This window comes from Devosia sp., from assembly GCF_035944845.1.
Lineage (GTDB): Bacteria > Pseudomonadota > Alphaproteobacteria > Rhizobiales > Devosiaceae > Devosia_A.
In genome coordinates this window covers 1-54289 of record NZ_DASZAW010000109.1, presented here as the reverse complement: position 1 = coordinate 54289, position 54289 = coordinate 1, and the positions used below count along the sequence as shown (strand labels likewise).

60 protein-coding genes, 1 tRNA gene and 1 pseudogene (1 of these 62 cut by a window edge) are annotated in these 54289 nt (G+C 62.9%); 43 read left to right on the top strand and 19 right to left on the bottom strand.

The window, feature by feature from the left end; all coding sequences use genetic code 11:
• Positions 1–777, bottom strand: partial view of an AraC family transcriptional regulator gene (locus VGV07_RS21455; protein ID WP_326870777.1) — the 5' portion only. It extends 156 nt beyond the left edge of the window; 777 of the gene's 933 nt are visible here — the first part of the coding sequence; its start codon is at positions 775–777; its stop codon lies beyond the left edge, outside the window.
• Between the two features lie 133 nt (positions 778–910).
• On the opposite strand from VGV07_RS21455, the gene VGV07_RS21450 reads away from it, so the two are divergent.
• From VGV07_RS21450 to VGV07_RS21440, 3 genes are all read left to right on the top strand, one after another.
• Complete coding sequence (locus VGV07_RS21450; RefSeq protein ID WP_326870776.1) at positions 911–1213, top strand: putative quinol monooxygenase; 303 nt, start codon at positions 911–913, stop codon at positions 1211–1213.
• A gap of 131 nt (positions 1214–1344) precedes the next feature.
• Positions 1345–2292 (top strand): alpha/beta hydrolase, encoded by a 948-nt coding sequence (locus VGV07_RS21445; RefSeq protein WP_326870775.1) that lies wholly within the window; start codon positions 1345–1347, stop codon positions 2290–2292.
• A 9-nt stretch (positions 2293–2301) separates the two neighbouring features.
• Positions 2302–3045: an SDR family oxidoreductase gene (locus VGV07_RS21440; RefSeq protein ID WP_326870774.1), complete on the top strand. Its 744-nt coding sequence runs from the start codon at positions 2302–2304 to the stop codon at positions 3043–3045.
• A 533-nt stretch (positions 3046–3578) separates the two neighbouring features.
• On the opposite strand, the gene VGV07_RS21435 is transcribed toward VGV07_RS21440, so the two are convergent.
• Positions 3579–4001, bottom strand: coding sequence for a hypothetical protein (locus VGV07_RS21435; RefSeq protein WP_326870773.1), 423 nt, complete (start codon positions 3999–4001; stop codon positions 3579–3581).
• Complete coding sequence (locus tag VGV07_RS21430) at positions 3992–4882, bottom strand: ParA family protein (protein WP_326870772.1); 891 nt, start codon at positions 4880–4882, stop codon at positions 3992–3994. Before VGV07_RS21430 ends, VGV07_RS21435 begins: the two co-directional genes overlap by 10 nt.
• 347 nt (positions 4883–5229) lie before the next feature.
• On the opposite strand from VGV07_RS21430, the gene VGV07_RS21425 reads away from it, so the two are divergent.
• Positions 5230–7197, top strand: a complete 1968-nt coding sequence (locus VGV07_RS21425; protein WP_326870771.1) for a hypothetical protein — start codon at positions 5230–5232, stop codon at positions 7195–7197.
• A 624-nt stretch (positions 7198–7821) separates the two neighbouring features.
• On the opposite strand, the gene VGV07_RS21420 is transcribed toward VGV07_RS21425, so the two are convergent.
• The 3 genes from VGV07_RS21420 to VGV07_RS21410 form a co-directional block, all read right to left on the bottom strand.
• On the bottom strand, positions 7822–8805 hold the full coding sequence (locus VGV07_RS21420) for a hypothetical protein (RefSeq protein WP_326870770.1): 984 nt from the start codon (positions 8803–8805) through the stop codon (positions 7822–7824).
• A gap of 101 nt (positions 8806–8906) precedes the next feature.
• A complete protein-coding gene (locus tag VGV07_RS21415) occupies positions 8907–9929 on the bottom strand; it encodes an O-methyltransferase (protein ID WP_326870769.1) in 1023 nt (340 codons plus the stop codon).
• Between the two features lie 2 nt (positions 9930–9931).
• Positions 9932–11341: an ATP-binding protein gene (locus tag VGV07_RS21410; protein ID WP_326870768.1), complete on the bottom strand. Its 1410-nt coding sequence runs from the start codon at positions 11339–11341 to the stop codon at positions 9932–9934.
• 80 nt (positions 11342–11421) lie between these two features.
• Between VGV07_RS21410 and VGV07_RS21405 the strand changes: the two genes are divergently transcribed.
• The 3 genes from VGV07_RS21405 to VGV07_RS21395 all read left to right on the top strand — a co-directional run bounded on the left by VGV07_RS21405 (position 11422) and on the right by VGV07_RS21395 (position 14147).
• Positions 11422–12504, top strand: a complete 1083-nt coding sequence (locus VGV07_RS21405) for a DNA cytosine methyltransferase (RefSeq protein ID WP_326870767.1) — start codon at positions 11422–11424, stop codon at positions 12502–12504.
• On the top strand, positions 12504–12965 hold the full coding sequence (locus tag VGV07_RS21400) for a very short patch repair endonuclease (protein ID WP_326870766.1): 462 nt from the start codon (positions 12504–12506) through the stop codon (positions 12963–12965). The genes VGV07_RS21405 and VGV07_RS21400 overlap by 1 nt, the downstream gene beginning before the upstream one ends.
• A 543-nt stretch (positions 12966–13508) precedes the next feature.
• Positions 13509–14147 carry a recombinase family protein gene (locus VGV07_RS21395; RefSeq protein ID WP_326870765.1) on the top strand — a complete coding sequence of 213 codons (639 nt, stop codon included), beginning with the start codon at positions 13509–13511 and terminating at the stop codon, positions 14145–14147.
• 218 nt (positions 14148–14365) lie between these two features.
• Here VGV07_RS21395 and VGV07_RS21390 read toward each other — a convergent pair whose 3' ends face one another.
• The 3 genes from VGV07_RS21390 to VGV07_RS21380 form a co-directional block, all read right to left on the bottom strand.
• Positions 14366–15154: a hypothetical protein gene (locus VGV07_RS21390; RefSeq protein ID WP_326870764.1), complete on the bottom strand. Its 789-nt coding sequence runs from the start codon at positions 15152–15154 to the stop codon at positions 14366–14368.
• Positions 15155–15220: 66 nt separating this feature from the next.
• A tRNA-Ala gene (locus VGV07_RS21385) sits at positions 15221–15296 on the bottom strand.
• Positions 15297–15349: 53 nt separating this feature from the next.
• Complete coding sequence (locus VGV07_RS21380; RefSeq protein WP_326870763.1) at positions 15350–16381, bottom strand: NAD-dependent epimerase/dehydratase family protein; 1032 nt, start codon at positions 16379–16381, stop codon at positions 15350–15352.
• 79 nt (positions 16382–16460) lie between these two features.
• On the opposite strand from VGV07_RS21380, the gene VGV07_RS21375 reads away from it, so the two are divergent.
• Complete coding sequence (locus tag VGV07_RS21375) at positions 16461–17009, top strand: helix-turn-helix domain-containing protein (protein ID WP_326870762.1); 549 nt, start codon at positions 16461–16463, stop codon at positions 17007–17009.
• Positions 17010–17201: 192 nt separating this feature from the next.
• Here VGV07_RS21375 and VGV07_RS21370 read toward each other — a convergent pair whose 3' ends face one another.
• Positions 17202–18215: a Gfo/Idh/MocA family oxidoreductase gene (locus VGV07_RS21370; RefSeq protein ID WP_326870761.1), complete on the bottom strand. Its 1014-nt coding sequence runs from the start codon at positions 18213–18215 to the stop codon at positions 17202–17204.
• Positions 18216–18310: 95 nt separating this feature from the next.
• On the opposite strand from VGV07_RS21370, the gene VGV07_RS21365 reads away from it, so the two are divergent.
• The 3 genes from VGV07_RS21365 to VGV07_RS21355 all read left to right on the top strand — a co-directional run bounded on the left by VGV07_RS21365 (position 18311) and on the right by VGV07_RS21355 (position 19683).
• A complete protein-coding gene (locus VGV07_RS21365) occupies positions 18311–18685 on the top strand; it encodes a glyoxalase superfamily protein (RefSeq protein ID WP_326870760.1) in 375 nt (124 codons plus the stop codon).
• Between the two features lie 67 nt (positions 18686–18752).
• Complete coding sequence (locus VGV07_RS21360) at positions 18753–19133, top strand: DUF6152 family protein (protein ID WP_326870759.1); 381 nt, start codon at positions 18753–18755, stop codon at positions 19131–19133.
• 103 nt (positions 19134–19236) lie between these two features.
• Positions 19237–19683 (top strand): hypothetical protein, encoded by a 447-nt coding sequence (locus VGV07_RS21355; RefSeq protein ID WP_326870758.1) that lies wholly within the window; start codon positions 19237–19239, stop codon positions 19681–19683.
• Positions 19684–19686: 3 nt separating this feature from the next.
• Here the strand turns inward: VGV07_RS21355 and VGV07_RS21350 are convergent, their stop codons facing one another.
• Positions 19687–20295 (bottom strand): LysE/ArgO family amino acid transporter, encoded by a 609-nt coding sequence (locus VGV07_RS21350; RefSeq protein WP_326870756.1) that lies wholly within the window; start codon positions 20293–20295, stop codon positions 19687–19689.
• A gap of 73 nt (positions 20296–20368) precedes the next feature.
• On the opposite strand from VGV07_RS21350, the gene VGV07_RS21345 reads away from it, so the two are divergent.
• Positions 20369–21262: a LysR family transcriptional regulator ArgP gene (locus VGV07_RS21345; RefSeq protein ID WP_326870755.1), complete on the top strand. Its 894-nt coding sequence runs from the start codon at positions 20369–20371 to the stop codon at positions 21260–21262.
• 21 nt (positions 21263–21283) lie between these two features.
• Here VGV07_RS21345 and VGV07_RS21340 read toward each other — a convergent pair whose 3' ends face one another.
• Positions 21284–22477 carry an NAD(P)/FAD-dependent oxidoreductase gene (locus tag VGV07_RS21340; protein WP_326870754.1) on the bottom strand — a complete coding sequence of 398 codons (1194 nt, stop codon included), beginning with the start codon at positions 22475–22477 and terminating at the stop codon, positions 21284–21286.
• 463 nt (positions 22478–22940) lie between these two features.
• Here VGV07_RS21340 and VGV07_RS21335 point away from each other — a divergent pair, with 463 nt between their 5' ends.
• From VGV07_RS21335 to VGV07_RS21325, 3 genes are all read left to right on the top strand, one after another.
• Entirely contained in the window at positions 22941–23981 is a 1041-nt protein-coding gene (locus VGV07_RS21335; protein ID WP_326870753.1) for an aspartate-semialdehyde dehydrogenase, read from the top strand.
• A 289-nt stretch (positions 23982–24270) separates the two neighbouring features.
• Positions 24271–25146 (top strand): EamA family transporter, encoded by an 876-nt coding sequence (locus tag VGV07_RS21330; RefSeq protein ID WP_326870752.1) that lies wholly within the window; start codon positions 24271–24273, stop codon positions 25144–25146.
• Positions 25143–25586, top strand: coding sequence for a GNAT family N-acetyltransferase (locus VGV07_RS21325; RefSeq protein ID WP_326870751.1), 444 nt, complete (start codon positions 25143–25145; stop codon positions 25584–25586). The genes VGV07_RS21330 and VGV07_RS21325 overlap by 4 nt, the downstream gene beginning before the upstream one ends.
• A gap of 23 nt (positions 25587–25609) precedes the next feature.
• Here VGV07_RS21325 and VGV07_RS21320 read toward each other — a convergent pair whose 3' ends face one another.
• On the bottom strand, positions 25610–26248 hold the full coding sequence (locus VGV07_RS21320) for a carbonic anhydrase (RefSeq protein WP_326870750.1): 639 nt from the start codon (positions 26246–26248) through the stop codon (positions 25610–25612).
• 75 nt (positions 26249–26323) lie between these two features.
• Between VGV07_RS21320 and VGV07_RS21315 the strand changes: the two genes are divergently transcribed.
• The gene (locus VGV07_RS21315; RefSeq protein ID WP_326870749.1) at positions 26324–26533 is read left to right on the top strand and encodes a DUF1737 domain-containing protein; all 210 of its coding nucleotides are present in this window, start codon (positions 26324–26326) and stop codon (positions 26531–26533) included.
• Positions 26534–26587: 54 nt separating this feature from the next.
• On the opposite strand, the pseudogene VGV07_RS21310 reads toward VGV07_RS21315, so the two are convergent.
• Positions 26588–27016 (bottom strand): annotated as a pseudogene (locus VGV07_RS21310) (winged helix-turn-helix transcriptional regulator); the annotation flags it as partial.
• A gap of 68 nt (positions 27017–27084) precedes the next feature.
• On the opposite strand from VGV07_RS21310, the gene VGV07_RS21305 reads away from it, so the two are divergent.
• The 3 genes from VGV07_RS21305 (at position 27085) to VGV07_RS21295 (ending at position 28537) form a co-directional block, all read left to right on the top strand.
• Positions 27085–27759 (top strand): alpha/beta hydrolase, encoded by a 675-nt coding sequence (locus VGV07_RS21305; RefSeq protein WP_326870748.1) that lies wholly within the window; start codon positions 27085–27087, stop codon positions 27757–27759.
• Positions 27756–28196, top strand: a complete 441-nt coding sequence (locus tag VGV07_RS21300) for an SET domain-containing protein (RefSeq protein WP_326870747.1) — start codon at positions 27756–27758, stop codon at positions 28194–28196. Before VGV07_RS21305 ends, VGV07_RS21300 begins: the two co-directional genes overlap by 4 nt.
• 98 nt (positions 28197–28294) lie before the next feature.
• A complete protein-coding gene (locus VGV07_RS21295) occupies positions 28295–28537 on the top strand; it encodes a hypothetical protein (RefSeq protein ID WP_326870746.1) in 243 nt (80 codons plus the stop codon).
• A 147-nt stretch (positions 28538–28684) separates the two neighbouring features.
• On the opposite strand, the gene VGV07_RS21290 is transcribed toward VGV07_RS21295, so the two are convergent.
• Both VGV07_RS21290 and VGV07_RS21285 read right to left on the bottom strand, forming a co-directional pair.
• Positions 28685–28984, bottom strand: a complete 300-nt coding sequence (locus tag VGV07_RS21290) for a GIY-YIG nuclease family protein (RefSeq protein ID WP_326870745.1) — start codon at positions 28982–28984, stop codon at positions 28685–28687.
• 128 nt (positions 28985–29112) lie between these two features.
• Positions 29113–29724 carry an NUDIX domain-containing protein gene (locus tag VGV07_RS21285; RefSeq protein ID WP_326870744.1) on the bottom strand — a complete coding sequence of 204 codons (612 nt, stop codon included), beginning with the start codon at positions 29722–29724 and terminating at the stop codon, positions 29113–29115.
• Between the two features lie 155 nt (positions 29725–29879).
• Between VGV07_RS21285 and VGV07_RS21280 the strand changes: the two genes are divergently transcribed.
• The 20 genes from VGV07_RS21280 (at position 29880) to VGV07_RS21185 (ending at position 46773) form a co-directional block, all read left to right on the top strand.
• A complete protein-coding gene (locus tag VGV07_RS21280; protein ID WP_326870743.1) occupies positions 29880–30104 on the top strand; it encodes a hypothetical protein in 225 nt (74 codons plus the stop codon).
• Positions 30105–30248: 144 nt separating this feature from the next.
• Complete coding sequence (gene sdhC, locus VGV07_RS21275) at positions 30249–30635, top strand: succinate dehydrogenase, cytochrome b556 subunit (RefSeq protein WP_326870742.1); 387 nt, start codon at positions 30249–30251, stop codon at positions 30633–30635.
• Positions 30632–31027: a succinate dehydrogenase, hydrophobic membrane anchor protein gene (sdhD, locus tag VGV07_RS21270; RefSeq protein ID WP_326870741.1), complete on the top strand. Its 396-nt coding sequence runs from the start codon at positions 30632–30634 to the stop codon at positions 31025–31027. The genes sdhC and sdhD overlap by 4 nt, the downstream gene beginning before the upstream one ends.
• 5 nt (positions 31028–31032) lie before the next feature.
• Positions 31033–32841 (top strand): succinate dehydrogenase flavoprotein subunit, encoded by a 1809-nt coding sequence (gene sdhA, locus VGV07_RS21265; protein WP_326870740.1) that lies wholly within the window; start codon positions 31033–31035, stop codon positions 32839–32841.
• A 46-nt stretch (positions 32842–32887) separates the two neighbouring features.
• Positions 32888–33133, top strand: coding sequence for a FitA-like ribbon-helix-helix domain-containing protein (locus tag VGV07_RS21260; RefSeq protein ID WP_326870739.1), 246 nt, complete (start codon positions 32888–32890; stop codon positions 33131–33133).
• Positions 33130–33555, top strand: a complete 426-nt coding sequence (locus VGV07_RS21255; protein ID WP_326870738.1) for a type II toxin-antitoxin system VapC family toxin — start codon at positions 33130–33132, stop codon at positions 33553–33555. The genes VGV07_RS21260 and VGV07_RS21255 overlap by 4 nt, the downstream gene beginning before the upstream one ends.
• A complete protein-coding gene (locus VGV07_RS21250) occupies positions 33552–33980 on the top strand; it encodes a DUF3052 domain-containing protein (protein ID WP_326870737.1) in 429 nt (142 codons plus the stop codon). Before VGV07_RS21255 ends, VGV07_RS21250 begins: the two co-directional genes overlap by 4 nt.
• 17 nt (positions 33981–33997) lie before the next feature.
• Positions 33998–34288, top strand: a complete 291-nt coding sequence (locus VGV07_RS21245; protein WP_326870736.1) for a hypothetical protein — start codon at positions 33998–34000, stop codon at positions 34286–34288.
• A 10-nt stretch (positions 34289–34298) separates the two neighbouring features.
• Positions 34299–34631 carry a hypothetical protein gene (locus VGV07_RS21240; protein ID WP_326870735.1) on the top strand — a complete coding sequence of 111 codons (333 nt, stop codon included), beginning with the start codon at positions 34299–34301 and terminating at the stop codon, positions 34629–34631.
• Between the two features lie 4 nt (positions 34632–34635).
• Positions 34636–35418 (top strand): succinate dehydrogenase iron-sulfur subunit, encoded by a 783-nt coding sequence (locus tag VGV07_RS21235; RefSeq protein ID WP_326870734.1) that lies wholly within the window; start codon positions 34636–34638, stop codon positions 35416–35418.
• Between the two features lie 23 nt (positions 35419–35441).
• Positions 35442–35675: a hypothetical protein gene (locus tag VGV07_RS21230; protein WP_326870733.1), complete on the top strand. Its 234-nt coding sequence runs from the start codon at positions 35442–35444 to the stop codon at positions 35673–35675.
• Between the two features lie 329 nt (positions 35676–36004).
• The gene (locus tag VGV07_RS21225) at positions 36005–36541 is read left to right on the top strand and encodes an AprI/Inh family metalloprotease inhibitor (RefSeq protein WP_326870732.1); all 537 of its coding nucleotides are present in this window, start codon (positions 36005–36007) and stop codon (positions 36539–36541) included.
• A gap of 70 nt (positions 36542–36611) precedes the next feature.
• A complete protein-coding gene (gene zapE / locus VGV07_RS21220) occupies positions 36612–37751 on the top strand; it encodes a cell division protein ZapE (protein WP_326870731.1) in 1140 nt (379 codons plus the stop codon).
• Positions 37752–37877: 126 nt separating this feature from the next.
• Positions 37878–38840 carry a malate dehydrogenase gene (mdh, locus tag VGV07_RS21215; protein ID WP_326870730.1) on the top strand — a complete coding sequence of 321 codons (963 nt, stop codon included), beginning with the start codon at positions 37878–37880 and terminating at the stop codon, positions 38838–38840.
• Between the two features lie 17 nt (positions 38841–38857).
• Positions 38858–39415 carry a hypothetical protein gene (locus VGV07_RS21210; protein ID WP_326870729.1) on the top strand — a complete coding sequence of 186 codons (558 nt, stop codon included), beginning with the start codon at positions 38858–38860 and terminating at the stop codon, positions 39413–39415.
• Between the two features lie 37 nt (positions 39416–39452).
• On the top strand, positions 39453–40649 hold the full coding sequence (gene sucC, locus VGV07_RS21205; RefSeq protein ID WP_326870728.1) for an ADP-forming succinate--CoA ligase subunit beta: 1197 nt from the start codon (positions 39453–39455) through the stop codon (positions 40647–40649).
• 14 nt (positions 40650–40663) lie between these two features.
• A complete protein-coding gene (gene sucD / locus VGV07_RS21200) occupies positions 40664–41572 on the top strand; it encodes a succinate--CoA ligase subunit alpha (protein ID WP_326870727.1) in 909 nt (302 codons plus the stop codon).
• 217 nt (positions 41573–41789) lie between these two features.
• Positions 41790–44786, top strand: coding sequence for a 2-oxoglutarate dehydrogenase E1 component (locus VGV07_RS21195; protein WP_326870726.1), 2997 nt, complete (start codon positions 41790–41792; stop codon positions 44784–44786).
• Positions 44787–44831: 45 nt separating this feature from the next.
• On the top strand, positions 44832–46229 hold the full coding sequence (odhB, locus tag VGV07_RS21190) for a 2-oxoglutarate dehydrogenase complex dihydrolipoyllysine-residue succinyltransferase (protein WP_326870725.1): 1398 nt from the start codon (positions 44832–44834) through the stop codon (positions 46227–46229).
• 109 nt (positions 46230–46338) lie between these two features.
• The gene (locus VGV07_RS21185; protein WP_326870724.1) at positions 46339–46773 is read left to right on the top strand and encodes a hypothetical protein; all 435 of its coding nucleotides are present in this window, start codon (positions 46339–46341) and stop codon (positions 46771–46773) included.
• A gap of 90 nt (positions 46774–46863) precedes the next feature.
• Here the strand turns inward: VGV07_RS21185 and VGV07_RS21180 are convergent, their stop codons facing one another.
• Together VGV07_RS21180 and VGV07_RS21175 are read right to left on the bottom strand one after the other, a co-directional pair.
• Positions 46864–47847: a DMT family transporter gene (locus tag VGV07_RS21180; RefSeq protein WP_326870723.1), complete on the bottom strand. Its 984-nt coding sequence runs from the start codon at positions 47845–47847 to the stop codon at positions 46864–46866.
• Positions 47848–48300: 453 nt separating this feature from the next.
• On the bottom strand, positions 48301–49227 hold the full coding sequence (locus tag VGV07_RS21175; RefSeq protein ID WP_326870722.1) for a tyrosine recombinase XerC: 927 nt from the start codon (positions 49225–49227) through the stop codon (positions 48301–48303).
• Between the two features lie 147 nt (positions 49228–49374).
• On the opposite strand from VGV07_RS21175, the gene VGV07_RS21170 reads away from it, so the two are divergent.
• Positions 49375–49695, top strand: coding sequence for a hypothetical protein (locus VGV07_RS21170; RefSeq protein WP_326870721.1), 321 nt, complete (start codon positions 49375–49377; stop codon positions 49693–49695).
• 71 nt (positions 49696–49766) lie between these two features.
• Complete coding sequence (locus VGV07_RS21165) at positions 49767–50432, top strand: L,D-transpeptidase (RefSeq protein ID WP_326870720.1); 666 nt, start codon at positions 49767–49769, stop codon at positions 50430–50432.
• Between the two features lie 193 nt (positions 50433–50625).
• On the opposite strand, the gene VGV07_RS21160 is transcribed toward VGV07_RS21165, so the two are convergent.
• Positions 50626–51108, bottom strand: coding sequence for a VOC family protein (locus VGV07_RS21160; RefSeq protein ID WP_326870719.1), 483 nt, complete (start codon positions 51106–51108; stop codon positions 50626–50628).
• A 127-nt stretch (positions 51109–51235) separates the two neighbouring features.
• Between VGV07_RS21160 and VGV07_RS21155 the strand changes: the two genes are divergently transcribed.
• Both VGV07_RS21155 and VGV07_RS21150 read left to right on the top strand, forming a co-directional pair.
• Complete coding sequence (locus VGV07_RS21155) at positions 51236–53404, top strand: primosomal protein N' (RefSeq protein ID WP_326870718.1); 2169 nt, start codon at positions 51236–51238, stop codon at positions 53402–53404.
• 270 nt (positions 53405–53674) lie between these two features.
• Positions 53675–54235: a F0F1 ATP synthase subunit delta gene (locus VGV07_RS21150; protein WP_326870717.1), complete on the top strand. Its 561-nt coding sequence runs from the start codon at positions 53675–53677 to the stop codon at positions 54233–54235.
• Positions 54236–54289: the final 54 nt, after the last annotated feature.

Sequence of the window (54289 nt, the reverse complement as noted above, 5' to 3'; positions counted from 1 at the left end):
CGCCACCAGCTGCAGCCGGGCCTCCTGCAGGCGGATCTGCTTCTGGAACTGGATGGGACTCATCGCCGTCACCGCCTGGAAATTGCGGTAGAAAGCCGAGGCGCTCATGCCGCAGACTTCGGCAACCTCCTCGACGCGGAACGAGCGGGAATAGTGCTCCCGTATCCAGCGGACGGCGCGGGCGACATGGCTCAGACTGCTGTCGGCGAGACCGAGCTGGCGTACCGCCGCGCCCTGGTCTCCGACGATCAGCCACCACAGGATTTCACGTTTGATCAGCGGCGCCAGCACATCGAGGTCGCGGGGCCGGTCGAGCAGCCGCACCAGCCGCAACACCGCGTCGAGCAGTTCTGCCGGGGCGTCGCTGACCATCATGCTGGAGGGCGGCGCGCCGGCGGCTCGGCGGGCGCTGCCTGACCCTGCCTGCAACAGCAACTCGGCAATGCTGGGCGGATGCAGCAGCATGCCGAAGCCGAGTGCGGGGTGCTCGGGGGTGGCGCCGACGAACTGCCCGGTGATCGGCAGATCGATCGAGGCCACCAGGTACTGGCCGACGCCATAGCGATAAACTCGCTCGCCGAGCGCGATGCGCTTTTCTCCCTGCGCAATAAGCGCCATCACCGTGCCGCTGGTCGCGAACTCGTGCTCCGAGGCATCGTGCCGCGCGATCATCACGCCCTCGACCGGTGTGGAACCGTCGGGCCGGGCGTGCCGCAAGATAAGGCTTCTGAGTTCGTCGATCTGCATGATGCCTGCATAGCGCGGAGGGGATGTCATTCAAACAATTCTCTCAGGTGTGGTAGGATTAGGCAAGTCAACGATAGCCCGGTTCTACCCCCTTCGCTGCGAGGGGTGGTTTGGTGTCGATGCCGGCGAGCAATGGGCCGACCGGCTCGGAGGACACTCAAAAATGATCATCAAGCACGGCTTTCATGCCGCAATGACCGCCCATCCGGGCAAAGGCGACCACCTCGTCGCGCTGCTGAAGCGCGCGCCCTCGCTCGCCAATGACGATTGCGCCGTCTTCCTGATCGGGCGTTCAGCCAGCAATCCGGACCTCGTCTTCGTCACCGAGGGCTGGTCCACCGCGGAGGCGCATGGGCGCTTTTTCGCCAGCGACGTGGCGAAAGCCTACACCGCCGAGTTCGGCCCGCTGGTCGCCGACACGAGCTATGCCGATGAGGTGCCGCTCGGCGGCAAAGCCACCCTCTAGATCATCCAGTTGGCGGCGCTTTCCAGCCGGAGAGTCTCTCCGGCGCTGGCTGAGGCGCTCCAGCACCCCCGATCCCCGCGACAGCTTTCGCGCCCATTCGGCGTGAGCATCGCTTTCCCAAGGACGATATCATGACTCTGTCTCGCCCCGCTCTCGACGCCGAACTGGCCCGGCTCCTGGCGGAACTGCCGGCGGCGCCGGCGCTCGATGCCGGCACGCTGCCCCTGCTGCGCCAGTACAGGATGCCGGCCGAAGCGTTTCTCGAAGGCCGTTCGATCGAACGGCGTGAACTGACAATAGCGGCCGCGGACGGCGCGGAACTGCCGCTGTCGATGTTCCGCCCGGCGGGGCTCGATGCCGCCGCGCCCTGCATCTACTGGCTGCATGGCGGCGGCATGGTGATGGGCGACCGCTTCGCCAATCTCGACATCCCGCTGGACTGGCTCGAGCGCTTCGAGGCGGTGGTAATGACGCTGGATTACCGGCTGGCGCCGGAAGCAAGCGGCACTACCCTGGTCGAGGACTGCTATGCCGGTCTCGTGTGGGTCGCGGCGCACGCCGCAGAACTCGGCATCGATCCCGGACGCATCATCGTGGCAGGCGCCAGTGCCGGGGGCGGACTGACTGCCGGTATGACGCTGCTTGCCCGCGACCGTGGCGGTCCGGCGATCGCGGCGCAGGTGCTGATCTGCCCCATGCTCGACCATCGCAATGACACTGTATCGAGCGCCCAGTACGTCGCGGGTCCCGCCACCTGGACGCGCGATGCCAATGCCTTCGGTTGGCGCTCGGTGCTCGCCGACGACCCGGCGGTTCCAGCCTACGTGTCGCCGGCGCTGGCGAGCGATCTCGCCAACCTGCCGCCGACCTTCATCGACACCGGTTCGGCCGAAGTGTTCCGTGACGAAGACACCGCCTATGCGAGCCGGATCTGGGCGGCAGGCGGTGAAGCCGAGCTGCATGTCTGGCCCGGCGGCTTCCACGGCTTCGACGCGCTGTTTCCGCAAGCCCGGCTATCCGCGGTGGCGCGCCGGACGCGCAGCGACTGGCTTGGCCGCCTCCTCAGCAAGACCAACTGAAAGACCATCATGAGCACGATCCTCATCACCGGCGCATCCTCGGGCTATGGCCGCGAGACGGCGCAGCATTTTCACCAGCGGGGCTGGACCGTCATCGCCACGATGCGCCGGCCCGAACCCGGCATCCTGCCGCAGTCCGATCGCATGCGGTTGCTCCCGCTCGACGTCACCGACCCCCAGAGCATCGCCGCGTGCATCATGGCGGCTGGTCCGATCGACGTGCTGGTCAACAATGCCGGGGTCGGGATGGGCGGCGCTTTCGAGGCCGCGTCGCTGACCGACATCCGCCGCATCTTCGAGACGAACACCTTCGGCGTGATGGCGATGATCCATGCGGTGCTGCCGGCAATGCGCGAGCGGGGCAGTGGCATCCTCGTGAACGTCACCTCGTCGGCAACTCTGGCCGCTTTCCCATTCTCTGCGCCCTATACGGCGAGCAAGACGGCTATCGAGGGATTCTCGGAAGCACTGGTGCCCGAACTCGCGCCATTCGGCCTCAAGGTGAAGCTGGTCGAACCCGGTCTCGGCCTCAGCACCCGCTTCGCAGAGAACTCGGCGTTCGACTTTGCCGCCCACGTTCCGGCAGCCTATGCCGCGCACGCAACCGAGGTGTTCGGCGCCCGCCCGGCTGCGTCCACCCGGGAGAGCGATGTGGCCGAGGCAGTATGGCGGGCCGCGCACGACGCGACGGGGCAACTGCGCTTTCCTGCCGGCGCCGATGCGCTGGAGCTATGGGACAAGCGATCCTGGTAGCCGACGGGAGCGATCGCGCCCAGGCTCAAGGCTCCGACGGGATGGCGGGCGGACCATCCGCCCCCATCTTCATTTCCAGAGGCAATCGGCGGTTCTGGGCGGTGCGGGATCGACCCGCTCCGCCCCAAATCGCACGGGCCGCCGCGATGAGCGTCCGGGTGGATCCTGGTAATCGGCTGCTGCCGTCCACAGGATCGGCGGCAGAGTCGCGAGGTACAGCGGGGCAGCGGCCTGCGAAGCTATCCGCCAGACCGTTGTGTCTACTTGGCTATTTGTGATGAGATCGAAGTGGTGGAGCTGAGCGGAGCGTCCACCAAGGCCTGAAACGTCGGGATTGGCTGGGCTGCCGATGGGCAGTGAGACAAGGATTGTCTCACCTCGTGGCACCACCTTTGCTCTGACCTGAGAGATTTGCAAGGCTAGAGACCCCGTGGTTGCCGTCCACGCCTCTATCAATCTTTCAGTGTCGGAAATGGTGGCTCGCCGGGAGGAACGCCCACCACAGTCTGCACGCCCGGATTGCCTGGCTGCAGTTATCGCTTCCTGTCGTCGCTATGCCCTTTGGCAACGCGCTGAAACATTCCAAGCTCACTTACCTCGCGAGCTGCGTAGTCTACGAGCTTGACGCGGAGTTTTCCTGCTGGAGATATCCCCATACCGCTCAGTAGCGTCGAAAGCTCAGAATTCGAAACAAGTCTCTCGGTGAAATACCTCTTCAGCTCGTCCTGAGAAAGACCAAGAAGAAACTCCGTCGGTTTGTCGATCCTCTGGATCGGCGTCATCACTAGTTCAATTGCCAGTTGCCGCCGCGTCATCTTTGGATCAACCGATAGGCCATTCTCACGCGCGAGCACCATCAACTCCGAATTCGTCAGCGTGCTCTTTTCAAGACCCGCTAATGCGCCCTGCGGCCCTAGCCATTCCGCTAGTTGCCTTACGTTGATGGTCATGGGCATTTGGATAGGAACTCTTTCGTAAGGTCGAGGAACTGCCCCGATTGCTTGTCAGCGTTTGCGCCGGTGATGTCGTATACGGGCACGCGACCGGCAGCTGCCTGTCTTAGGCCGTCACCCTCCGTGACATAGTTGTCAAATACGCCGCCAGTACGACGAAGCCTGTTGTACTCCGTCTGTTCAGTCTGCTTTAGCCCTCCACCCCACTCTCTGGCCATCATTCCGATGGAGCCGGAGAACTGCGTGTCTTGGTAGTCTACCTTTGAAAGGCTCTTGCTAATCATCTCAACGTCCGCGTTGACGTTGTTGATCTCACCTATGATGGTCGCGACGCCTATGGACGATTGTCGGTCCAACTTTACCGGCGAAACGCAGTGTGTCGCCGCATAAGTCACCGAGCGCAGGACGTCAGATACCTCCGGGTGACTATCAATTACAACGTAATCGTACCCGCCCTTGAGTGGAGTCAGCACATAATCGATCATCTGCATGTGCTCAAGCAGAGATAGATTGTTCTGTCTTATGTTGTTTGTGCTTGGCAATCTGTCAGTAGAAACGGTGGATAGGCGTGGGTCGGCCGTTATCACGTCAATTGTCGTAGAGTGATCCCGCCACTGCCTGATGTCGACGTCAGGCGTGCGCGCTCCGGCGCTGTACAGTTGTTGATATTTATGAAAGAGGGTTGTCCCAGGAGACTCACCTGATGCGAACTTCTCTATTAGGTCAGGAAAGAAGCGTCCCGAAATCCCGCCGCGCTGATAGTCTGCATCAACGACGAGTACCTTTTTCTGGTGAAATCGATTAAGTGCGATTGCGATGTGATAGCTCGCGGTTGTCTTGCCCACGCCGCCCTTTTCGCTGATAAATGCGACAACCGTTGCCATTGCTTTTCCAACCTCGTTTGAGCGGGAGCCTAAAGAGGCGCTGGTGTGGTTGGCAAGGTTGCTCGCGAGTTTCTCACTGAAGGACCAAGGCGCGATCCACGTTTGCGCAGTTCATGGCGGAGAGGGCTCCCAGGAAGCGGCCAGGGCGGGCGGCCAAAGTTGGACGAAGCGCGGCACCGAGGGCGAGCTACACTACAGGGGAATTTATGGCCGTTAGATCAGGCGCTGGCGCGTCGGTGGCGTCCGGTGCGGGATTCCAGGCAAGAGTTGCAGCGTATTTCGTAGCGTGTCGTATGACACAGATGGCTATGCCAGCAGTGCCGCATGGCATCCCTTTGAAGGTTTCGATGGAGACCAACGAAGCGGTCGATGACCTGCAGGTTGCGTTTGACAGCGGGAAACGAGCAGCCTTCCAAGCCAAGCGAACCATCTCGTTTTCCACGCTTGCGAATGCCGAGTTTGTTTCTGTCGTGAAGCAGTTCGTCGCTCACGAGATGCGCTCGGACGGGGGAGTTGACGAGAGCTACTATCTTGTTACGTCGAGTACAGCATCGAAGCGTATTACGGGCGATTTGTTGGCAGCTCTCAACGCCGCAAGGGACTGTTCGCCCCAGGTGTTTGAACGTGATCAGCCGAAGGCGATCGTTGATACCTACTCAGAGGTTCTGACGGCCATTCTGAGCATACTAGACCAACTCTATGGAGGAGCCGACGAGCCTTGGGCGCGTATGCTGCTCTCGAAGTCCTACGTGATCGTACTGGACATCGACCCGAACTCGTCGCTGGAGCAGGCCCTCGTACTCGCTCTACATGCCAAGGGATACGCTGCTCCATCCGAGATGTGGGGGAAGCTCGTTGCCGACTGCTTGGAATGGGCGCGGCGCCGGCTAACTGTCGATCTGTCGGACATAGAGAAAACGTACAGTCACCTAAAGGTCGTGGCGCCTCAGGCGATCAACGCGACAGAGCACCAATATCTCAGGGTACAGCTGAACGTTGACGGGTTTGAGGTGGGTCGGGAGCTTGTGGTCGCCCGCGCCCTCAACGACCTACCTATCATGAAGACGGGTATGTTGGGCCTCTTCGAGTTCTATCGGTTTGATGACGACTGTCGTCCGCGACTCCGCTTTGAAGGTGATCGCATCATACTCGGCAGTGGTGACGAGCTTGAGCTTTGGGGCAGGTTCGCAACGTGGACCGGGCTAAATCGGTACATCGATGAAAACATCGAACGCCTAGGGCGGGAAGAAGTCATCGTCTTCCCAATGAATGATGACCGAGACCGTGAGACTGACCTATGTGCAAAGACACACCGAAAGGCCCTAGAGGCCGTGGCGCAGAGCCGTGATGGGACCAAATGTGTTCATTGCGAGTTGCCGGTTACGGCGAGCATGTCTCCTGTCGTAGAGTATGGAGACGGTCCTGATCTTTCCTTTGGCATATCGCACAGGGAATGTGTGCTGCCGACCGATCGCGTCATGGGTCGCGCGGACAGCGAGATGTTTGGGGAGAACCCGGAGCTAGTGAACTTTGACGTGAACTCGTGGTTCAATGCAGCCCACGGAGGACACGGAGTGTTTGTCGGCATCAACGCCAGCAAACAGGCGATCGCTCCAGTCATTTGGGGCGGCATTCCCCCGCTCGAAGACAAAGTTGGAAAGTACGTTGTTGCACTGGTGATGAAGGATGGGAGTGAGCAGCTCACTTCAAACCGAGGCCTCATCCAGCGGTTCACAAAGCAGCATGCAGAAGCGCTAGCTTTGAAGCTGAATACCACTGTTGAGCAGTCAACGAAGGATGGCGATCCGCTTAGTTGCTCTGACCAAACTCGTGCCTTCGGTCCTCGGTCTCTACTTGTCAGCAAGTTGGGCGGAAGCGAGAAAATTCAAGCTATTGTTGATGTTCGGATACGTCCGTACGAAGCAAGGGAAGCGGCCCGATACCCAGGTCCAAGGAGCTGGTATGCGCCGCTGCTGATTCTCAGGGAATCCGAAACGTTGGTGCCCGTGATCCTGACCAACGCCATCCCGGCGATCAGTGATCCTCTGGCGCTTGGACGCCACATGGAAAACTGGCGTAACGCTGGATACCATCTCCCGGCCTGTCACCTGGAGAGCCTCCTTACAGATGCTCAGGTGGATCAACTGCTAGACAAATTCGAGGGAACTGAGGTTGGGGTTATCATTGATCCATTGTTCTCCGAGGACGGGAGTGGCGAGCTAGTGCACGGCCATCCGATATATCCGCTATCGGAGATGGAGAGGGGGCAGCACCATGAATCGGTTGCCGCCGAGGGAGCGTCCACCATGGTCTGAAACGCGGGAATAGCCTGGTTGCAGATGGGCTGCGAGACGATCATTGTCTCACCTGCGTGACACTCTTCGTGGTGCATCGCTAGATTTGCAAGGCTGAAGCCGCTACCGCAACCGGCAGCCTGGCGTTCCCATCACGTGTACCGTTCCAAGTTACCAGGAAGGGACCGCAAACCAGAGCAGTCCACACAGGCTGTCCAGCTGCTATGCGGGAAAGAAACGCAGGCTCCCTCTAGGATGGTGAGGGATGAGGCGGCCAACGTGAGTACTGAGGCGAACGGGAGGCTAACGCGCCATTGCCTTGATCACTGGAAATGCCTGGGCTCTTCCAAACGAAGCTCAAACTGGTTGCTGCATCCGTTGTTCAAGACCGACTTCAAACTGCGACAGAAGTAACGACCTACTCTCCTTTGGAAGCAGGAGGGCGTGACCCCGCGACCCGTCTTCTACCAAGTGAACGTGCCAGTATGTCCCGCGATCAATTGTGGTTGTGTTGAGCAGCGGCAGGAGCGGCTTCAGCACACGCCATGGCACGGCGAACGCGAATGACAAGTCCACACATCCGAGAACAAGGTAGCCGTCACTAGCTTCTGCTAGGAACTCATCCCATTGCGGGTGATATGCGTACTAATACGGGTATGCTCCGCGCTTAGTATATCGTTTGGAGATCGAACACGCCACTCGCACCTCGTGTGACGCGTTCCAGTAGAGCGCTCGACTGCGCGCCGAGAGTGGGGTTCCCAGGCGTGAGCTCATCGCGTTGATGATGTCGCTTCGCTTCCGCTGAAGTGTAATACCATCCGTGAATTCCCACGTCCCCTTCTCCGAGAGCGTGCTTGTCGCAACAGGTTCAGAAGCCTCGTCTGAACCACGAAGTTGTTCCTGTGAGGGTGGACCGCTAGAGATTTGCCCGAGCTGCTCGGTCACGTTCAGGTCGGTGGCAGCGCTGAACATGACGTCTACCAGCTGATCCAGTCGGGTGTACTCGAGCGGTGTCAAAAGGCTCCGAATCTTTAGACCGGTCTCGGGATCATCCGTGCTGTCCCGTAGCTGAACCAGCTTCAACAACGCTTCAGCGCTTATCAAGCGAACGTCCCACGCGTGGCGCGAGCCTCTGACCTGCGCCTCCAGCTCGCCGGTATCGTCTCGTCCCACGACAATTAAGACAGAACAGCTGCCTGCTATCCGACCCGACAGGCGAAGCCGCTCCCGGTAGCCTACAATGGTCTCTAGCGAGATCCGGTAAGCATCCGTTGTCTTGACCTCCAGTATGACGGAGTTTTCCTCAGGAGCAGTCCAAATACCGTCGAACCCCACCGCATTAGTGGTACCTTGATAGCGCCCGTTCTCAACGCCATACTCCAGTCGTCGTCCGAGTTCATTGATGAGGTCCTGAAGCACCATGCCGCTGCGCGGGAAGCTACTGGACAGACAGTGCTCGATATATTGTGCGAGACGGCCATGCGGGACTTGGGAAAGGTATGAACGTAGCTCTTGGGAGCATAGAGACCCATCCTTCAGATCGCCATTCCCCGCGGCCGCAACGACCTGTTCGATCGTGAATTCCCCGACTGAGATCGGGTCCGATTTCCAGAGTGCGAGTAGTGGCATTTGCCCTGCATCCCGATAGTGAATTGACCGCGAGACCTAGCCGTCAAACCGAGTTCGATTTCTGTTGCGCAAAACCGCGCAACGTCACGCAGCATAAGCGGCTATACGACTATGTGGTGGAAATGAGGGTAAAACCGGTAGTACCTTTTGTACTGGCGGATGTACTCCTCCGCGTCCCCTTTGTCGTTATTGAAGAGAAATCCCAGCTCGGTACAAATGTCCCCCTCACTTGCGCCAGAGACTTTTGAACCTATCAACATACGCTCTCGCATGGTGAACTCTGGAACTGATATAAGATGAATGTCAGTCCAAGTTGCTGAGTAAAAGGGCCAGGCCTTTGCTTTTGTCTTCTCCAAAAACGCGTCGACCTCCCCGCGGTCCAAAATTACAGTAGTTGCAGACAGCATCTGCTGTCCGTCCGCATAGCGCACGAGGGACAAGGGGACCGCGATCAGCTTTGATGACGCGGGAAACGCCTCTTTCGCAGCCTTCTCCAACGACTGCGCGAGGACCTTTCCCAGGTTGCTGTCTACCATATCGTCGGGGGCTGCATCCGTTGGCAGGTAATCTCCAAGCCGTTCTTGCAGCTTCTTCAAGCGCTTCGGCTTGAACTCGTCCTCTCGTTCGGCCCTTCCATCCACTTTTTCCGGCCGGTATATCGCGCTGGCGCTAGCATTTACTGTTATGCGCAGGATGTCATGTGGCTGCAGCAGATCGAGTAACTGGTTGAATTCCCGCACCTGTTGACCGATCTCACCTGGTGAGGTGAAATCGAGCCACATCGCGACATTGGGCGCAGCCCCAAATCCATTCTCTTCCAAAGTATGGGAGAAGTTGGATATCAGGTCGGTACTGGTAGATTGAATGACCTTGATATAGTCGTAGGGCTTGTTAAAGCGTTGTCTGGCTACCACCCACGTCTCAGAATCGAACGATAGTAGGCGGTTCATCCCCAACTCTGCGTGAGCGAGTCGGTGGTCTTCTAGAGTGGCTCCCCCCATGCTTATGTAAACGTGATCGTCCACGGTAAAATATCGCTCAACTCGGCTGAGCAGGTCGATATAAATTCTGCGGTCGACAAATTTGTTCTGCCTGAGGGCATACGGTACAGTTGAGCCGCCCATAGTCAGCCGATGCTCGCCTGAGAGAGTAGCTTGTCAAATGAGGCCTCTCCGACTTCGCGGGGCTGAGCGGAGGCGTCGTCGAACAGATACAAGGCGACCTTTTGGAACTGCGATCTATCACGAGTATAGGAGATGCGGACAATCGATTGATCCGAAGGCGGAACCGGAAGATTCGGAACGAACTTTGTGGAGTTCTCCGTCTTGCGAGTGGCCGTCATTGGGTAACTGGCAGTTACAGTGCGCAACTGTGATAGGCTCAGAGGAGTGGCAGTTTTATAAAGAGCGGTTCGCTCCTGAGGATTGCGCTTCCATTTGTTCGTGAACGAGGTGAAAGACTTCGTGGCCTCTCGCATGTAATCTTTGACGACGGAGAACAGGTTGCTCGAAGCGTCAAGACCGCGTTTAGTCGTCGTCAGTGGAAGCTTCCAAAGATCGCTCGACCTCAGAACAACTACGCCTCCGAACGACATAAATTGCCCGTGGAAAGCAGGAACCCCTGCCTCACCCCAACCGGTCAGGCGTGTCTTGTCATTATGAACGACCACTCTGTCGTTGCAGACTATGGTCCAGCCCGCGTTGTCTCTAGTGGCTCGCACCTCCTCTTCCTGCTCGATCTCCTGCTCGGTGGGAAGCTGACGATACAAACCTGCGTATATCTCCACGGACACACCATCAATTACGCCATTAAAGACGTAAGGTTTTAGCTGAGGTGTCTTGGCTTTCAAATCGTGGGCGACATCTGCCTCGGCCAACAACGTGAACTGGCTTGGATCGACACTCGTTCCGTTGATCTTAACTTCGAAACCCTTGCCCAAAATAATAGCGAAATGAGCGCTTAGGCTGCTTCGAAAGTGCTCGATGAAGTTGTCATTCTTCTCATCGAAGCGCGCAGCGACGTCATCCCTAAGACTGTTCACAGTGATACGTGTGCCAGTTGCCAAGGGGTCGTCTACGGGAAGGTCATCAACCGGTAGTCGCCAGTCGTCTGGGTCATCCATCCACTTGGAGCTGATCGTAACTCGGAAGCCGAAGTCTGTCGTTCTGGAGGCAACGACGCTGGAAGTGCCCAACTTGAAGATCGCACGCTTCATGCCGATGCCGTACATCCCCACAGTCGCAGCGCCGGTGGTAGCGGGATCGATGCGTCCCATTCGAAAAGCTTTGACCAGGGTATCTCTGTTGATGCCACCGCAATTGTCTTGGATCGTGAACCCTTCGGGGGTCATCGTGACGTGTGCGTGATATCCAGCATACGGTTTTTCATCGTTCTCTTTGGGAGCGATGGTTCGTACCACCCCATCTATGCAGTTATCCAGCAGATCGAGTATCGCATCCTCCAGTGCGATGTCCCGTGTAAGCATGGACACAAAGAACCGCTTGGTTGGCTGCGCAGATACGGTACCATCGGTCACCTCAGTCGACACTCTTTCCCCCACGTCTTCTCTCTCGCGCCCGATCGACACCGACTCTGAGCGATGCTATTCCATAGACCATGATGACTCCCCCACAACCTGCAATTTTAGACCTCTTCTGTGGCTGCTCCGGATTCGGGCTGGGCGCTAGGCAGGCTGGCTTCGCGGTTCCGCTTTCAGTGGACATCGATCCCATTCTGACGAGCTCGCATAACCGCAATTTCGCTGGCGGCGAACTTCTCTTGGCCGACATAGGCAAAGTCAGTGCCGATGCGATAGCTGATCGCGTTGGCGTTAGTATTGACGGGATAATAGGTGGGCCGCCCTGTCAAGGGTTTAGCTCAATCGGCAGGTCCGATCCTTCTGACCCGCGCAGGGAGTTGGTTGGCCATTTCTTCCGCCTGGTAAAAGACGTCGGGCCACGATTTTTCGTGATGGAGAATGTAAAGGGATTAGTATTCAGTAAAAACAGACACATTCTAGATGATGCTTTGGACGGAATACGGAACCGCTACAAGATACTCGATCCAATCATCGTCGATGCTGCACAAATGGGAGCAGCAACGAGACGTGAGAGGGTGTTTGTCATCGGATACGATCGTGAGTACGTTGACAATATTGATGTTACCGACCTCGATCAACTTCGAACACCAGCGACAACAGTGGGCGACGCCATCGGTGACCTAGCTAATGCTGAGCAAGTGTCGACAGGTGACGACCTCTGGGCATATGCGGATCAGGATAGACCGAGCGACTACGCTTTGCGCATGCGGAGCGCTACCGGGCAGTTTACTCTGCACCGACGTACCCCCCATAGGAACGCCATTATTGAACGCTTTGCTGCCGTAGAGCCGGGCTCGGTGGACAGGATTGGTCGCCATCCTCGCCTGTCATGGGACGGGCAATGCCCGACGCTTAGAGCGGGTACCGGAGCAGACAAAGGGTCATACCAGGCTGTGCGGCCAATACATCCGAGCGAGCCTCGAGTCATCACCGTGCGAGAGGCTGCTCGATTGCAGGGCTTCCCTGACAGTTTCCAGTTCCATCCAACCATCTGGCACAGCTTCCGTATGATCGGGAACAGCGTTTCACCCGTTGTGGCTCGTTCACTTTTGTCCCTCCTAGCCAGTCGTATGGCTGAGCCATCCTCTGCTGCGGCCTAATGGTAGACCGCCTGACACCTGCGGCCCGATCGGCGCTAATGGGGAAAGTTCGAGGCAAAAATAGCGGCCCTGAGCTTTCTGTGCGGCGTTTGTTGCACCGCTTGGGCTTTCGTTATCGATTGCATCGACGTGACTTGCCCGGCACACCCGACATAGTCTTTCCCTCGCGTCGTAGAGCGATATTTGTTCACGGCTGCTTTTGGCATCGGCATGAACAATGCAAGAAAGCTAGCTTGCCGAAGTCGAACGTTCCGTTTTGGACGGAGAAGTTTGAGGTAAATGTTCAGCGTGATCGGCGCAATGTAGCAGAGCTCCGTGCTCTGGGATGGGCCGTGCTCATTGTCTGGCAGTGCGAAACGGAGCGCGAGGTAGAACTAGAGGCTGCCCTGCGCGAATTTCTGATTGGAGGAGACGTGTCCGCCGAGCGACTGCCAACCTTGCGTCCTGCACGTGCCGGTTGATCAGAACCGAGGCTGTCGAACTGCGACCCGATTGAGCTCCGGAACCTCGGAGCATCCATTCGCTGTCCCAACGGGTGGGCTCCTTGCTAGAGCCGAGACCTAAAATCTCATAATTTTTCGCAGGGGTATCTAACCAGCGGTGGTATCCAAACTCCCCCGTGCCCCGGCCTCTGCTAATTCCCTGCATATGTGGAACAAAGACAGCTCTACAATGCCGCTCGATGCGTGCCTCAGGTAATGCCCTAAGCCCTCACCCTGCACCTTCTGATACTACTGAAAGCTCCCCCGAGCCGACCCGGTATCAGTTTCACCGGTATTTACCCATCCTTCCGATGGAAGAGGAACAAAGACAGATACATACCAACTCATGGAACCTAGGTAATACAATAGGTTATGCCATGGCGATGACGACCGATGTCCATATAGGTATACCCTAGAGTACATACCAGACGCCTGCACTAGGTATGTCCATAAGGGTTGACATTACCTAACGGACAGACATACTAACGTACATAACCCATATGTACACCTAAGGTATGTACCATGCAGACGATCCTATATGCCCGTGTCTCCACAGCCGACCAGACGATAGAGCACCAGGAGACACAAGCTCGGCAGGCTGGCTTCAAGATTGATCAGGTTGTAGCCGATCATGGCGTGTCCGGCCTTAGTACAAGGCTTAGGGACAGGACCGAAGGCAAGCGCTTGTTCGATATGCTCAGACGAGGCGACACGCTGGTTGTGCGCTGGGTTGATCGGCTGGGACGAAACTACCGGGATGTGTGCGATACCATTCAGGAGTTTCTAGCCAAGGGTGTCACGGTTAGGACTGTCATCAACAACATGACGTTCGACGGTGCGACGACCGATCCGATCCAGCAGGCAGTGCGGGATGCCTTGATTGCCTTCATGGCTGCTACGGCACAGGCGCAGGCTGAAGCCACCAAAGAGGCGCAGAAGGCAGGGATCGAACATGCAAGGGCGGATACCACAGTCGATAACTACCGAGGCAGGAAGCCGAGCTACGACCGTGAGGATGTTCGGTTGGTGCAGGACATGGTCAGCCAGGGCAAAGGACCGTCGGACATAGCGAAGGAGACGAACCTCACACGACAGACGATCATTCGAATTCGGGATCGTCCGGCGCAGGCAGAGGCCGCTCTAGTCGCATGGGGACTATAGGGCTGGGTGCAGGTGGGCCGCCAAATCGCCTCAGGCGGTCAGCAACAGGCTTCGCGAACGCGTTGGCTATCCAGAGCCGTTGAGGGTGCGCGTCTAGCCAGCGAGCAGCGCATGAGCAACCGGGCGACCGATTCCTGTCTGATCCGCCGACAGGCAAGATCTGTTTATTTTCGGAACACGGGACAGTCGATGGTGAAGGTACGTGTAGAGCTGCTGGTCTAGCTGCATCCTGTTGCCTGCAGCCAGTTCTCAATGTTCGGCCCGTAGCAACCAGCGGGGTCGTCCATGTGACCTAGCTGTACCTCTAGCCGATTGAGTTCCCAGCGCATTGCCTCGTAGAGATCAGGGAACCTAGTCAGACGCCGTTCAAAGGTCTGAACGTCATGGCTCTCGGCTCTTATGCGGTCGATGTCAGCCTGAACTATCGGCTCCAGCACGGTTAGCTTGCCGACATACAGCCCTTCCAGGAGGGCAGCACTGTAGCGGAAGCGCTCGCTATTCATGTCGATCGGCTTCGGGAGCGCAGGTTCGACAGTTTCAAAGAGCAGCGGATGAGCCTGCACAAACGCAACGACGATCGTCGTCACAGTATGATTGAGGCCTTGGCAGAACGATGCCTGTCCATCAGGACTTAGGCTGTTCAGCAGCTCCCAATTCGATACCTGTTGCGCGTGCATGATGCGCTTGAACTCCTCCTGCTGCTCCGGCTCCAATGATCCGTAGTTCAGCCGATTGATGCCGTTCGCCCGCGCTTCCTCGTCCGGCGTGCCTCCACAGAACTGCTTGTAGGTTGCCCTATGGTCCATTCCGTGTCGCTGGCCTTTGATCGTGAAGTTGCGAGCCAGATAGCTGAGTGGCATGGCGAGCTGCAATGCCTGTCGGGGCTCGCGGGTGCGAAGCGAGAGCCTTATGGAGGTGGATTGATCGCCTTCAGAGGGGCGGGCGAGCGTCCAGCGAAAATAGAAAATCCCGTGACGGGAACGCTGGAGATAGGTCGGATTGAACAAGCCAATGTCTCACTTGGTTGTCCCACCAAGCAAAACCGTTAGCTAAGTCCTTGATTTCAATCGAAGTGGTGGAGCTGAGCGGAATCGAACCGCTGGCCTCATCATTGCGAACGATGCGCTCTCCCAACTGAGCTACAGCCCCGCTTCGATGGCGCGCTTCTTAGCCAATCCGCGCGCCGAGGACCAGTCCTTTTTTCAGGCGACGAGACGCTGGTCGACGAGGCTCCTGGCCGTGGCCACTGCGGCATCGGGGCCGGGGATGGTGGGCCTGGCGAGCAGCAGGCGGCCGCTATTGCCGTCGACGCGCCTGACATGGCCGAGTTCGGCGGTGTTGGAGCCGATCTGCGGGTCGAACAAGCCCATGAGGCGGACCACCCAGTTGGGCAGTTCGAAGCGGGGAGCACGGGCAGCGACCTGCGGCAGGGCGGCGCGAAGCACCGTGGCCAGCTCGAACAGGCTCATCTCGCGGTCGGCGAGGATATGTCGCTTGCCGCCGGCGGTGGGCGCGGTCATGGCCGCCACCTGGGCGGCGGCGACATCGCGGACGTCGATGACCGAGAAGCTCATCTTGGGGGCAGCAGGAATCGAGCCATTGAGCAGGCGCTGCACCAGAAGCCCCGAGGTGCCGACGTCTTCATCGAGCAACGGGCCGAGGATGGCGCCGGGGTTGATGGTGGCGAGGCGATCGCGAGCCCCGAAACTGTCGGCCACGGCCCAGGCTTCGCGCTCGGCGCGCAGCTTCGACTCGGCGTAGGCGCTGACCTTGGGGCTGTCGGTATTGGTCCAGTCGGCGGTGGTGAAGGTGCGGCTATAGTCGTCGTGACCATAAGCGATGGCCGCGATCGAGGAGGTGACGACGACGCGCTCGACCCCGGCTGTGAAGGCGGCGCCGACGGCGCGACGCGTGCCTTCGACGGCGGGGCGGATCAGGTCGTTCTTGTCCTTGGGCATTTCGAGGACGAAGGGCGAGGCCACGTGCTGCAGGTAGCGCACCCCGGACATGGCCTCGGCCCAGCCTTTGTCGCTCAACAGGTCGAGCGCTACGAACTCCAGCCGTGAGGTATCGGCGCCGTGGGCGGCGAGGGTTTTCCTCACCTTTTCAGCGCGTTCGAGGCTGCGCAACGAGCCGCGGACGGTATAGCCTTGCGCGAGCAGTTGCAGGGCGACGTGGCCGCCGAGAAAGCCGGAAATGCCGGTGACGAGGACGCGGTCAGGTTGGTCGGACATTTGGGTATCCCTCCGTTGAACTGAACGATATGTACGAATATCGTTCAGTTCGTTCAAGGCGGGGGCGAGGAAAATCGGCGTGGCTGATATCGACAAGCGAGAGCAGATCCTTTCGGCGGCGCGGCGGCTGATCCTCAGGCAAGGGTTGCGCGCCACTTCGATGGAGGCGATCGCGGCCGAGGCGCGGGTGGCCAAGCCGACGCTCTACAAGTATTTCGGCGACAAGAACGCGGTGTTCGAGGCGATCCTCGCCGAGCTGATGCTGGAGCTGCACGAGCGGTTTGTCGCGGCGCTCAAGGGCGAGGGCACGGTGGTGGTGCGGCTGGGAGCGGCGCTGTCAGCCAAATACGAGGCGATCGATCGGCTGCTGGGGCAATCGCCGCATGCCGACGAGCTCTATGACGAGCACGAGAAGGTGCGGCCCGAGGTGCGGGCGACCGAAGACGAGATCGACGCGATGGTGGCCGAGGAGTTGGGGAAGGCAGGAGCAGGCCAACCCGAACTGCTGACCCGGCTGGTGCTCGATGCGGCCTGGGGGATCAAGCGCAAGGCGCGGGATGGCGCAGAAGTGGGTCCGGGGATCCGGTTGCTGGTGGAGCGGTTGGTCGGGCCGGAGGTGCGGCGGTAGGCATCGGGCTTGCAGTTAATGCCGGTGCGGGAAACAAACCCCCACCCCTGTCCCCTCCCCGCAAGGGGGAGGGAGACCAAAACACTAACGCTGGTGGGAGCGTCTCCTCCCCCCTTGCGGGGGAGGGACAGGGTGGGGGGATGCTCTTCCCGCACCGAGCTATCCCGGCGCCTGACGTCAGGGAGATCGAGCCTAGACGTTGGCCCAGGCGCCGGTCTTTTCGCTGGCAAACACCGCGTCGATCACCTGCATCGACTTGATGGCGTCCTCGACGCCCCATTCGAGCGGCTTGTTGTCGAGGATGGCGCGGCAGAAGGCGTTGGCCTGTTCGGTATACTGGTCGCAGGGCGGGAAGATTTCGCGGCGGCTGAGATGGCCGTCGGGCGAGTAGCCGTTGTCGATGATGATCGCCGTGGCGGTATCGGCCGGAGCGTTGAACGGGATCACCAGTTCGACGCGGCCCCTGGTGCCGATTACCTCGAGCGACTGGTGGCCGACCGATTGGGTGGAGCAGACGAAGCTCGCCTGTTTGCCGCCACCGAAATCGAGGATGACCGAAGCAAGGCGGTCGGTCTTCATCTGGGGGTCGCGGTCGACCAGCGACACGGCGCGCTTCGGTTCAGCGCCGAACAGGAAGCGCGCGCCGGTGATCGGGTAGCAGCCGACATCGTAGATGCCGCCGCCGCCAATATCGGCCTGGTTGCGGACGTTTGTGGGGTCGGTGAGAAAATACTCGAAAATGCCGCGCACGGTGCGGAGTTCGCCCAGTTCGCCCGAGCGGACGATCTCGCGAGCCCGCAACCATTGCGGGTGGTGGCGGACCATGAAGGCTTCGTGGAAGACGATGCCCTCAGGCAACTGCCGCAGTTGCTCGGCCTCTTTGGCGTTGAGCGCAATCGGCTTTTCGCACAGCACGTGCTTGCCGGCCTTGGCCGCAGCCAGGGTCATCGGCACATGCAGGTGGTTGGGCAGCGGGTTATAGATGGCATCGACGTTGGGGTCGGCGAACAGCGCCTCGTAGCTGCCATGCGCCTTGGCCTTGCCGGTGAGCCCGAGCTCGGCGATGTATTCCTCGGCCTTGCTCACATCACGCGAGGCCACGGCGACCACTTCGCTCAGCGGCGATTTCATGATTGCCGGCGTGACCTTCTTCAACCCGATATTGGCGGTGCTGAGGATGCCCCAGCGGATTTTCTTTTCTGCCATGATGTTTCTCCCTCTGTTGGCCCCATTGGTAGCGGATGGACAGCCTCGCTGCCATAAGACTTCCGCGAGTCTTGCCATAACCAGGGATGACGCCGATGCCGCTGACCTATCTGCAGACCGTGCCGATCCTGCGCTCGTTCGATGAGATCAAGGCGCGGGAGTTCTATGTCGACTGGCTCGGCTTCACGGTGGATTGGGAACATCGCTTCGAGCCGGGGCTGCCGCTCTACATGCAGGTAAGCCGCGACGGCATCGTGCTGCACATCTCCGAACACCACGGCGACGGTTCGCCCGGGGTGCATGTGCGGGTCAATTGCACCGGGGTTGCCGAGTTGCAGGCGGAGCTGATCGCCAAGCGCTACAAGAACAACCGACCCGGCCTGGAGCGACCGGAATGGGGCGGGCTCGAATGCACGGTGATCGATCCGGTGGGCAACCGGATCACCTTTGCCGAGGCGGATGGCGGCTGAAGCCGGCGGTTGTCGGGACGCAGCGACAGGCATAGGCTCGCGTCCAGGTAAGGCAAGGGAGGTCCCGATGAGGAGACTTCGCATTTTGCTGGTGGCTGCGGTGCTGGGGATCGCGGCGCCGGTGCTGCCGGCATTGGCACACCATGGCTGGACGTGGACCGAGGACGGGTTCTTCGAACTCACCGGAATCGTCAAGGAGGTGTTCGTCGGCAACCCGCACGCGACACTCGACCTCGAGGTCGAGGGGGTGGTCTGGCGGGTAGAACTGGCGCCGCCTGGGCCGACCATGGCGGCGGGGTTCACCGAGGAGACGGTGAAGCCGGGTGACGAGGTGGTGGCGCTCGGCAACCGGTCGCTCGATCCGAACGAGAACCGGATGAAGGCGGTACGGATCACCGTGGGCGGCAAGGCGTACGATATCTACCCCGCGCGCGTGCCGGCGAACTAGAGCACTTCACCGTTTCGGGAGAAATGCCGAAATGCTCGAGATTTTTGATGTTGTTGCGCCTTCGAACCGGAAAAGTCTGCACCTTTTCCTGAAAGCGCTCTAGGTGGAGGCGCTGCTCGGCAGCCTCGAGCAACTGGCGCTGATCAAGGCGCTGAAGACCTCGTTCTTCGCCTACCCGATCGTCAACGCCCTGCATGTCCTCGCCATCGGGGCGCTGGTGACGGCAGTGCTGCTGATGGATCTCAGGATTGTCGGGGTGATCAGCAGCATCGAGGAGCAGCCGTTCGTCCGGCTGTTGCGGCGCGTGGCGCTCGGTGCGTTCGGGCTGGCGGTGCTGACCGGCGCCCTGATGTTTGCAGTACGGGCGACCGAGTATGCTGGGATGCCGCTATTCTGGATCAAGATGGGGCTGATCGGCCTTGCCGGGCTCAACTTCGTGGCCTTCAGCCTGCTGCGGCAGCCGGCCGGCAAACGGGCTCTGGCCTGTGTCTCGATCCTCCTGTGGCCCACGGTGCTGCTGGCGGGGCGGTTCCTCGGCTTCGTGCTCTGAGTCTCAGCCAAGCAGCAGTTTCAACGCGATCGCCCACATGACCAGTGCGATGACGGCTTCAAGGAGGCGCCAGGCTTGCGGCCTGGCGAACAATGGGCGCAGCCGGGTGGCGCCGTAGCCGAGGGCGAAGAAGAACAGGAACGAGCCCACAATGGCGCCGCCGGCGAACCAGGCCTCGGCGCCGGCGAACTGCGTCGAGACGGTGCCGAGCAGCACGACGGTATCGAGGTAGACATGCGGGTTGAGCCAGGTGATGGCGAGGCAGGCGAGGAGCGTCGTGGCGAGACCGGTCTGGGCGGTCGAGGCGCCCACGATCAAGGCATTGCCGGAGCGGAGCGCCGAGAGCGCGCTCCGTGTTCCGTACCAGAGAAGGAAAGCGGCGCCGCCATAGCGCATCACCGGTTCGAGCCAGGGCAGCCAGCTCGCGACCTTGCCAAAGCTGGTCACGCCCAGCGTGATGAGCACGGCATCGGAGAGCGCGCAGGCGATGCTGACGGCGAAGACGTGTTCGTTGCGGAGGCCCTGGCGCAGCACGAAGGCGTTCTGGGCGCCGATGGCGACGATGAGACCAAGGCCCATGCTGAGGCCGGCGAAGAAGACTGGCAGGTTCATGGGGGTGCCGTAGCTGGCGTGCCGCGCTAACTCCAGTTAACTTTCGCTACCTGAAATTAGCGGAACTGATCCGATGATCGACTATCCCGCTGCACAGGCCGTGGCCATGGTGGTGCAGACCGGCAGCTTCGAGCGGGCGGCGCGGGCGCTGAACGTGACGCCCTCGGCCGTTTCGCAGCGGGTGAAGCAGCTCGAGGAGCGGCTGGGGGTGGTGCTGATCGAGCGCGGCACCCCGTGCACGGCAACCGAGAAGGGGGCCTGGCTCTGTCGGCACATCGAGCATGTCGGGGTGCTCGAGCGCGAACTGATGCAGCAGATGCCGGGCCTCAGGGGGCCGGCGGAGCGGCGGGTGACGATCAGCGTCGCAGCCAATGCCGATAGTGTCGGTACCTGGTTCCTCAAGGCGATCGCGCCGTTCACCCGTTCCAGCGCGCATCTGATGAACATCGAGATCGACGATGAAGGACATACGGCCGAGTGGCTGGAGCGCGGACGGGTGCTGGCCGCGGTGACTTCGTTCGGCGAACCGGTGCGGGGCTGCCGGGTCACGCCGCTGGGGGCGCTGCGCTACCAGGCGACGGCAAGCCCGGACTTCGTCAGGCGGCACTTCGCCGAGGGCGTGATGGCGACGACACTGGGCGCGGCCCCGGCGCTGACCTTCAATCACAAGGACCGATTGCAGCAGCGGTGGGTGCTGGAAGTGACCGGCGAGGCGGCGGCGTTTCCGACGCACTGGCTGCCCTCCACACAGGGCTTCGTCGATGCGTGTGTGGCGGGGATCGGTTGGGCGCTCAACCCGGCGTCACTGGTGGCTGACCACCTCGCCGCCGGCCGGCTGGTCGAGGTGGTGCCGGGGGCAACGCTGGATGTGCCGCTCTACTGGCAGGTGAGCAGGTTCGCCGCGGATCGGTTGCCGGAACTGACGCGGAGCGTGGTGGCAGCAGGAAGGCGGGAGCTGGCGCAGTGAGCCCGCCCCGCCAGCTTCGACTCAGGCCACCTGCCCGGCCGCCCAGCCGGAGGCCCAGGCCCACTGGAAGTTGTAGCCGCCGAGCCAGCCGGTGACGTCGACCGCTTCGCCGATGAAGTAGAGGCCGGGGACGTTACGGGCCTGCATGGTCGTCGAGTCGAGGCCATCGGTGTCGATGCCGCCGAGGGTGACTTCGGCGGTGCGGTAGCCCTCGGAGCCGGTCGGCTTGATGGTCCAGCGCCGCAGCGCGTCCTCGACCTTCTGGAACGACTTGTCGCTCATGTCGCCCAGCATGGTGGTGATGCCGATCTCTTCGGCCAGCATCTGGGCAAGGCGCTTGGCGAGGTGCTGTGCCAATACGGTCTGCAGCTGCAGCTTGGGAGTGGCGGTGCGCGCTTGGCGGAGGATGTCGCCGAGGTCGCCATTGGGGAACAGGTCGATGACGATGGCGTCGCCCTCGCGCCAGTAGCTCGAGATCTGCAGGATCGCCGGACCGGAAAGGCCGCGATGGGTGAACAGCATGGCTTCGTCGAAGCTTTTCTTGTTCACCGAAATGCGGGTGGGGTCGACGGCGATACCGGAAAGCGGCGCGAGGCGCTCGAGGATGCGCGGTTCGAACGTCAGCGGCACGAGGGCCGGGCGGGTGTCGGTGACCTTCAGGCCGAACTGGGTGGCCAGCTGATAGGCGAGGCCGGTGGCGCCCATCTTGGGGATGGATTTGCCGCCGGTGGCAACGATCAGCGATTTGCCGATCAGCGTTTCGCTTGCCGTCATCACGGTGAAGCTGCCATCGGCATGGCTGACGCCGTCGATCTCGGTATCGAGCAGCAGGTTGGCTTTGGCCTTCTTCAGCTCGCTCAGCAGCAGGTTGACGATCTGCTGGCTGGAGCCGTCGCAGAACAGCTGACCCAGGGTCTTTTCGTGAAATGGGATGGCGTACTGATCGACCAGCGCGATGAAATGCTCGGGTGTGTAGCGGGACAGGGCCGAGAAGGCGTAGCGCGGGTTGCTGGAGAGGAAGCGATCGCGGCCGGCCTTCACCGTGGCGTTGATATTGGTGAAGTTGCAGCGCCCGCCGCCCGAGATGCGGATCTTTTCGCCGGCATTCCTGGCATGGTCGAGCACCAGCACCGAGCGGCCGCGCTTGCCGGCTTCGATGCCGGCCATGAGGCCAGCCGCGCCGGCGCCGAGGATGATCACGTCGTAATGTTGCATGAGGTGGGAGATACACGGTGGTTGAGGCGGTGAACAGGGTGCGATCCTTTCACCGGGTCCTTCCCGCAAAAGCGGGAACCTCTGTTTTCTCGCCAGCCGCACCATCGCAAACGGAGGTCCCCGCTTTCGCGGGGATGACCCAGTGGGTGGGGCCCGCCCGGCGTGCTCCGAACCCTACTCGCGTAGGCGATTGCCTATAGGTGATTGACTATTTGCGATTTCGGCGTAGAAACGCGGCGCCGGACAGAAGGATCGGGTTGCGGGATGCGCAAGACCCACTACATCGCAATGGTCAAAACGGAGACCGTGGGTCTCCGTGTGGTCGTTGCTGCGGCGACCAAAACCACCAAAACCCCCTGAGCCGATCCCCGGGCAACTCCCGCCGGGGAGCGGCCGGATGCCATGTGCCGCGGACCGAACTGGTCCAGCGCGGGGGAAATGAAGGCAAAGAGGACTTTCCAAAATGGGTTATCGCGTCGCCGTCGTCGGGGCCACAGGCAATGTGGGCCGGGAAATGCTCAACATCCTCGCCGAGCGGAAGTTTCCCGCCTCGGAAGTGATCGCACTGGCTTCCGCCCGCTCGCAGGGCCAGGAGATCAGCTATGGCGACAAGCGGCTCAAGGTGCAGAACCTCGAGCATTTCGATTTCAAGGGCGTCGATTTCGCGCTGATGAGCGCCGGCTCGTCGATCGCCAAGGAGTATGGCGAAAAGATCGGGGCGACCGGCTGCATCGTGGTCGATAACTCGAGCTTCTGGCGCTACCACGCCGATGTACCGCTGGTGGTGCCGGAAGTGAACGCGCACGTGCTCGACGAATACATGGCGAAGAATGATCGCAAGAACATCATCGCCAACCCGAACTGCTCGACCGCGCAATTGGTGGTAGCGCTGAAGCCGCTGCATGACCTGGCGACGATCAAGCGCGTGGTCGTCGCGACCTACCAGTCGGTTTCCGGCGCCGGCAAGGATGGCGTCGACGAGCTGTGGGACCAGACCAAGGGCGTGTTCGTCAACGACAAGCCCGAACCCAGGAAGTTCACCAAGCAGATCGCCTTCAACGTCATCCCGCACATCGATGTGTTCATGGAGGATGGCTACACCAAGGAAGAGTGGAAGATGGTGGCCGAGACCAAGAAGATCCTCGACCCCAAGATCAAGCTCACCGCCACCTGCGTACGCGTGCCGGTGTTCGTGGGCCACTCCGAAGCGGTGAACCTCGAATTCGCCAACCCGATTTCGGCTGATGAGGCACGCGAGGCACTGCGTGACGCACCGGGCATTTCGGTGATCGACAAGCGCGAGGCCGGCGGCTACGCGACGCCGGTGGAAGCGGCCGGCGAATACGACACCTATGTCAGCCGGATCCGCGAAGACGTGACCGTCGAGAACGGGCTCAGCCTCTGGGTGGTGAGCGACAATCTCAGGAAGGGCGCGGCGCTCAACACCGTGCAGATCCTCGAGACGCTGATCGAGCGGCGGCTGGTGGAGCAGAAGGCGGCCTGAGGGCTGCCGGCGCCGGGGGTTGTCGCTCCTCGCTCCGCTCGTAGCGCGCTACGCTTCGCTGCGCGTACCCCTCATCCGGCGCTACGCGCCACCTTCTCCCTCAAGGGGAGAAGGCACCCCGACTTAGAGTCCTCGGTTCTATCGCCTTCTCCCCTTGAGGTCAGCGGACGAGGGCGTAGCCCCCGCCGCGAGGTGCCCGAGGGCGGATGAGGGGGTATCACATCGCCTGGCCATGTGCGGTCCGAGCAGGAGCGAGGAACGGCGCCCTGGTAACCTGGAACATGCCCCCATGCCCATCCGTCACATCGTCCTCGCCCTCTCGGTCGCCGTCGTCTGGGGGCTGAGCTTCATTGCCATCCGCTGGGGCGTCGACGAGGTAGCGCCGCTGCTGCTGACGGCGCTGCGCTATGTGTTTGCGGCGTTGCCGGCGGTGTTCTTCGTCAAACGGCCGGCGGTGGGCTGGCCGCTGCTCATCGGTTATGGCTTTGCCATCGGGGTGGGGCAGTTCGGGCTGCTGTTTCTTGCCATCAAACTCGGCATGCCGGCGGGCTTGAGCTCGCTGGTGATCCAGCTGCAGGTGTTCTTCACCATCTTTCTCGCCTTCGCGTTTTTCGGCGAGCGACCGAGCATCGCACAGCTCGGCGGGGCGGCGGTGGCGCTGGCGGGGATCGGGGTGATCGCGGTCGACCGGCTGGAGGGGGCGGCTTTGCTGCCGCTGCTCCTGACCATCGCGGCGGCCGGCTGCTGGGGCTTGGGCAATATGGCGGGGAAAGCGGCGGGACGGATCGACATGCTGGGGTTCGTGGTGTGGTCGGCACTGATCCCGCCGATCCCGCTGCTGTTGGCCTCGCTGCTGCTCGAGGGGCCGGGGGCGATCCCGCTTGCCATGGAGCAACTGACGCTGAAGGGGATCGGCTCGATCGCCTTCATGGCCTATATCGCGACGCTGTTCGGCTTCGGCGCCTGGGCGTGGTTGTTGAGCCGCTACGCGACCAGCCAGGTGGCGCCGTTCGCGCTGTTCGTGCCGGTGGCGGGGATCGCCGGTGCGGCGCTGTTTCTCGGCGAGGCGATCACCGGAGTGGAAGTCATCGGTAGCGTGCTGGTGTTCGGCGGGCTGCTGCTCAACGTGTTCGGGCCGCGTTTGCTCAGGCGAAGGTCGGCATGATTGAGCTGAGGCGCGCCACCGCCGCAGATGCGCCCGCCATTGCCGCGCTGTTCCGCCGCTCGCGCGCCGTGCTGAGCTTTTTGCCCGAACTGCACACGGCGGACGAGGATCTGTGGTTCGTGAGAACCGTGCTGATCGGCGAGCAGCGGGTAACGCTGGCCGTGCGCGAGGGACAGTTGCTGGGCTTCATGGCCGAGCATGAGGGCTGGATCACTCAGCTCTACCTCGATCCCGGGGTGCGGCGGGGTGGCGTGGGGTCGGCGTTGCTCGCCGATGCCAAGTCGCGCAACCCGGAACTGACGCTGTGGTGCTTTGCGCAGAATGCGGCGGCGCGGGCGTTCTATGAGGCGCAGGGGTTCGTCGTTGTGGAAGAGACGGATGGCGCCGGCAACGAGGCGCGGTTGCCGGACGTGCGCTATTGGTGGCGAGGCGCTGACTGAGACAGACCCCTATCGGCTTACCGTCAAGCGTCCGGCCGGTAGAAGTCGCCGTCGTCGTTCATCACCCAGAGCTCGCCGGTCGAAATGTCGAACCAGGCGCCGTGGATGGCGAGTTTGCCTTCGTCTTCGAGACGCTTCACATAGGGGAAGGTGCGCAGGTTATTGATCGAGTTGCGGATCGAGAAGCGCTCCAGCATGGTCTGGCGCTCCTTGTTGGTCAGCAGCGTGTATTTCGACACTTCCTCGGATACCGGGGCGAGCATCGCCATCCACTTGCCGATGAAATCGCCCTGCGCGAGCGGGCTGGCATCGGGGGCGAGGGCCGCCTTGATGCCGCCGCAGCGGCCGTGCCCCATTACCACGATGTTGGAAATCTCGAGCGCCGCGACGGCGAACTCGATGGCGGCAGAGGTGCCGTGCTGGCCGCCATCGGGCTGGAACGGGGGCACGAGGTTGGCGACGTTGCGCAACACGAACATCTCGCCCGGCCCGGCCGAAAAGATCGTCTCGGGGGCGGCGCGGCTGTCGCAACAGGCGATGATCATGGTGGTCGGGGATTGCCCCCGGTCAGCCAATTCCCGGTAACGGCCCTGTTCAGGGTCGTAACGGTCGGACATGAACGACTTGTAGCCGTCGAGCAAAAATGCTGGAAACCGATCCATACCGCAGCGGATTAGCGGTAAGTGGACGCAATTTCAATCGCCCGGGGCAAAGAGGGCGAGCAAAAGGAGTAGTGCATGTTGATCTATCGGTTCCTCTCGGGGGAGGACGATTCCGCTTTCTGCCATAAGGTTACGAAGGCTCTGAGCGAGGGCTGGGTGCTGCACGGTTCTGCCAGCTATGCGTATGACGCAATGAACAAGAAGATGGTTTGCGGGCAGGCGGTGACCAAAGTGGTCAGCGAGCAGCCCTACGATCCCGACAAGAAGCTCGTCGATTACGTCTAGGTCTTTCGATTTGCCGCGCCTCAGGCCAGGCAAGCCTGATCCGCGCTAAGCTCCGTCGTTCAGGTGGATGCGCCGCAGCGCTTCCATCTGGGCGGCAACCGCCCCCGGCCCGCCGCGGTCGCGCGCCTCGCCGGTCGCCGCCATTGCCGGATCGACCGGTTGATACTTGCGGCTCCAGCGGCTGATCTCAGCCACGATCGGCAAGAGCTCGATCCCCATCTCGGTCAGTGAATAGATCGCCTTCAGCTTGTGGGTGGGATCGTCGGCGCGGGTCAGCACGCCTGCATCGACGAGTTTCGCCAGCCGGTCGGCGAGGATGTTGGTCGAGATGCCCTCGTCCGAGGCGAGGAACTCGCGGAAATGCCGCTTTCCCGAAAACATCATGTCGCGAACGATCAACAGGCTCCATCTGTCGCCGAACACCTCGAGACCGAGGTTGATCGGGCAGCCGGAGCGGTGAGCAGGCGCATCGGAGATTTCCATGGTTGCAAAATACAAGCTTTGGTTGTAGAACGCAATCACTTGCAAAACACAATCATTGGAGGAACGATATGGCGACGTTCGTGATCGTGCATGGAGCCTGGACGGGGAGCTGGTCTTGGGTGCGGGTCACCGACCGGCTGCGGGCGCGGGGCCACAAAGTGCATGTGCCGACGCTGAGCGGGCTGGCCGAGCGCTCGCACCTCAACGGGCTGCCGATAACGCTGACGACGCATATCGACGACATCGTCAACGAGGTGCTGTGGAACGATCTCGAAAACATCGTGCTGGTGGCGCACTCCTATGGCGGGATCGTCGCCACCGGGGCGGTGGAGCGGCTGGGCCAGAAGGTGCGCTCGATCGTCTATCTCGATGCGTTCGTCCCGGAAGATGGGCAGGGGTTCACAGATTTCGCGCCGGGCTGGGAGCTCAGTGGCCAGCTGACCGAGTGTCCACCGTCCTCGCCGGGTGACTACCTCGACGAGGCCGATCGGGCCTGGGTCGAGAGCAAGGCGACACCGCAGCCGACGGCGACGCTCACCGAGCGGCTGAAGGTCACAGGTGCCTACAAGGCGGTCCCCACCAAGACCTATATCGTCGCCACCGGCTGGAACGGCTTCCAGGCTATTGCAGATGGGTTTCGCGGGCAGCCCGGCTGGACGGTTCGCGAAGTCAAATGCGGTCACGACGTGCCGATCGACATGCCGGAGGAACTCAGCGGACTGCTCGAGGAGGCGGCAAAGTGAACGTGCATATCGACAGCTTCACCGAAGTGTTTCTCGGCGACGGGGCGTTCGTGCCGACCGTCGCCGACGCGGTGGTGGGGCCGAGCCGGATCGCCGGGCGCGGGCTGTTCAGCAGCCGGGCGCGCAAGGCCGGCGAACTGCTGGCGGAGCTCGACGGGCAACTGGTCGAATGGGAACGCTTCCCGCAAGTGCTCGAAACGCTGGAGTGGAACGCCGTGACGCCCGAGCTGCTGCTGGTCCGCCCCCTCCGCACCAGTTACGGACTGATCAACCATTCCTCCGACCCCAACGTGGTGATCGACCCCGACGGCCGGCACATGCGCTGCGGCCGGGCGGTGGAGCTCGGCGAAGAGTTCACCATGGATTACTTCGCGCAGCCGGTGCCGGAGGCGTACCTGAAGCTGCCGGAGGCCAGAGTGCTGCGCGGCGAGCGCTAAACCGAACATGAACGAGGGGTTCAAGGCGGGTTCGGACGGGTGGAGCTAGAAGGGGACAACAAACGCGCTGGGTTGCGCCAGGTTCTGAGGTCCCGAAAATGCAGATCAAGCTGATTGTCGCCGCCGCCGGACTTGTCGCCCTGGCGCTGCCGCTCGCGGTGTTCGCCAGCCAGCCGCAGGTCGGCGCCACCAAACCCGCGCCGTCGCTGGCCAAGGCACAGATGCTGTCGATGCTGATGCTCGACCCGCGCGAAACCGGCGCCGAATTCACCGTGAAGCTGCCCGAGGGCTTTGCGACGCTGGACGTGGATGCCGATCCGTTTGCGGTGATGGCGAAATGAGCCTCTTGGGGTAACTCCACCCACGATGTCATCCACGCAAAAGCGGGGAACTCTGTTTTCTGAGCGTGCTGCAAACTCCGCAAACGGAGGTTCCCGCTTTCGCGGGAATGACCCGGTGGGTGGGCTTGTTGGGTGGGCAGCCGAGAGTTACCCGAACAACCCATCATAGAGATCATCCCAGTTGGGATTTTCCTTCTCGATCAGTTCGATCTTCCAGGCTCGCAGCCATTTCTTGACCTGCTTTTCGCGCATGATCGCGTTGTAAGGGTCGTCGTGCTGTTCGAAGTAGACCAGCTTGTGAACGTGATACCGGGATGAGAAACCCGGGATCAGGTCTTCGCGGTGGATGTAGATGCGGACGGGCAAGTCACCGGTCACACCTGTGTACAGCGTGCCGTACTTTCGACTGGCAAGGATGTAGACGAAAAACCGTCCGCTTGTGCTCATGACCTAACGGCTACCACGGAGTCATCCCCGCGAAAGCGGGGAACTCTGTTTTCAGTGCCTGCCGCAGACTCCGCAAACAGAGGTTCCCGCTTTCGCGGGAATGACCCAGTGAGAAGTAGCACGACCCCTCAAATTATCCCCTTCAACCGCACGTGCTGCAGCAGCATGATGGTTTTGGCGTCGGCGATTTCGCCTGATGCGATCATTTCGAGCGCGGCGTCGATGCCGAGTTCCAGCACTTCGATGTCCTCGCCTTCATCTTCGAGGCCGCCGCCAGCAGAGACTTTCGAGTCCGCGTCGTATTCGGCGAGGAACAGCGAGAGTTTTTCGGTGACCGAGCCGGGGCTCATGTAGGCGCTCAGCACCAGCTCGACGTCATGGACGCGGTAGCCGGACTCTTCTTCGGCTTCCTTCTTCGCCGTGGTCACCGGGTGGTCGCCATCGAGTTTGCCGGCGACGACTTCTATCAGCCAGCCCGGGTCGCCACGCGTACCCAGGTCGCCACGCGTACCCGGCTCGCCGTGGGCGAAAACCGGGAAGCGGAACTGGCGGGTGAGGATGACGGTGCGCCGGGCGCGGTTGTAGAGCAGCACCCCGGCGCCATCGCCGCGATCGTAGGTTTCGCGGACCTGGCGCTGCCATTCGCCATTGCGGCGTTTGAGCTCGATGGTGGTCTTCTTTACCAGCCCCCAGTTGTTGGAGAGCACTTCTTCGCCCAGCACCCGCACTTTCTCGTTCACGTCATTTCTCCTTCGGGAACCGGCACACAGATCATGCGTTGCTGAACCGATTGTGAATAGCGGCTTCAGCACAGGGCCAACCAGAGCCAGCTAGAAGTCTCCTCAAGCAGCGGAAATCTCGAACACAGAGATCGCCCGCAACAAGGACGAAAGAGATGGGCAGACTCGCAGCAGGAACCGTCATTGCACTCGCGATGCTCGCGATGAATGGCAACCTGGTGCGGGATGTCCTGGCCGAAGACAGCCAGAGGCTGATCGCTTCGACCACGCTTTCGTCCGCCACCCCGGTGGTGTCCGGACCCAGCAGCGAGCGAGTGCTGAGCCTGTTGCTCACACTCGAAGCGCTGCGGGCCGCGCCGCAGGTGCTCGCCACCAAGTGATGCGCTCAGCGCATGGCGGCACTAAAGTGCAATGCTGCGCATAAGCAGAGCCTTTGACCTCCGCGCAAAGCGCCGCTAGAAGTCTCGAACCATTCCAAACTGGAGCGCCCGGCCTTCTCCCGGCGGGCGAGGCGCGAGACTAGCATGGCTCCTTTTTCACGGCCGCTTTCCCCGCATCTTTCGATCTACCGCTTTACCCTGACCATGACGATGTCGATCGTGCACCGCGCGACCGGCATAGCGCTCTATGGCGGCACCCTGCTGCTGGTGCTGTGGCTGGTGGGCGCGGCGATCGGCGGCGGGTTCTTCGAGTTCGTCACCTGGCTGTTCGGCATGTGGCTGGGGCAGCTGGTGCTGTTCGGCTACACCTGGGTGCTGTTCCACCACATGTTCGGCGGTATCAGGCATTTCGTCTGGGATACGGCGAAGGCCATGGACCCGGCGGGCCGCGAGCTGGCGGTACGGATCCAGCTCGGGGCTTCGATCCTCGTGACGCTGATCGTCTGGGCAATCTTCGTGTGGTTCAAATGAGCGTTCTCGGCAAACCCACGCGGGCGCAGATCCAGAACCCGGCGACCCGTTACGGCCGAGCCAAGGCCTCGACGCGGCACTTCATCACCCAGCGCATCACCGGCGCGATCAACATCGTGTTCTCGCTCTTCATCATCTGGTTCGTGGTGAGCCTCGCCGGCCGGGCGCCGGCCGAGATGATCGAGCTCGCGCGCAACCCGTTCGTCGCGATCGGGCTGGCGCTGCTGGTGGTCAACGTCTCGATCCATATGCGCAACGGCATGCGCGACACCGTCGAGGATTACTTCGACAAGGGCGAACATGGCTGGGCGATGCTCGCCAACAACCTGTTCGTCGGTTTCTTCTTCGTGGTGGCGCTGGGCGCCATCGCCAAGCTCGTCTTCTGGGGTTAAGCCGCATGGCCGCTTACGAGATCATCGACCACGAATTCGACGTGGTCATCGTCGGGGCTGGCGGCGCCGGGTTGCGCGCGACGCTCGGCATGGCCGAGCAGGGGCTCAACACCGCCTGCATCACCAAGGTATTCCCTACCCGGTCGCACACAGTGGCGGCACAGGGCGGCATCGCCGCGTCGCTGGGCAATATGGGCCCCGACAGCTGGCAGTGGCACATGTACGACACCGTCAAGGGGTCGGACTGGCTGGGCGACAACGACGCCATGGAATACCTGGCGCGCGAGGCGCCGGCGGCGATCTACGAGCTCGAGCACTACGGCGTGCCATTCTCGCGCACCGAAAAGGGGACGATCTATCAGCGGCCGTTCGGCGGCCACATGACCGAATTCGGCGACGGCCCGCCGGTGCAGCGCACCTGCGCCGCAGCCGATCGCACCGGCCACGCCATCCTCCACACGCTCTATGGCCAATCGCTCAGGAACAACGCGCAGTTCTTCATCGAGTATTTCGCGCTCGACCTGATCATGGGCGCCGATGGCTCGTGCCAGGGCGTAGTGGCCTGGAAGCTCGATGACGGCACGCTGCATCGCTTCCGCGCCAAGCTGGTCGTGCTGGCGACCGGCGGCTATGGCCGGGCATATTTCTCGGCGACCTCGGCCCATACCTGCACCGGCGACGGCAACGGCATGGTGGCGCGAGCCGGGCTGCCACTGCAGGACATGGAGTTCGTGCAGTTCCACCCCACCGGCGTCTACGGCGCGGGCGTCCTCATCACCGAGGGGGCGCGCGGCGAGGGCGGTTATCTCACCAATTCCGAGGGCGAGCGGTTCATGGAGCGCTATGCCCCCAACGCCAAGGACCTGGCGAGCCGCGACGTGGTTTCGCGCTGCATGACTATCGAAATCCGCGAGGGCCGCGGCGTCGGACCGAAGAAGGATCACATCTTCCTCCACCTCGACCATCTCGATCCCAAGGTGCTGCACGAGCGTCTGCCGGGCATCACGGAATCGGCAAAGATCTTTGCCGGCGTCGACCTGACGCGCGAGCCGATCCCGGTGCTGCCGACGGTGCACTACAATATGGGCGGCATCCCCGCGAACTATCACGGCGAGGTGCTGAACCCGACCGAAGGCGATCCGGACCGCGTGGTGCCGGGGCTGATGGCGGCGGGCGAAGCGGCCTGCGCCTCGGTGCATGGCGCCAATCGGCTCGGCTCGAACTCGCTCACCGACCTCGTGGTGTTCGGGAGGGCAGCGGCCCTCAGGGCAGCCAAGGTGGTGGACAAGGGTTCGATGGTGCCGGCGATCCGCGCGTCGGAAGACGAGCGCATCCTCGCCCGCTTCGACCGGCTGCGGCACGCCAACGGCGCTTCGCCGACGGCTGAGGTGCGCGACAGGATGCAGCGTATCATGCAGGAAGACGCCGCGGTGTTCCGCACCTCGGAATCGCTGAAGTCGGGCGTCGAGCGCATCACTGCCCTCTACGGCGAACTTGGCGATCTCAAGGTTTCCGATCGTTCGATGATCTGGAACTCGGATCTGGTGGAAACGCTGGAGCTCGAGAACCTGATGGCCTGCGCCGCGACCACGGTAGTCTCCGCCGAAGCCCGGCACGAAAGCCGCGGCGCCCACGCGCACGAGGACTATCCGAACCGCGACGACGTCGAGTGGCGCAAACACACGCTGAGCTGGATCAATGATGCGGGCAAAGTGGACCTCGGCTACCGCCCGGTGCATGTCGACCCGCTGACACCGGAAAGCGAGGGCGGGATTTCGCTGAAGAAGATCGCGCCGAAGGCCCGGGTGTATTGAGGCTTTACGGTCTTGTATGATCGGCGAACCGATCATGGAGGCGGAAATGGACGACAAACTGACGGTCGATCTGGACCGCGAAACGATGGAGGCGTTGAGCCGCCAGGCGGAAGCGCATGGTCACGGCGTAGACGCCGAGGCGCGTGAGATCCTGAAGCGCAACGTCGGTTCTGGGTCCTCGGGGGATCGGCAGGCAATTATCGCCGAGTTTCGCAGGATACGCGCCATGACGCCGCCAGGGGTAAAGCAAACCAGCTCGGTGCAGCTGATCAGGGAAGATCGAGACCGGTGATCGTCGTTGATGCCTCGGTGGCACTGCAGTGGATTGCTCCAGAGGCTGATGGTCAGTCGGAAGCCGAATCCGTTCTCGTTGTGCGAGACCTACACGCCCCCGACCTGCTGCTCGTCGAAGTGGCCAACGCGCTGCGCAAGAAAGTGGCGCTCGGCGAGGTGAAGGAGGATCAAGCGTTCGCTGGGTTGCGACGGATCGGCGAGGTGCTGAACGTAGCCACGGTCACCGCCGACCTCAGCTACCGTGCCCTTGAGTTGGCAATAGAAATCGGACACCCGGTCTATGACTGTGTCTACCTGGCGCTGGCGGAATCGCTCGACGCAACTATTGCCACACGGGACATAGAGCTCACGAAGCGCTTCGCCCGTGCAGGGTATGCTCATCGGCTGGAAGCGTTGCCGGTGGGCGGGACTTCGTCATGAGCGCAACCCCCGGCTATTCGGGCACGCCGTTGCCGCAGAAGCTGGGGCTCAAGGATGGGCAGCGCGCGCTGTTTGTCGGCTTGCCGGATGAGCTTGGGGAGCTGAAGACGGCGCGGGATTTTGTCGAAGTTCGTGACGCCGGGTGGGACAACTGGCGCGGCGGCACCGGCTGGGATTTCATCCACGGCTTCACCGCATCGCGCGGCGTGCTCGAGGATAATGCGCGGGCGCTGATGCAGGCGATCACGCGTGATGGGGTGATCTGGATCTCGTGGCCGAAGAAGGCGTCGAGGGTCGCAACCGATATCACCGAGGATGTGATCCGCGAGGTGGTGCTGCCGATCGGCCTGGTCGATATCAAGGTGGCCGCGGTCAGCGACATCTGGTCGGGGTTGAAACTGATGATCCGCAAACAATTGCGGTGAGTGAAACGGGGCGAATGATGAAGCGGGTATTGGTGGCGCTGGCAGCGCTGGGGCTGATGGCGGGCGGGGCGCAGGCGGCAGCGCCGAGCGAGGCGCAGAAGGCCGATTTCTACAAGACCTGCATGGGCATCGCGCAGGACGATGCGCTCTGTTCGTGCAAGGCCGATGCGGCGATGACGCTGATCGACAGCGAGTTCATGGCGATGGTGATCGCCTCGATGAAGGGCAAGTCGCCGCCGGAAGGCCAGTACTCGGCGTATAACACCTACGTGGCCAAATCGAACCAGATCTGCAAGCCGAACTACTGAGGTATCGCCGATGTCGCTGCTGTCAAAGAAAGCTATCGGATTGGTCGCCGGCGCGTTTGCGACACTCTGGCTCACCGGTTGCGGGGGGCTGTCGGCGGATGCGCAGGTGGTGGCCGATGCCTGCTCGAAGGTGCCGGGCGCCACGGCGGAAAGCTGCCAGTGCTACGCCAAGGAATTGTCGAGTAAACTGAAGCCGGAGCTGATGAAGCTCGCGACGTATGCCCAGACCGACCCGGGCAAGCTGTTCGATCCCGCGGTGATCGGCAATGTGAGCGCCAATGACGTGATGGCGGTGACCAACACCTCCGCGGCGGCGCTGAAGACGTGCAAAGTTGTAGGGTAAGACCATGGTTGCACTGACGCTCCCCAAAAACTCCAAGATCATGCCGGGCAAGACCTGGCCGAAGCCCGCCGGGGCAACGCGGCTCAAGGAATATCGGGTGTACCGGTACGATCCGGACAGCGGCGAGAACCCACGTCTCGACACCTATTTCGTCGATCTCGACGATTGCGGTCCGATGGTGCTGGACGGGCTGTTGTGGATCAAGAACAAGGTCGATCCGACGCTGACGCTGCGCCGTTCGTGCCGCGAAGGCATCTGCGGCTCGTGCTCGATGAATATCGGCGGCGCCAACACGCTCGCCTGCACCAAGGGCATGGACGATTTCGCCGGCCATATCAGCGTCTATCCGCTGCCGCATATGCCTGTCATCAAGGACCTGGTGCCGGACCTCACCACCTTCTACGACCAGCATCGCTCGATCGAGCCGTGGCTCAAAACCACGACGCCGACGCCGGAAAAGGAGTGGCTGCAGAGCCGGGACGACCGCGCCAAGCTGGATGGCCTCTACGAGTGTATCCTGTGCGCCTGCTGCTCGACCTCGTGCCCCTCCTACTGGTGGAACGGCGAGAAGTATCTCGGGCCGGCCGTGCTGCTGCAGGCCTATCGCTGGCTGATCGACAGCCGCGACGAGGCGACCGAGGAGCGGCTCGACAACCTCGAGGATCCGTTCAAGCTCTATCGCTGCCATACCATCATGAATTGCGCCAAGGTCTGCCCCAAGGGGCTCAACCCGGCCAAGGCAATCGCCGAGATCAAACAGATGATGGTGACGCGCGAGTTCGCCTGAAGGCGAAGCTCAAGTCAGGGAGTTTGCATAAGCTGTTCGAAACCGTCGCCGAAATCGAGGATCCGTCCGTCGCCCGCGTGCTGATCGCAGCGCTGAAGGCGCATGGCTTTCATCCGAGGGAAGGCGGCGAGCACGGCCTGCCCGGACTCGCCGGCGTTTACGGGCCCAAGGGTATCCCGATCGAGCTGCCGGAAGAGGAAGCCGCGGATGGCAAGATCCTCACCGAGGCGCTCGTGGCGGAGATGGTGAAGCGCTGACTGAGGCAGACGGCCCCTCCCATCCTCCCCCACAAGGGGGGAGGTGCTCCGCCGGTGCGCGGGGCACGATCGAGAATATCGAGAACAGAGTCCTGGCTCACCTCCCCTATGGAAGGCCAGCCCCACTCCCTAACTCCGCCACATTGATCGCCGCATAGGAAAGCGGGGCCTTGGCGGTTGACGGGTTTGCCTTTGACGCTGTATCGCCGGTCACCAATTCTTAACCATCTGGCGGAGCAGGGCCGATGATGAGTTCGAGACGCGCTGGCGTTTCCATGGCTGTGGCAGGTGCTTTGGCGCTCGTTGTGAGCGGCTGCGCCTCGAGCGGCGTGACCACGAGCAGCATCGCCTCGAGTGAGACCATCACCCCGATCCAGAACTCGTCGGTGGCGAGCTCGGACCTCAATGCCTTGCCGGGCAGCACGGTGCAGCAGGCCTCGCTGGCGCAGCCGGCGCCGCTGATCCCGGGCGGCCAACCGGCGCCGGGCCAACTTGGGCAGCCGGCACAGGTCGCCAATGCCGATGGTTCGTTCACCACGCTCGGCTCGGTGCCGCAGGCCTCGGGGCGTGATCTCACCACCGGCTTGACGGTCGAAAAGCTGCTGGGCGGCTGGACCGTGGTGTCGGGCGCCGAGCAGTGCAAGCTCAATCTCACCCAGACGGCGAAATCCGGAACCTCGCGCTATCGCGCTTCGACGCCGGGCTGCGGGCTCAACGGGCTGAAGGTGGTGGCGAGCTGGCAACTGGTGGGCAACCAGGTGCAACTGTTCGACGAGAATGGCGACATCGTCGCCTCGCTGATCCTCAGCGGCAGCCAGTTCATCGGCACCCTGGCAGGTGGCCAGGGCATCACGATGGTCGGCTGACTTGGCCAGAAGCTGTTCTGGTCGCGCGCTCGAAGCGCCAAAGCGATATCGCTTTGGCTGAGCACGCTCGATGAGGCGGGGGCACGCCAGCACACCAGTAACCGACAGACTGAGCGCGCTGACCAAGGCTGGCGCGCTCACTCCCGATCCATTGCAGTTCAAGGCTGCAGCAGCGCTCGATCGCGTGGCTGCCGAACTCGCGATACACAACGCTTCGCGCGGCTTTCTCAGCGGGTGGTTCGGCGGACCGGCACCGGTGCGTGGGGCCTATCTCGTCGGGCAGGTCGGGCGCGGCAAGACCATGCTGATGGACCTGTTCTACGGGCTGGCGCCTACGACCAAGAAGCGGCGGGTGCATTTCCATGAGTTCATGGACGAAATGCATGAGGCGATTGCGGCGTTCCGCAAATCCAGCAAGGGCAAATCCGAGACTGCCGATCCGGTCGCGGCGGTAGTGAAGCCGCTGCTCGAGGAGGTGCGGCTGCTTTGCCTCGACGAGTTCCAGGTGCAGGACATCACCAATGCCATGCTGCTGGGACGGCTGTTCGACAGGCTGTTCGCTGCCGGGGTGACGATCGTTGCGACCTCCAACACCCGGCCGGACGATCTCTATGAGAACGGCCTCAACCGGCAGCTGGTGCTGCCGTTCATCGCCGAGTTGAAGCAGCATGCCGAAATCGTCGAGCTCGACGGGCCGACCGATTATCGGCGGCTGAAGTTCGAAGGCGAGGCCGTGTACCAGTTCGGTGTCGGGCCCGAGGTGGACGCGGCGATGGACCGGCTGTGGCTGAAACTCACCGGTGGGGTGCCGGGCGAGCCGGCGGAACTCCATTCGCTCGGCCGCACCATTCCGGTGCCGCGGGCGGCGATGGGCGCGGCGCGCTTTACGTTCACCCAATTGTGCGAGCAGCCGCTGGGGGCGCGGGACTATCTGAAGCTCAGCCATGCGTACGACGCCGTGATGATCGACCATGTGCCGCAGTTCGACCGTCTGCGCTCGAATGCCGCCAAGCGCTTCATACTGCTCGTCGATACGCTCTATGATCGCGGCGCCAAGCTCGCCGCGAGCTTTGCCGTGCCGCTCGACGAACTGGGACAGGACGACAAGACCAAAGCCGAGTTTGCGCGCTGCGTGTCGCGGCTGATCGAGATGCAGTCGGCCGACTATCTCGGCGCGCCGCACCGAGGTGAAGCGGTTCAACCAGCCTAGACCATGGGCAAGCCATGCAATCCCTGCAGATCGGGCCGTTAGGACCTACGGCTGACTTGCCCCCGTCACCCTCTAGGGTTAATAGGGGCGCGCAATTTCCAGCATAAGCAAAACGGGGTTCGGTGGATGGCGCGCAAGAAGATCGCTCTGATCGGTGCGGGACAGATTGGCGGCACTTTGGCGCTGCTTGCAGCAACCAAAGAACTGGGCGATGTGATCCTGTTCGACGTGGTCGACGGCGTACCGCAGGGCAAGGCCCTGGATCTCAGCCAGTCCGGCCCGGTCGAAGGCTTCAATTCGACGCTCAAGGGCACTTCCGAATATAAGGACATCGTCGGCGCCGACGTGGTGATCGTCACCGCCGGCGTGCCGCGCAAGCCCGGCATGAGCCGCGACGATCTGCTCGAGATCAACCTCAAGGTGATGGAGCAGGTGGGCGCCGGTATCGCCAAATACGCGCCGGACGCTTTCGTCATCTGCATCACCAACCCGCTCGACGCGATGGTCTGGGCGCTGCAGAAGTTCAGCGGCCTGCCGGCCAACCGCGTGGTCGGCATGGCGGGCGTCCTCGACTCGGCGCGCTTCCGCCACTTCATCGCCGATGAACTCAAGGTTTCGGTGCAGGATGTCACGGCGTTCGTGCTCGGCGGCCATGGCGACACCATGGTGCCGCTGCCGCGCTACTCGACCGTTGGCGGCATTCCGCTCCCCGACATCGTCAAGATGGGTTGGATGAGCAAGGAAAAGCTCGAGCAGATCATCCAGCGCACCCGTGACGGCGGCGCCGAGATCGTTGGGCTGCTGAAGACCGGGTCGGCCTTCTACGCCCCCGCCGCCTCGGCGATCGAAATGGCCGAGAGCTACCTGAAGGACAAGAAGCGCATCCTCCCCTGCGCCGCCTTTCTCAAGGGCGAATACGGCGTCAAGGGCACCTATGTCGGCGTGCCGGTGCTGATCGGCGCGGGTGGCGCCGAAAAGATCGTCGAGATCTCGCTGTCGGGCTCGGAACAGAAGGCGTTCGACAAGTCAGTCGCCGCGGTGAACGGCCTCGTCGACGCTTGCAAGAAGATCGCGCCGAAGCTCGCGTAACTGGCAAGGGGGACGCCGTGCGCGCCCACCGGACTTTCCTGACCCTGGTGACCCTGCTCGCCGCAGCCGCGGCGAGTCCTGCATGGGCGCAGAGCTCCTACACCACGCTCGATCTCGAGGCGTGTGAGGTGCTGAAGGTGTACGAGGAAGGCGGGGGAGCGGACCTCCGCTGCGACGGCCATGGCGGGTTCGATGTGTTCGTCTCGGAAGGCGATGCCCGGATGGACGTCGATTTCGGCGTCCGCAACGCGGCATTCGAGACCTTCTCGGCCTTCAACAGTGTCGGCAGGACGATCGAGTGGCTGGACGATGAGGATGGCGTGCAGGCTGCCATTCTCCGCTTCCTTATCGATGTCGACGGCCGCAAGGCCGAAGCGCTGGTGGTCAGCAAGGTCGGAGTCCCCGATGCGCCGGGTTGTGTCGTTGCGGTGGTCGACGCAGCGGCCGAGCAGGCCAACGGCACGGCCCGCGGGCTCGGTGTCATGGCGAAGTTCTTCGACTGCGACAGCGACAGAATCGTGATCGTCCCGGGAGCTCGGGCTCTCGTCGCCGATTTCAGCGGAGCCAACCAGTGATGGTGGCGAACCGCGTATTGGGTACAGGAGAATTCAGGTGAACATCCACGAACACCAGGCCAAGGCGCTGCTGAAGACCTACGGGTTGCCCGTGGCCGACGGGGTGGCGATCTTCACGCCGCACGAGGCGGAAGCCGCGGCGCTGGAGCTGCCCGGACCGCTCTATGTGGTGAAGTCGCAGATCCATGCCGGCGGTCGCGGCAAGGGCAAGTTCAAGGAACTGCCCGCCGATGCCAAGGGCGGTGTACGACTGGCGAAATCCGCGGCGGAAGTTGCCGCCAATGCCAAGGAAATGCTGGGCAATACGCTGGTGACCAAGCAGACCGGCCCCAACGGCAAGCAGGTCAACCGGCTCTATATCGAAGACGGCGCCGACATCGCGCGCGAGCTCTACTGCTCGCTTCTGGTCGACCGGTCCACCGGCCGGGTGTCGTTCGTGGTTTCGACCGAAGGCGGCGTGGACATCGAAGCGGTGGCGCATGACACGCCGGAAAAGATCATCGCGGTCGATATCGACCCGACGGTCGGTGTCACTGCCAAGGACGTGGCCGAGATCGTTGCGGCGCTCAAGCTCGACGGTTCGGCTGCCGAGGACGCCAAGTCGGTGTTCCCGGCGCTCTACAAGGCGTTCGTCGAGACCGACATGTCGCTGCTCGAAGTGAACCCGCTGATCGTCATGGCCAACGGGCACCTCAGGGTGCTCGACGCCAAGGTGAGCTTCGATAACAACGCTTCGTTCCGGCATGCTGAGCTGGCGCCGCTGCGCGACCTCACCGAAGAGGACGCCAAGGAAATCGAGGCGTCGAAGTTCGACCTCGCCTATGTGGCGCTCGACGGCAATATCGGCTGCATGGTCAACGGCGCCGGCCTTGCCATGGCGACGATGGACATCATCAAGCTCTATGGCGCCGAGCCTGCCAACTTCCTCGACGTGGGCGGCGGCGCCAGCAAGGAGAAGGTGACGGCAGCCTTCAAGATCATCACCGCCGACCCGGCCGTCAAAGGCATCCTGGTCAACATCTTCGGTGGCATCATGCGCTGCGATATCATCGCCGAAGGCGTGATTGCGGCGGTGAAGGAAGTCGGCCTCAAGGTGCCGCTGGTGGTGCGCCTCGAAGGCACCAACGTCAAGGAAGGCAAAGCCATCCTCAACTCATCCGGCCTCGACGTGATCTCGGCCGACGACCTCGACGACGCGGCGCAGAAGATCGTCGCCGCCGTAAAGACCCGCTGAGCCAGGAAGAAGCAATGTCGATTCTCGTCAACAAAGACACTCGCGTTCTGGTGCAGGGGCTGACCGGCAAGACCGGCACGTTCCATACCGAGCAGGCGCTGGCCTATTATGGCACCAAGATGGTGGGTGGCGTGAACCCCAAGAAGGCCGGCGAAGTCTGGACCTCGGGGCTCGATGCCTCGGCGACGCTGCCGGTGTTCGCAACGGTCGCCGAAGGCAAGGAGCGCACCGGCGCCACGGCTTCGGTGGTCTATGTGCCGCCGCCGGGCGCCGCCGACGCCATCATCGAGGCGATCGATGCCGAGATCCCGCTGATCGTCTGCATCACCGAGGGCATTCCGGTGCTCGACATGGTGCGGGTGAAGGCGCGGCTCGACAAATCGAAGTCGCGGCTGCTCGGCCCCAACTGCCCTGGTGTGCTGACGCCGGAAGAATGCAAGATCGGCATCATGCCGGGCTCGATCTTCTCCAAGGGCTCGGTGGGCATTGTTTCGCGCTCCGGCACGCTTACCTATGAGGCGGTGTTCCAGACCACCAATGCCGGGCTCGGCCAGACCACTGCGGTCGGCATCGGCGGCGATCCGGTCAAGGGCACCGAGTTCATCGATATGCTCGAAATGTTCCTCGCCGACGAAGCCACCAAATCCATCATCATGATCGGCGAAATCGGCGGTTCCGCCGAGGAAGACGCCGCACAGTTCCTGATCGACGAAGCCAAGCGCGGCCGCAAGAAGCCGATGGCCGGCTTCATTGCCGGACGCACCGCTCCGGCCGGCCGGACCATGGGCCATGCCGGCGCCGTGATCTCGGGCGGCAAGGGCGGCGCCGAGGACAAGATCTCGGCGATGGAACGGGCGGGCATAAAGGTGTCGCAGTCGCCTGCGAGGATTGGCCAAACCCTAGCCGACGTACTAAAAGGCTGAGGCGAGGGGTTGGTGCGAAGAACGCGCCTTCGAACCGGAAAAGCCTGCAACTTTTCCTGAAGGCGCTATGCGGAATGACGGGGCGCGGGCAGTTACCCGCGCCTTAACGTCAAACAAAGAAGTTGCGGGCAGTTTGGCCCGTGACAACACAGGGCCCGGTCGAGCAATCCCGGGCGTTTGAGAAGGATGGCGGGGTTCACGCCTCGCGACGCTGGACATGACCCGACAAGAAAAGAACGAACAGTTCTTGCTCTCTTCTTTCCTTTATGGCGGCAACGCCGACTACATCGAAGGGCTGTATGCCCGCTACAAGGCCGATCCGGCCTCGATCGATCCGACCTGGGCGTCGTATTTCGATCGGCTCGAGGATGCTCCCGCCGACATCGACAAGAATGCCGAAGGACCAAGCTGGCAGCGCCGGGATTGGCCGCAGGCCGCCAATGGCGAGCTGGTGTCGGCGCTCGACGGCAACTGGGGCGAGATCCAGGTCAAGGTGCAGAAGGCGGTGGTCGAAAAGGCCAAGGTCGCCGGCGCCCCGGCGCCGACCGCCATCGACGTGCTGCAGGCAACGCGCGATTCGATCCACGCCATCATGATGATCCGCGCCTATCGCATGCGCGGGCACCTGCATGCCGATCTCGACCCGTTGAAGATGAAGGCCGATGAGCCGGCGCCGGAGCTCGAGCCCGCCGCCTACGGCTTCACCGAGGCCGACTACGACCGCAAGATCTTCATCGACAACTATCTGGGCCTCGAGTACGCGACGGTTCCCCAGATGCTGGAGATCCTGAAGCGGACCTATTGCTCGACCGTCGGCGTCGAGTTCATGCACATCTCCGATCCCGAAGCCAAGCAGTGGATCCAGGAGCGCATGGAAGGGCCGGACAAGGAGATCAAGTTCACGCCCGAGGGCAAGAAGGCGATCCTCAACAAGCTGGTCGAAGCCGAGGGGTTCGAGAAGTTCCTCGACGTCAAGTTCACCGGCACCAAGCGCTTCGGTCTTGATGGTTCGGAAGCGCTGATCCCGGCACTCGAGCAGATCATCAAGCGCGGCGGCTCGCTCGGCGTGAAGGATATCGTGCTCGGCATGGCGCATCGCGGCCGGCTGAACGTCCTCACCCAGGTGCTGGCCAAGCCGCACCGGGCGCTGTTCCACGAGTTCAAGGGCGGGGCCTTCTACCCCGAGGAAGTCGAAGGCTCGGGCGACGTGAAGTATCACCTTGGTGCTTCGGCGGACCGCGAGTTCGACGGCAACAACGTGCACCTGTCGCTGACCGCCAACCCGTCGCACCTCGAGATCGTCGATCCGGTGGTCCTGGGTAAGGCGCGCGCCAAGCAGGACCAGCGTTCGGCGGTCGACGGGCGCTTCCTCGCCGACACGCGCCAGACCGATCGTTCGGTGGTGCTGCCGCTGCTGCTGCATGGCGATGCGGCGTTTGCCGGCCAGGGCGTGATTGCCGAGTGCCTGGGGCTTTCGGGCCTCAAGGGGCACCGCACCGGTGGTTCGATCCACGTGGTGATCAACAACCAGATCGGCTTCACCACGGCGCCGATGTATTCGCGCTCTTCGCCGTATCCGACCGATGTCGCCAAGATGATCGAGGCGCCGGTGTTTCACGTCAACGGCGATGATCCGGAAGCGGTGGTCTACGTGGCCAAGGTCGCGACCGAGTTCCGGCAGCGCTTCGGCCGCCCGGTGGTGATCGACATCTTCTGTTATCGCCGCTTCGGCCATAACGAAGGCGACGAGCCGAGCTTCACCCAGCCGCTGATGTATTCCAAGATCCGCAGCCACGAGACGACGCTCGATATCTATTCGAAGCGCCTCGCCGCCGAAGGCGTGCTTTCGATCGACGAGGTCGACAAGATGAAGGCCGACTGGCGGGCGCATCTCGAGCGTGAGTTCGAGGCCGGCCAGGATTTCCGCCCCAACAAGACCGACTGGCTCGATGGCGTGTGGAAGGACCTGAAGCGCGCCGACGTCGAGGGCCCGCGCCGCGGCGATACCGGCGTCGACCTGCCGGATCTGGTGAAGCTGGGCACGCGGCTGACGGCGGTGCCGGCCGGGTTCAACGCCCACAAGACCGTGAAGCGGTTCATGGACAACCGGCTCGCGGCGATCGAGTCGGGCGAAGGCATCGACTGGGCCACCGGCGAAGCGCTGGCGTTCGCGACCCTGCTCGAAGAGGGCCATCCGGTCCGCCTGTCGGGCCAGGACGTCGAGCGCGGCACCTTCAGCCAGCGCCACTCGGTGCTGAGCGACCAGGAACGCGACGGCGAAACCTATACGCCGCTCAACAACATCGCCGACCAGCAGGCGCGCTACGAGGTCATCAACTCGATGCTCTCGGAAGAGGCGGTGCTCGGCTTCGAGTACGGCTATTCGCTGGCCGAACCGAAGACGCTGACGCTGTGGGAAGCGCAGTTCGGCGACTTCGCCAACGGCGCGCAGGTGGTGGTCGACCAGTTCATCTCGTCGGGCGAGCGCAAGTGGTTCCGCATGAGCGGCCTCGTGATGCTGTTGCCGCATGGCTATGAGGGGCAGGGGCCGGAGCACTCGTCGGCCCGCCTCGAGCGCTATCTGCAAAGCTGCGCCGAAGACAATATGCAGGTCGCCAACTGCACCACGCCGGCCAACTACTTCCACATCCTGCGCCGACAGATGAAGCGCGACTTCCGCAAGCCGCTCGTGCTCATGACGCCCAAGTCGCTGCTGCGCCACAAGAAGGCGGTGTCGGGCCTGGTCGAGTTCGGGCCGGAATCGACGTTCCATCGCCTGCTGTGGGACGATGCGGAAGCGCCGGGCGTGCCCAAGACGACGATCAAGCTGGCGCCGGACGACGAGATCCGCAAGGTGATCCTCTGCACCGGCAAGGTCTACTACGACCTGCTCGAGGACCGCGAGAAGCGCGGCATCAACGACGTGTACCTGCTCCGTCTCGAGCAGCTCTATCCGTTCCCCGCCAAGGCGTTGCTCGACGAACTCAACCGGTTCAAGAACGCCGAGATCGTCTGGTGCCAGGAAGAGCCCAAGAACATGGGCGCCTGGGCGTTCGTGCAGCCCTATATCGACTGGGTGATGGACCAGATGGGGCGTCCGGGCGACCGGCCGCATTATGTCGGCCGCGCCGCCTCGGCGGCGACGGCGACCGGTCTGATGCGGACGCACCTGCAGCAATTGCAGGCCTTCCTCGAAGAAGCGTTCGCCAAGTAGTATCAATCGCCTCGAAGCGGCGGCAAGAACTGAAGGACCAAACTGATGGCGACTGACATCCGGGTGCCCACGCTGGGCGAGAGCGTCACCGAGGCGACGATCGGCCAGTGGTTCAAGAAGGTGGGCGACAGCGTCGCCGCCGATGAACCGGTGGTGGAACTCGAGACCGACAAGGTGACCATCGAGGTGCCGGCCCCGGCGGCCGGCGTGCTCGAGACGATCACCGCCAACCCGGGCGATACGGTCAATGTCGGGGCGCTGATCGGGGCGATCGCCGCCGCCGGAGCCGCAGTGGCGGCTGCAGCGCCCGCCGCCGCCCCGAAGCCCGCCGAGATCCCGCAGCCGGCGGCGGTTGCCGCCGAGCCGGCGCCCAAGGCCGCCAACGGCAATGGCGCCGCGGTGCCGCCGGCGCCCAGCGCCCAGAAGCTGATGGCCGAGGCGGGGCTGACCGATGCCGATGTCAGCGGCTCGGGCCGTCGTGGCCAGATCCTCAAGGAAGACGTGCTGGCGGCCGCTGCAAAGCCCGCGGCTGCTCCGGCTGTGTCGGTTGCCGCGACCCCTGCGCCTACGCCTACCCCGCAGCCGGCTCCGGCTCCGGCTCCGGCTCCGGCTGCAGCGCCCAAGCCGGCTGCGGTTGCACCTGCGCCGGTCGCTCCGGCTCCTGCTCCCGCAGCGAAGACTGCCGAGCCGGCTCCGGCTCCAGTGCCGGCGCAGCCGCGCGGTCCGGTGAACGCCAACGACGATGGGCGCGAGGAGCGGGTCAAGATGACCCGCCTGCGCCAGACCATCGCCCGGCGGCTGAAGGAAGCGCAGAACACTGCCGCCATGCTCACCACCTTCAACGAGGTGGACATGAAGCCGGTGATGGATCTCAGGAATTCCTACAAGGAGCTGTTCGAGAAAAAGCACGGCGTGAAGCTCGGCTTCATGGGCTTTTTCACCAAGGCGGTGACGCACGCGCTGAAGGAAATCCCGGCGGTCAATGCCGAGATCGATGGCGATGACCTGGTGTACAAGAACTACGCCCATATCGGCGTGGCCGTCGGCACCGAGAAGGGCCTCGTGGTGCCGGTGGTGCGCGATGCCGACCAGATGTCGATCGCCGAGATCGAAAAGGATATCGCCCGGCTCGGCAAGCTCGCCCGTGACGGGCAGCTTTCGATGGCCGACATGCAGGGCGGCACCTTCACCATCTCGAATGGTGGCGTCTATGGCTCGCTGATGTCGACGCCGATCCTGAATGCGCCGCAGTCGGGCATCCTCGGCATGCACAAGATCCAGGAACGGCCGGTGGTTGTCGGCGGCGAGATCGTCATCCGCCCGATGATGTACCTGGCGCTGAGCTACGACCACCGCATCGTCGATGGCAAGGAAGCGGTGACCTTCCTCGTCCGCGTCAAGGAAAGCCTCGAGGCGCCGGAGCGGCTGGTGCTGGATCTCTGATCCTGCAGTCAGCGCAAAGCTTCAGGGGCTCGCTTCGGCGAGCCCTTTTTCTTGCGGCGCTGGACAAGCTCTTGCCGGTGCCGGACAGTGGTCCGGTGGGGGACAGGTCATGAAGCTCAGAGTTTTGGCTGCAATGCTGGCGATGTTGCCACTGCCGCAGGCGGCGGCGGCGCAGGATGCGCAACAGGGCGCGCTGCAGCAGGTTTATGTGTTGTGGGGGATGATGGACGGGGCGGCGAACTTCTGCTGGGAAGCCGCCGACTACGACGTCGCCTATATGGAGGCACACCAGAACTGGCTGGCCAACAACCTCATCGTCCGCGACGAGCTCGATGCGACGCTGGCGGCTTCGGGAGCGGCGTCGAGCCTTGCCACAGATGCGGAGACGGCCGGCTCCAGCGGCATCGTCGATATTCTCAAGCAGGCGACCAATCCCGAGGAAGCGTGCGGCAACTGGCTCAATGCCACGGTGGCCGGTGAGTATGACGCCGAGGTTTACATGGCACAGCAGTTGGGACTGCTGCGCGAGCGGGATGGGATGTAGCAGTTGGCGATGGACCCCCACCCCCTCGCCACAAGGGGGAGGGGAGCCCACGGCCGGTGCGAGCGCCCAGATCGATCGCCACGCTGCTAGCTACGCCGTGCTTTCCTCGAGCACCTTCACCTTGGGCTTTTCCTTCCGCGTGAACAGGAACACTCCGCCCAGCACCAGGGCCGTGCCGATGGCATGATACGGGGTGAAGGCTTCGCCGAGGATGGAGATGGCGAGGCCGACGGTGACCACCGGTGAGACGTTGCCGATGATGGCGGTGCGCTCTGGGCCGATCAGCGCGATGGCGCCGGAGATGCAATAGGCCGGCAGGACGGTCGAGATTGTGCCGATGGCGAGCATCAGCAGGAAGCCGTTGCCGGTGACCGCGAGGTCGCCGACCGGGTGGGTGAAGAGGAAATGCGCGATCACCGCCGGTCCGGCGCCGCTCATGGCGATCGAGGTGAAGAGCTGCGGCCCGAGCTTGTCGATCAGGGGCTTGGCCATGATCTGGTAGGCGGCATAGGCGATGGCCGAACCGAACACCAAAGCGGCGCCGAGCAGCACGTTGTCGCCCTCGATCCTCAGGTCATGCCAGAAGATGACGCCGATCCCGAGATAGGAGACGAGCAGCGCGACGACCATCGGCAGGGTGATCCGGCGCTTGAAGAAGATCGCGCCGAACAGCACGACGAAGAACGGATAGGTCAAGAGGATCAGCCGGTCGAACTGCGCGGTGATGTATTCGAGCGCCGAAAAATCGAGATAGCTCGCGACGTAGTAGCCGATGACGCCGACGCCGAGGGTCTGCGCGAGGACCGGCCAGGTCAGCACCGGCGGTGCCCCGGTGGGCTGGGCGGCGAGCTTCTTGCGATAGCCGAGGATGCCGACGGTCAGGAAGATCGGCACGGCGACGATCATTCGCCAGGTCAGCGTCGTCACAGAGTCGATGCCCTCGAGCAGAGCCAGCTTGATGACGATGCCCTTGGTGGCGAAGAACGCTGCGCCGGCGAGCGCCAGCACGATGCCGGCCCAGGCAAACTGCTTGAAGCCCGGGCGAGAGATGGTAGACGCAGTCTCGGAAGACATTTGGCGGGTCCAGTTCTGGCCCTGCCATCAGATCACCGGAGAACCCGCGCCTGATGGCGGGGCCGGTGAGCAAACGAGGGTCAAACAGCCGTCGCGTCCCGGTCCCCGGAGGGGATGAGGCAGACTTTGCCAATAATTAGGATGCAAACGGTCATGAGCGGATAGGTACGCTCGGGCGCTGCGGCTGTAAAGTGGGCGGTTGGGTGAACGGTGCGTTCGGTGGGAAGTAAGCACTGCGCCCTCCGGATTCTTCTCCCCGTCGGGGTCGCGGGACGAGGGCATAGCCCCCGCCCGGAGGTGGCGCGTAGCGCCGGATGAGGGGAAAGCCACGATCTCTGTGATCGACCGAGGGCGCGTGAGGCAGGCGAACTGCCCATCACCCCTCACCCGTCTCGGCCTACGGCCGATCCACCCTCTCTCCGACGGGGAGAGGAACAGAGTCTGCCAAGCCGCTCAGGCCCGCGGATGCGCCGCCCGATAGCTTTCGAGCAGCCGCTCGGTATCAACCGCCGTATAGATCTGGGTGGTCGAGAGCGAGGCGTGGCCGAGCAGTTCCTGGATGGCGCGCAGGTCGCCGCCTTTGCCGAGCAGGTGGGTGGCAAAGCTGTGGCGGAGGGCGTGCGGGGTTGCCGATGGCGGCAGGCCGAGGGCGCCGCGCAACTGCTGCATGCGCAACTGGATCAGCCGGGGCGACAGCGGGCCGCCTTTCTTGCCACGGAAGATCGGCTCATCCGGCCCGGGATGAAACGGGGTGAGGCCGAGATAGGTGTCGATGGCCTGCCGCACCGGGGCGATCAACGGCACAAGGCGGGTCTTGCCACCCTTGCCGGTGACGCGCAGGGCGCTGGCTTCGAGATCGGCGCGGCTGACGCCAAGGGCTTCGGAGATGCGCAGGCCGGCGCCGTAGCAGAGCGAGATCACCGCCATGTCGCGGGCAGCCACCCATGGGGTATCCTCGAGTTCGTCGGTGGTGGTGATGGTGGCCTTGGCTTCGAGCACGGTCAGCGCCTTGGGCAGCGAACGCGGCTGTTTTGGGGTGCGGACCGTGTTGAGGGCTTCGCTGGCGAGAATGCCCTCGCGCTCCAGATAGCCGAAGAAACTCTTGATGGCGCTGAGCGCCCGGGCCAGCGAGCGTGAGCCAAGGCTCTCATTGCGGCGGGCGGCGAGAAAGGCGCGGATATCGGCGGCGCGAAGGTCGCGAAGGGTGGCGAGACTGACCTCGCCGCCGGTATGGGCGCTGAGGAAAGTGACGAACTGGCCGAGGTCGCGCAGATAGGCCTCGAGCGTCAATGGCGCGAGGCGCCTGATGGCGCCGAGATCGCGCTGCCAGTTGGCGATATGGGCGGCAAGGCCGGCGTCGGCGAACAGGGCGTGAGACATGCGCGGTAGCCTGCACGGCGGCGGTTAGGATTCGGCAAACGAAGAGTGTTGCAGATGAGCAACGCGGGTTTGCCGAACCCCCGGTTACCCAACACGCGGGCGTGAGGGGCCCTTTGCCTGCCTTATTTCGCGGGCTATGCGGGCGACATGCATCGGTTCATTGCCATATTGACGCTTTGCGTCGCGCTGCTCGCGCTGTTGAGCCCCAGTTTTGCGGCTGGGGTCTGCATCGCCAATAGCGGGTTGCCGACGCTGGGCGCCAGCCACGATGGTGGGGCAGCGCATCTGCCGAACCCCTGCGAGATGCAGGGCGGCAAGCGGGTGATGCCAGCGCAGCCCGAACTCAGCCGGCGCGTCGTCGAACTGCCGCGGGCCACCGTGGCGCAATGGGCCCTGGGCCTCGCCGACCAGCCGATGCGGCAAGGTCGGTCGCCGCTCGCGGAACTGCCTCCGCCTCGGCTGGGCTGAAGCCCCCTGACACTGCCCTGTTCCTGACAACGCGGCCCTCCTCCTCCCGGCCGCCAATCGAGATATTTGACATGACTGACCTGATCATCGGCCGCCGGGCGCTGCTCGCCGGGGCGGCGAGCTTTGCGGCCCTCGCCCTCGCTGGCTGCGCCACCTCCGGCGCCCCTCGCCTCGATACTGAAACCAGGCGTATTCCGGACGACGTGCTCGCCATGTATGCGGCGCGACCCGAAGAGCGCTTCCCGATTCCGGCGGCGCGCATGGATCTGATCGAACCGCAGTTCTGGCGGCAGATCGTCGACGATCCGACGGGCGAGCGCCCGGGCACGGTGGTGGTCGATACGGCACACCGCTTCCTTTACCTCGTGCAGGAGAACGGCAAGGCGATGCGCTATGGCGTCGGTATCGGCCGCGACGGCTTTACCTGGTCGGGGCGCGGCGTGATCCAGTACAAGCGCGAATGGCCGACCTGGACGCCGCCGAGCGAAATGATCGACCGGCAGCCCGAGCTAGAGCCCTATCGCCGTGGCATGGCGCCAAGCCTCGAAAATCCGCTGGGCGCGCGGGCGCTCTACATCTTCAAGGATGGGCGCGACACTATCTACCGGCTGCACGGTGCGACCGACGAGCGGACTATCGGCAAGGCGATTTCGTCGGGCTGCGTGCGGCTGCTCAACCAGGACGTGATCGATCTCTACCAGCGGGTGCCGAGTGGCTCGCCGATTCTGGTGATGTGAGGTTGGTTTCCGGCGGCGGTGGTCCAGGTGTTCCCTCATAAACGGTGTCACCCCGGCGAAGGCCGGGGGCCATCCTGAGGTCTCTGCGTCTATCGTGCCGTTGGCGAAATCTCAGGATGGGCCCCGGCCTGCGCCGGGATGACACCGCGTTTGGGGCGCTGTCGGTGGCAGGCTGCAGGAAAGCCGCGTCGGCCTAGTGCTTCAGCGCTTCGGCCAATGAGTGCTGCACATAGGCCATGGGTTCGGACCATCTTGGGTCGCCCCAGCGTTGCTGCATTTCGGCTTCCGAGACCTCCTCGACGCGCTGCTGCAGCCACCAGATATTGCCGAGCGGGTCGCGGACGCGGGCGACGCGATCGCCGAAGGCGAGCAGGGTCGGCTTGGTGACCTCGGTAGCGCCGGCTTCGAGCGCCCTCGCGAAGCCCTTGCGCGCATCCTGGACGTAGAGCCGGATGAAGGCGGGCATCGGGGCCATGCCCGGGGGCGCATCGAAGGCCATCACCACGGCATCGCCGATACGGATTTCGGCGTGACCGATGCTGCCATCGGGGTTGGGCGTGCGGCCCAGTTCGACCCCGTCGAAAGCGGCGATGAGAAAATCGATCAGTTGCGGAGTGTCGGTGGAAATGATCCACGGCGTGACGGTGGTGTAGCCTTCGGGAATCGTGCTGGGCATGGGACGCTCCTCATGGTGATGGGCACGGGTAAATGAACCGAGACTGCTGACAGAACGCGGCAGCAGCCTAAGAGTTTGGCGAAGGCACTTGCAATTCCCATCTCAGCCGTGAACAAAGCGAGCACAGATGGAAAAGTCCCCCGACATCGTGGCGGTGATGGTGAGCGTGTCGGTCGACGGGCCGTACAGCTATCGCGTGCCCTATGGCATGGAGGTACAGCGCGGCTCGATCGTCGCGGTGCCGCTGGTCGGCCGACCGACGCTTGGCGTGGTCTGGGGGCTGCCCAAGGACAATTACGCGCATAACCGGCTGAAGGACATCGCGCAGGTTTTCGACACCCCGCCGCTCAGCGAAGAGCTGTTGAAGACGGTCGACTGGGTGTCGAAATACACGCTGGCGGCGCCGGGGCTGGTGCTGCGCAGTGTGTTGCGCTCGACCGAGGCACTGGAGCCGGAGCGGCCGATCGCGGCGTTCCGGCTGACCGGAGTGGAGCCCGACAAACGCACCAAATCGCGCGAGAAAGTGCTCGAGCTGCTGATGGATGGCGAGGCCCGCGCCAAGGCGGCGATCATCGGCGAGGCCGGGGTCTCGGCCTCGGTGGTGGAGGGGCTGGAGAAGGCCGGGGCGCTCGAGCGGGTCGAGATGGCGCCGCCACCGATCGCGCTGCTGCCTGATCCGGAGGCGGCGCCACCGACGCTGAGCGACGAGCAGGCCGCGGCATTGGCGCAGATCCGCGAGATCGACGTCAACGGTTTCGGGGTGGCGCTGCTCGACGGGGTGACCGGCGGCGGCAAGACCGAAGTCTTCTTCGAGGCGGTGGCCGATACGCTGAGGGCCGGGCGGCAGGCGCTGGTGCTGCTGCCCGAGATTGCGCTGACCTCGACTTTCGTCGAGCGGTTCACCAGGCGCTTCGGCACGAGGCCGGCCGAGTGGCACTCGGACATGACGCCGGCGCAGCGGGCGCGCACCTGGCGCTCGGTGCTGAACGGCGATGTCAGGGTGGTGCTGGGCGCACGCTCGGCGCTGTTCCTGCCGTTCCGTGAGCTGGGGCTGGTGGTGCTCGACGAGGAGCATGACGGGGCGTTCAAGCAATATGACGGGGTGAACTATCACGCCCGCGACATGGCGGTGGTGCGGGCCCGCTTCGCCGAGGCGCGGGTGATCCTCAGTTCGGCGACCCCATCGGTGGAGAGCCGGAACAATGCCAACCAGGGGCGTTACAAGCATGTGGTGCTGACCTCGCGCTTCGCCGCTGCGGAAATGCCCGACATCGCGCCGATCGACATGCGCGAGGAGCCGCCCGAGAAGGGGCAGTGGATCGCCCCGAAGCTGGCGCGCGAGGTGTTTGCGACGCTCGATCGGGGCGAGCAGGCGCTGCTGTTCCTGAACCGGCGCGGTTATGCGCCGCTGACGCTCTGCAAAGCCTGCGGGCACCAGTACCAGTGTCCGGATTGCTCGGCCTGGCTGGTCGAGCATCGCTTCCGCGGCGTCTTGATGTGCCACCATTGCGGGCATGAGCAGCGGGTACCCAAGGCGTGCAATGAGTGCGGCGCAGTCGACTCGCTGACGCCCATCGGGCCGGGGATCGAGCGCGTGGCGGAGGAAGCGGCAGAGCGCTTTCCGGGTGCGCGGATGGTGATCCTGAGTTCCGACATGGGCTCGAACCAGCAGCTGAGGGAGCGCTTTGCCGAGATCGAGCGCGGCGAGTATGACCTGGTGGTGGGCACGCAGCTGGTGGCCAAGGGCCACCACTTCGAGAAGCTGACCCTGGTCGGAGTGCTCGATGCCGATCTCGGGCTCGATCGTGGCGATCCGCGAGCGGCGGAGCGCACCTTCCAGATCCTGACCCAGGTGACGGGGCGCGCCGGGCGCGCCAACCGGGCAGGAAAAGCGTTCCTCCAGACCTATCATCCCGACCATCCGGTGATGAAGGCGATGATCAAGGGGGATCGCGAGGCGTTCTACAGGCATGAACTGCTGGCGCGCGAAGCCGGTGGGCTGCCGCCGTTCGGGCGGCTCGCGGCGCTGATCGTCTCGGCCAACGAGCACGACCCGGCCTTCGCTTACGCCAAGCAGCTGCTGAGCGTCGCGCCGCTGGCGGAAGGGCTGAAACTGTTCGGCCCGGCCGACGCGCCGATCTCGATGATCCGCGGCCGGCACCGGGTGCGGCTGCTGGCGCAGTCGGGCAAGGATTTCGACCTGAGCGGCTATGTGCGGTTCTGGCTGGAGCAGGCGCCGAAGACGACGGGCAATCTGCGGGTGCAGGTGGATATCGACCCGCAGAGCTTTCTGTGACGAAAATGCCCTGAGCGGGCGCCAGAGCTCGCCGGCCGGTCGGGTGCGACACCGGATTCGCAGACGAGTCCAAACGACGGCCCGCCCCTGCGACAAAACTCCCTGAAAGACTCGTGTTCCGGTGCCTTGCGGGTGCCGATCTCGCATGTTAGAGGGGGCGCGAAATCCGGGGGGCTATCCGCCTTTCCCGGCGAACAATCATAAGCGAAAGCAGCCTCCGGCGCCTCCATCGGCCGGGTTCGGGTTGCGCAGCACGAGGGTGACGGGGCATTGGCAGCGCAGAATTCAGTGCTTACCCAGATCGCGCGGCCGTATGCGTCGGCGCTCTACGATCTCGCCGAAGCCGACGGTTCCGTCGCGGCGGTCGAGCAGGGGCTGGTGAACCTGCTGGCCCTTTCTGAACAAAGTCCGGATTTTGCCCGGTTCCTTCGCTCCCCGGTGATCAACACCGAAGAGAAGGCGCAGGCCATCCATGCCGTGCTGGAGCGCGCCAAGGCGCACACCACGGTGGGCAATTTCGTGAAGGTCGTGGCCCGTAACGGTCGGCTGTTCGCCCTGCCGGCGATCATCCAGGCGTTCCGCGAACGCGCTGCCGGCGCCCGTGGTGAAATCAGTGCCGACGTGACCTCGGCGACGCCGCTCAGCGCGGCCCAGGTCAAGACGCTGGCCGATACGCTCAAGGCGAAGATCGGCAAGTCCGTCACGCTCAACCAACATGTCGATCCCAGCCTGATCGGTGGCCTTGTGGTCAAGGTCGGTAGCCAGATGATCGACAGCTCACTCAAAACCAAGCTCACGGCGATGAAGATCGCGATGAAAGAGGTCGGATAATGGATATCAAAGCCGCGGAAATCTCTGCGATCCTCAAGGAGCAGATTCAGAACT

What these genes read in the sequence shown, in the direction of transcription:
- VGV07_RS21450 (WP_326870776.1), top strand. Translation starts at nt 911, where the DNA reads ATGATCATCAAGCACGGCTTTCATGCCGCAATGACCGCCCATCCGGGC.
- VGV07_RS21445 (WP_326870775.1), top strand. Translation starts at nt 1,345, where the DNA reads ATGACTCTGTCTCGCCCCGCTCTCGACGCCGAACTGGCCCGGCTCCTG.
- VGV07_RS21440 (WP_326870774.1), top strand. Translation starts at nt 2,302, where the DNA reads ATGAGCACGATCCTCATCACCGGCGCATCCTCGGGCTATGGCCGCGAG.
- VGV07_RS21435 (WP_326870773.1), bottom strand. Translation starts at nt 4,001, where the DNA reads ATGCCCATGACCATCAACGTAAGGCAACTAGCGGAATGGCTAGGGCCG.
- VGV07_RS21430 (WP_326870772.1), bottom strand. Translation starts at nt 4,882, where the DNA reads ATGGCAACGGTTGTCGCATTTATCAGCGAAAAGGGCGGCGTGGGCAAG.
- VGV07_RS21425 (WP_326870771.1), top strand. Translation starts at nt 5,230, where the DNA reads ATGGAGACCAACGAAGCGGTCGATGACCTGCAGGTTGCGTTTGACAGC.
- VGV07_RS21420 (WP_326870770.1), bottom strand. Translation starts at nt 8,805, where the DNA reads ATGCCACTACTCGCACTCTGGAAATCGGACCCGATCTCAGTCGGGGAA.
- VGV07_RS21415 (WP_326870769.1), bottom strand. Translation starts at nt 9,929, where the DNA reads ATGGGCGGCTCAACTGTACCGTATGCCCTCAGGCAGAACAAATTTGTC.
- VGV07_RS21405 (WP_326870767.1), top strand. Translation starts at nt 11,422, where the DNA reads ATGATGACTCCCCCACAACCTGCAATTTTAGACCTCTTCTGTGGCTGC.
- VGV07_RS21400 (WP_326870766.1), top strand. Translation starts at nt 12,504, where the DNA reads ATGGTAGACCGCCTGACACCTGCGGCCCGATCGGCGCTAATGGGGAAA.
- VGV07_RS21395 (WP_326870765.1), top strand. Translation starts at nt 13,509, where the DNA reads ATGCAGACGATCCTATATGCCCGTGTCTCCACAGCCGACCAGACGATA.
- VGV07_RS21380 (WP_326870763.1), bottom strand. Translation starts at nt 16,381, where the DNA reads ATGTCCGACCAACCTGACCGCGTCCTCGTCACCGGCATTTCCGGCTTT.
- VGV07_RS21370 (WP_326870761.1), bottom strand. Translation starts at nt 18,215, where the DNA reads ATGGCAGAAAAGAAAATCCGCTGGGGCATCCTCAGCACCGCCAATATC.
- VGV07_RS21365 (WP_326870760.1), top strand. Translation starts at nt 18,311, where the DNA reads ATGCCGCTGACCTATCTGCAGACCGTGCCGATCCTGCGCTCGTTCGAT.
- VGV07_RS21360 (WP_326870759.1), top strand. Translation starts at nt 18,753, where the DNA reads ATGAGGAGACTTCGCATTTTGCTGGTGGCTGCGGTGCTGGGGATCGCG.
- VGV07_RS21350 (WP_326870756.1), bottom strand. Translation starts at nt 20,295, where the DNA reads ATGAACCTGCCAGTCTTCTTCGCCGGCCTCAGCATGGGCCTTGGTCTC.
- VGV07_RS21345 (WP_326870755.1), top strand. Translation starts at nt 20,369, where the DNA reads ATGATCGACTATCCCGCTGCACAGGCCGTGGCCATGGTGGTGCAGACC.
- VGV07_RS21340 (WP_326870754.1), bottom strand. Translation starts at nt 22,477, where the DNA reads ATGCAACATTACGACGTGATCATCCTCGGCGCCGGCGCGGCTGGCCTC.
- VGV07_RS21335 (WP_326870753.1), top strand. Translation starts at nt 22,941, where the DNA reads ATGGGTTATCGCGTCGCCGTCGTCGGGGCCACAGGCAATGTGGGCCGG.
- VGV07_RS21330 (WP_326870752.1), top strand. Translation starts at nt 24,271, where the DNA reads ATGCCCATCCGTCACATCGTCCTCGCCCTCTCGGTCGCCGTCGTCTGG.
- VGV07_RS21325 (WP_326870751.1), top strand. Translation starts at nt 25,143, where the DNA reads ATGATTGAGCTGAGGCGCGCCACCGCCGCAGATGCGCCCGCCATTGCC.
- VGV07_RS21320 (WP_326870750.1), bottom strand. Translation starts at nt 26,248, where the DNA reads ATGGATCGGTTTCCAGCATTTTTGCTCGACGGCTACAAGTCGTTCATG.
- VGV07_RS21315 (WP_326870749.1), top strand. Translation starts at nt 26,324, where the DNA reads ATGTTGATCTATCGGTTCCTCTCGGGGGAGGACGATTCCGCTTTCTGC.
- VGV07_RS21305 (WP_326870748.1), top strand. Translation starts at nt 27,085, where the DNA reads ATGGCGACGTTCGTGATCGTGCATGGAGCCTGGACGGGGAGCTGGTCT.
- VGV07_RS21295 (WP_326870746.1), top strand. Translation starts at nt 28,295, where the DNA reads ATGCAGATCAAGCTGATTGTCGCCGCCGCCGGACTTGTCGCCCTGGCG.
- VGV07_RS21290 (WP_326870745.1), bottom strand. Translation starts at nt 28,984, where the DNA reads ATGAGCACAAGCGGACGGTTTTTCGTCTACATCCTTGCCAGTCGAAAG.
- VGV07_RS21280 (WP_326870743.1), top strand. Translation starts at nt 29,880, where the DNA reads ATGGGCAGACTCGCAGCAGGAACCGTCATTGCACTCGCGATGCTCGCG.
- sdhC (WP_326870742.1), top strand. Translation starts at nt 30,249, where the DNA reads ATGGCTCCTTTTTCACGGCCGCTTTCCCCGCATCTTTCGATCTACCGC.
- sdhD (WP_326870741.1), top strand. Translation starts at nt 30,632, where the DNA reads ATGAGCGTTCTCGGCAAACCCACGCGGGCGCAGATCCAGAACCCGGCG.
- sdhA (WP_326870740.1), top strand. Translation starts at nt 31,033, where the DNA reads ATGGCCGCTTACGAGATCATCGACCACGAATTCGACGTGGTCATCGTC.
- VGV07_RS21260 (WP_326870739.1), top strand. Translation starts at nt 32,888, where the DNA reads ATGGACGACAAACTGACGGTCGATCTGGACCGCGAAACGATGGAGGCG.
- VGV07_RS21250 (WP_326870737.1), top strand. Translation starts at nt 33,552, where the DNA reads ATGAGCGCAACCCCCGGCTATTCGGGCACGCCGTTGCCGCAGAAGCTG.
- VGV07_RS21245 (WP_326870736.1), top strand. Translation starts at nt 33,998, where the DNA reads ATGAAGCGGGTATTGGTGGCGCTGGCAGCGCTGGGGCTGATGGCGGGC.
- VGV07_RS21240 (WP_326870735.1), top strand. Translation starts at nt 34,299, where the DNA reads ATGTCGCTGCTGTCAAAGAAAGCTATCGGATTGGTCGCCGGCGCGTTT.
- VGV07_RS21235 (WP_326870734.1), top strand. Translation starts at nt 34,636, where the DNA reads ATGGTTGCACTGACGCTCCCCAAAAACTCCAAGATCATGCCGGGCAAG.
- zapE (WP_326870731.1), top strand. Translation starts at nt 36,612, where the DNA reads ATGAGGCGGGGGCACGCCAGCACACCAGTAACCGACAGACTGAGCGCG.
- mdh (WP_326870730.1), top strand. Translation starts at nt 37,878, where the DNA reads ATGGCGCGCAAGAAGATCGCTCTGATCGGTGCGGGACAGATTGGCGGC.
- sucD (WP_326870727.1), top strand. Translation starts at nt 40,664, where the DNA reads ATGTCGATTCTCGTCAACAAAGACACTCGCGTTCTGGTGCAGGGGCTG.
- VGV07_RS21195 (WP_326870726.1), top strand. Translation starts at nt 41,790, where the DNA reads ATGACCCGACAAGAAAAGAACGAACAGTTCTTGCTCTCTTCTTTCCTT.
- odhB (WP_326870725.1), top strand. Translation starts at nt 44,832, where the DNA reads ATGGCGACTGACATCCGGGTGCCCACGCTGGGCGAGAGCGTCACCGAG.
- VGV07_RS21185 (WP_326870724.1), top strand. Translation starts at nt 46,339, where the DNA reads ATGAAGCTCAGAGTTTTGGCTGCAATGCTGGCGATGTTGCCACTGCCG.
- VGV07_RS21180 (WP_326870723.1), bottom strand. Translation starts at nt 47,847, where the DNA reads ATGTCTTCCGAGACTGCGTCTACCATCTCTCGCCCGGGCTTCAAGCAG.
- VGV07_RS21175 (WP_326870722.1), bottom strand. Translation starts at nt 49,227, where the DNA reads ATGTCTCACGCCCTGTTCGCCGACGCCGGCCTTGCCGCCCATATCGCC.
- VGV07_RS21170 (WP_326870721.1), top strand. Translation starts at nt 49,375, where the DNA reads ATGCATCGGTTCATTGCCATATTGACGCTTTGCGTCGCGCTGCTCGCG.
- VGV07_RS21165 (WP_326870720.1), top strand. Translation starts at nt 49,767, where the DNA reads ATGACTGACCTGATCATCGGCCGCCGGGCGCTGCTCGCCGGGGCGGCG.
- VGV07_RS21160 (WP_326870719.1), bottom strand. Translation starts at nt 51,108, where the DNA reads ATGCCCAGCACGATTCCCGAAGGCTACACCACCGTCACGCCGTGGATC.
- VGV07_RS21155 (WP_326870718.1), top strand. Translation starts at nt 51,236, where the DNA reads ATGGAAAAGTCCCCCGACATCGTGGCGGTGATGGTGAGCGTGTCGGTC.